Source organism: Kribbella sp. NPDC055110, from assembly GCF_053607525.1.
On record NZ_JBSGTS010000013.1, the window covers coordinates 1 to 57,165 of the forward strand.

52 protein-coding genes are annotated in these 57,165 nt (G+C 69.0%); 26 read left to right on the forward strand and 26 right to left on the reverse strand.

What is annotated here, in order from left to right:
- The coding region (locus tag ACWF0M_RS21050) for a polyprenyl synthetase family protein (RefSeq protein ID WP_452237380.1) at window positions 1-495 on the forward strand (495 nt) is incomplete at its 5' end.
- 22 nt (window positions 496-517) lie between these two features.
- On the opposite strand, the gene ACWF0M_RS21055 is transcribed toward ACWF0M_RS21050, so the two are convergent.
- A complete protein-coding gene (locus ACWF0M_RS21055; protein ID WP_452237381.1) occupies window positions 518-2,032 on the reverse strand; it encodes a phospholipase D family protein in 1,515 nt (504 codons plus the stop codon).
- A 110-nt stretch (window positions 2,033-2,142) separates the two neighbouring features.
- On the opposite strand from ACWF0M_RS21055, the gene ACWF0M_RS21060 reads away from it, so the two are divergent.
- The 4 genes from ACWF0M_RS21060 to ACWF0M_RS21075 all read left to right on the forward strand — a co-directional run bounded on the left by ACWF0M_RS21060 (window position 2,143) and on the right by ACWF0M_RS21075 (window position 7,434).
- Window positions 2,143-3,348 carry a PucR family transcriptional regulator gene (locus ACWF0M_RS21060; RefSeq protein ID WP_452237382.1) on the forward strand — a complete coding sequence of 402 codons (1,206 nt, stop codon included), beginning with the start codon at window positions 2,143-2,145 and terminating at the stop codon, window positions 3,346-3,348.
- Window positions 3,349-3,496: 148 nt separating this feature from the next.
- The gene (locus tag ACWF0M_RS21065; protein WP_452237383.1) at window positions 3,497-5,827 is read left to right on the forward strand and encodes a molybdopterin cofactor-binding domain-containing protein; all 2,331 of its coding nucleotides are present in this window, start codon (window positions 3,497-3,499) and stop codon (window positions 5,825-5,827) included.
- A 7-nt stretch (window positions 5,828-5,834) separates the two neighbouring features.
- Complete coding sequence (locus ACWF0M_RS21070; RefSeq protein ID WP_452237384.1) at window positions 5,835-6,317, forward strand: (2Fe-2S)-binding protein; 483 nt, start codon at window positions 5,835-5,837, stop codon at window positions 6,315-6,317.
- Entirely contained in the window at window positions 6,310-7,434 is a 1,125-nt protein-coding gene (locus tag ACWF0M_RS21075; protein ID WP_452237385.1) for an XdhC family protein, read from the forward strand. Before ACWF0M_RS21070 ends, ACWF0M_RS21075 begins: the two co-directional genes overlap by 8 nt.
- On the opposite strand, the gene qcrB is transcribed toward ACWF0M_RS21075, so the two are convergent.
- The 5 genes from qcrB to rarD all read right to left on the reverse strand — a co-directional run bounded on the left by qcrB (window position 7,421) and on the right by rarD (window position 13,467).
- Complete coding sequence (gene qcrB, locus ACWF0M_RS21080; protein WP_452237386.1) at window positions 7,421-8,722, reverse strand: cytochrome bc1 complex cytochrome b subunit; 1,302 nt, start codon at window positions 8,720-8,722, stop codon at window positions 7,421-7,423. The genes ACWF0M_RS21075 and qcrB overlap by 14 nt on opposite strands.
- 537 nt (window positions 8,723-9,259) lie before the next feature.
- Complete coding sequence (locus tag ACWF0M_RS21085; RefSeq protein WP_452237387.1) at window positions 9,260-9,724, reverse strand: cupin domain-containing protein; 465 nt, start codon at window positions 9,722-9,724, stop codon at window positions 9,260-9,262.
- A gap of 103 nt (window positions 9,725-9,827) precedes the next feature.
- Complete coding sequence (locus ACWF0M_RS21090; protein WP_452237388.1) at window positions 9,828-10,310, reverse strand: RrF2 family transcriptional regulator; 483 nt, start codon at window positions 10,308-10,310, stop codon at window positions 9,828-9,830.
- Between the two features lie 73 nt (window positions 10,311-10,383).
- Window positions 10,384-12,450: a PhoX family protein gene (locus tag ACWF0M_RS21095; RefSeq protein WP_452237389.1), complete on the reverse strand. Its 2,067-nt coding sequence runs from the start codon at window positions 12,448-12,450 to the stop codon at window positions 10,384-10,386.
- Window positions 12,451-12,549: 99 nt separating this feature from the next.
- Entirely contained in the window at window positions 12,550-13,467 is a 918-nt protein-coding gene (gene rarD / locus ACWF0M_RS21100; RefSeq protein WP_452237390.1) for an EamA family transporter RarD, read from the reverse strand.
- Between the two features lie 189 nt (window positions 13,468-13,656).
- On the opposite strand from rarD, the gene ACWF0M_RS21105 reads away from it, so the two are divergent.
- Entirely contained in the window at window positions 13,657-14,409 is a 753-nt protein-coding gene (locus ACWF0M_RS21105) for a sugar phosphate isomerase/epimerase family protein (RefSeq protein WP_452237391.1), read from the forward strand.
- A 7-nt stretch (window positions 14,410-14,416) separates the two neighbouring features.
- Here ACWF0M_RS21105 and ACWF0M_RS21110 read toward each other — a convergent pair whose 3' ends face one another.
- The 5 genes from ACWF0M_RS21110 to ACWF0M_RS21130 are packed head-to-tail and all read right to left on the reverse strand — an operon-like array spanning window position 14,417 to window position 19,879.
- Window positions 14,417-15,844 carry a hypothetical protein gene (locus ACWF0M_RS21110; protein ID WP_452237392.1) on the reverse strand — a complete coding sequence of 476 codons (1,428 nt, stop codon included), beginning with the start codon at window positions 15,842-15,844 and terminating at the stop codon, window positions 14,417-14,419.
- Complete coding sequence (locus ACWF0M_RS21115; RefSeq protein ID WP_452237393.1) at window positions 15,841-16,377, reverse strand: SigE family RNA polymerase sigma factor; 537 nt, start codon at window positions 16,375-16,377, stop codon at window positions 15,841-15,843. Before ACWF0M_RS21115 ends, ACWF0M_RS21110 begins: the two co-directional genes overlap by 4 nt.
- Before the next feature lie 55 nt (window positions 16,378-16,432).
- Window positions 16,433-17,680 (reverse strand): DUF445 domain-containing protein, encoded by a 1,248-nt coding sequence (locus tag ACWF0M_RS21120; protein WP_452237394.1) that lies wholly within the window; start codon window positions 17,678-17,680, stop codon window positions 16,433-16,435.
- Between the two features lie 35 nt (window positions 17,681-17,715).
- Window positions 17,716-18,915 carry an MFS transporter gene (locus tag ACWF0M_RS21125; RefSeq protein WP_452237395.1) on the reverse strand — a complete coding sequence of 400 codons (1,200 nt, stop codon included), beginning with the start codon at window positions 18,913-18,915 and terminating at the stop codon, window positions 17,716-17,718.
- Window positions 18,893-19,879 carry a hypothetical protein gene (locus ACWF0M_RS21130; RefSeq protein WP_452237396.1) on the reverse strand — a complete coding sequence of 329 codons (987 nt, stop codon included), beginning with the start codon at window positions 19,877-19,879 and terminating at the stop codon, window positions 18,893-18,895. The genes ACWF0M_RS21125 and ACWF0M_RS21130 overlap by 23 nt, the downstream gene beginning before the upstream one ends.
- A 94-nt stretch (window positions 19,880-19,973) precedes the next feature.
- Here ACWF0M_RS21130 and ACWF0M_RS21135 point away from each other — a divergent pair, with 94 nt between their 5' ends.
- Together ACWF0M_RS21135 and ACWF0M_RS21140 are read left to right on the forward strand one after the other, a co-directional pair.
- Complete coding sequence (locus ACWF0M_RS21135; protein ID WP_452237397.1) at window positions 19,974-21,125, forward strand: alpha-hydroxy-acid oxidizing protein; 1,152 nt, start codon at window positions 19,974-19,976, stop codon at window positions 21,123-21,125.
- Between the two features lie 159 nt (window positions 21,126-21,284).
- On the forward strand, window positions 21,285-21,974 hold the full coding sequence (locus ACWF0M_RS21140; RefSeq protein ID WP_452237398.1) for an HAD family hydrolase: 690 nt from the start codon (window positions 21,285-21,287) through the stop codon (window positions 21,972-21,974).
- On the opposite strand, the gene ACWF0M_RS21145 is transcribed toward ACWF0M_RS21140, so the two are convergent.
- The 3 genes from ACWF0M_RS21145 to ACWF0M_RS21155 are packed head-to-tail and all read right to left on the reverse strand — an operon-like array spanning window position 21,968 to window position 25,604.
- A complete protein-coding gene (locus ACWF0M_RS21145; RefSeq protein WP_452237399.1) occupies window positions 21,968-22,495 on the reverse strand; it encodes a hypothetical protein in 528 nt (175 codons plus the stop codon). The two genes, ACWF0M_RS21140 and ACWF0M_RS21145, sit on opposite strands and share 7 nt — an antisense overlap.
- 26 nt (window positions 22,496-22,521) lie before the next feature.
- On the reverse strand, window positions 22,522-23,601 hold the full coding sequence (locus ACWF0M_RS21150; RefSeq protein ID WP_452237400.1) for a 2-oxoacid:ferredoxin oxidoreductase subunit beta: 1,080 nt from the start codon (window positions 23,599-23,601) through the stop codon (window positions 22,522-22,524).
- Entirely contained in the window at window positions 23,598-25,604 is a 2,007-nt protein-coding gene (locus tag ACWF0M_RS21155) for a 2-oxoacid:acceptor oxidoreductase subunit alpha (protein WP_452237401.1), read from the reverse strand. The genes ACWF0M_RS21150 and ACWF0M_RS21155 overlap by 4 nt, the downstream gene beginning before the upstream one ends.
- Before the next feature lie 279 nt (window positions 25,605-25,883).
- On the opposite strand from ACWF0M_RS21155, the gene ACWF0M_RS21160 reads away from it, so the two are divergent.
- The 5 genes from ACWF0M_RS21160 (at window position 25,884) to ACWF0M_RS21180 (ending at window position 29,805) form a co-directional block, all read left to right on the forward strand.
- On the forward strand, window positions 25,884-26,639 hold the full coding sequence (locus ACWF0M_RS21160; protein WP_452237402.1) for a hypothetical protein: 756 nt from the start codon (window positions 25,884-25,886) through the stop codon (window positions 26,637-26,639).
- A 10-nt stretch (window positions 26,640-26,649) separates the two neighbouring features.
- Entirely contained in the window at window positions 26,650-27,006 is a 357-nt protein-coding gene (locus ACWF0M_RS21165; RefSeq protein WP_452237403.1) for an NADH-quinone oxidoreductase subunit A, read from the forward strand.
- Between the two features lie 22 nt (window positions 27,007-27,028).
- Complete coding sequence (locus ACWF0M_RS21170; RefSeq protein WP_452237404.1) at window positions 27,029-28,045, forward strand: dipeptidase; 1,017 nt, start codon at window positions 27,029-27,031, stop codon at window positions 28,043-28,045.
- A 4-nt stretch (window positions 28,046-28,049) separates the two neighbouring features.
- Window positions 28,050-29,399 carry a serine hydrolase domain-containing protein gene (locus ACWF0M_RS21175; RefSeq protein WP_452237405.1) on the forward strand — a complete coding sequence of 450 codons (1,350 nt, stop codon included), beginning with the start codon at window positions 28,050-28,052 and terminating at the stop codon, window positions 29,397-29,399.
- A 181-nt stretch (window positions 29,400-29,580) separates the two neighbouring features.
- A complete protein-coding gene (locus ACWF0M_RS21180) occupies window positions 29,581-29,805 on the forward strand; it encodes a hypothetical protein (protein WP_452237406.1) in 225 nt (74 codons plus the stop codon).
- Here the strand turns inward: ACWF0M_RS21180 and ACWF0M_RS21185 are convergent.
- From ACWF0M_RS21185 to ACWF0M_RS21215, 7 genes are all read right to left on the reverse strand, one after another.
- On the reverse strand, window positions 29,802-32,747 hold the full coding sequence (locus ACWF0M_RS21185; RefSeq protein WP_452237407.1) for a helix-turn-helix transcriptional regulator: 2,946 nt from the start codon (window positions 32,745-32,747) through the stop codon (window positions 29,802-29,804). The two genes, ACWF0M_RS21180 and ACWF0M_RS21185, sit on opposite strands and share 4 nt — an antisense overlap.
- 104 nt (window positions 32,748-32,851) lie before the next feature.
- Entirely contained in the window at window positions 32,852-33,013 is a 162-nt protein-coding gene (locus tag ACWF0M_RS21190) for a hypothetical protein (protein WP_452237408.1), read from the reverse strand.
- Between the two features lie 13 nt (window positions 33,014-33,026).
- On the reverse strand, window positions 33,027-33,164 hold the full coding sequence (locus ACWF0M_RS21195) for a hypothetical protein (RefSeq protein WP_165547057.1): 138 nt from the start codon (window positions 33,162-33,164) through the stop codon (window positions 33,027-33,029).
- A gap of 241 nt (window positions 33,165-33,405) precedes the next feature.
- Complete coding sequence (locus ACWF0M_RS21200) at window positions 33,406-33,564, reverse strand: hypothetical protein (protein WP_452237409.1); 159 nt, start codon at window positions 33,562-33,564, stop codon at window positions 33,406-33,408.
- Between the two features lie 180 nt (window positions 33,565-33,744).
- The gene (locus ACWF0M_RS21205; RefSeq protein ID WP_452237410.1) at window positions 33,745-34,455 is read right to left on the reverse strand and encodes a GntR family transcriptional regulator; all 711 of its coding nucleotides are present in this window, start codon (window positions 34,453-34,455) and stop codon (window positions 33,745-33,747) included.
- Window positions 34,452-34,967 carry a cysteine hydrolase family protein gene (locus tag ACWF0M_RS21210; protein WP_452237411.1) on the reverse strand — a complete coding sequence of 172 codons (516 nt, stop codon included), beginning with the start codon at window positions 34,965-34,967 and terminating at the stop codon, window positions 34,452-34,454. Before ACWF0M_RS21210 ends, ACWF0M_RS21205 begins: the two co-directional genes overlap by 4 nt.
- Window positions 34,967-36,418 carry a purine-cytosine permease family protein gene (locus ACWF0M_RS21215; RefSeq protein ID WP_452237412.1) on the reverse strand — a complete coding sequence of 484 codons (1,452 nt, stop codon included), beginning with the start codon at window positions 36,416-36,418 and terminating at the stop codon, window positions 34,967-34,969. The genes ACWF0M_RS21210 and ACWF0M_RS21215 overlap by 1 nt, the downstream gene beginning before the upstream one ends.
- A 79-nt stretch (window positions 36,419-36,497) precedes the next feature.
- Between ACWF0M_RS21215 and ACWF0M_RS21220 the strand changes: the two genes are divergently transcribed.
- From ACWF0M_RS21220 to ACWF0M_RS21235, 4 genes are read left to right on the forward strand one after another with little or no spacing between them, the layout of a single operon-like run.
- Window positions 36,498-37,343: an alpha/beta fold hydrolase gene (locus ACWF0M_RS21220; RefSeq protein WP_452237413.1), complete on the forward strand. Its 846-nt coding sequence runs from the start codon at window positions 36,498-36,500 to the stop codon at window positions 37,341-37,343.
- 4 nt (window positions 37,344-37,347) lie between these two features.
- A complete protein-coding gene (locus tag ACWF0M_RS21225; protein WP_452237414.1) occupies window positions 37,348-37,905 on the forward strand; it encodes an NADH-quinone oxidoreductase subunit B in 558 nt (185 codons plus the stop codon).
- A complete protein-coding gene (locus tag ACWF0M_RS21230) occupies window positions 37,902-38,633 on the forward strand; it encodes an NADH-quinone oxidoreductase subunit C (RefSeq protein ID WP_452237415.1) in 732 nt (243 codons plus the stop codon). The genes ACWF0M_RS21225 and ACWF0M_RS21230 overlap by 4 nt, the downstream gene beginning before the upstream one ends.
- The gene (locus ACWF0M_RS21235) at window positions 38,630-39,556 is read left to right on the forward strand and encodes a GNAT family N-acetyltransferase (protein WP_452237416.1); all 927 of its coding nucleotides are present in this window, start codon (window positions 38,630-38,632) and stop codon (window positions 39,554-39,556) included. The genes ACWF0M_RS21230 and ACWF0M_RS21235 overlap by 4 nt, the downstream gene beginning before the upstream one ends.
- Before the next feature lie 578 nt (window positions 39,557-40,134).
- Here the strand turns inward: ACWF0M_RS21235 and ACWF0M_RS21240 are convergent.
- Window positions 40,135-41,319 (reverse strand): NAD(P)H-binding protein, encoded by a 1,185-nt coding sequence (locus tag ACWF0M_RS21240; protein ID WP_452237417.1) that lies wholly within the window; start codon window positions 41,317-41,319, stop codon window positions 40,135-40,137.
- Window positions 41,320-41,381: 62 nt separating this feature from the next.
- On the opposite strand from ACWF0M_RS21240, the gene ACWF0M_RS21245 reads away from it, so the two are divergent.
- On the forward strand, window positions 41,382-42,329 hold the full coding sequence (locus ACWF0M_RS21245) for a complex I subunit 1/NuoH family protein (RefSeq protein ID WP_452237418.1): 948 nt from the start codon (window positions 41,382-41,384) through the stop codon (window positions 42,327-42,329).
- Between the two features lie 104 nt (window positions 42,330-42,433).
- Here the strand turns inward: ACWF0M_RS21245 and ACWF0M_RS21250 are convergent, their stop codons facing one another.
- From ACWF0M_RS21250 to ACWF0M_RS21265, 4 genes are read right to left on the reverse strand one after another with little or no spacing between them, the layout of a single operon-like run.
- The gene (locus tag ACWF0M_RS21250) at window positions 42,434-43,699 is read right to left on the reverse strand and encodes an ABC transporter permease (protein ID WP_452237419.1); all 1,266 of its coding nucleotides are present in this window, start codon (window positions 43,697-43,699) and stop codon (window positions 42,434-42,436) included.
- Window positions 43,696-44,361: an ABC transporter ATP-binding protein gene (locus ACWF0M_RS21255; protein ID WP_452237420.1), complete on the reverse strand. Its 666-nt coding sequence runs from the start codon at window positions 44,359-44,361 to the stop codon at window positions 43,696-43,698. The genes ACWF0M_RS21250 and ACWF0M_RS21255 overlap by 4 nt, the downstream gene beginning before the upstream one ends.
- Entirely contained in the window at window positions 44,358-45,389 is a 1,032-nt protein-coding gene (locus ACWF0M_RS21260) for a peptidoglycan-binding protein (protein WP_452237421.1), read from the reverse strand. Before ACWF0M_RS21260 ends, ACWF0M_RS21255 begins: the two co-directional genes overlap by 4 nt.
- Before the next feature lie 20 nt (window positions 45,390-45,409).
- Window positions 45,410-45,919 carry a hypothetical protein gene (locus tag ACWF0M_RS21265; RefSeq protein WP_452237422.1) on the reverse strand — a complete coding sequence of 170 codons (510 nt, stop codon included), beginning with the start codon at window positions 45,917-45,919 and terminating at the stop codon, window positions 45,410-45,412.
- Between the two features lie 105 nt (window positions 45,920-46,024).
- Here ACWF0M_RS21265 and ACWF0M_RS21270 point away from each other — a divergent pair, with 105 nt between their 5' ends.
- The 8 genes from ACWF0M_RS21270 (at window position 46,025) to ACWF0M_RS21305 (ending at window position 57,086) form a co-directional block, all read left to right on the forward strand.
- Window positions 46,025-46,681 carry a response regulator transcription factor gene (locus tag ACWF0M_RS21270; protein ID WP_452237423.1) on the forward strand — a complete coding sequence of 219 codons (657 nt, stop codon included), beginning with the start codon at window positions 46,025-46,027 and terminating at the stop codon, window positions 46,679-46,681.
- Window positions 46,678-47,883, forward strand: a complete 1,206-nt coding sequence (locus tag ACWF0M_RS21275; RefSeq protein WP_452237424.1) for a sensor histidine kinase — start codon at window positions 46,678-46,680, stop codon at window positions 47,881-47,883. Before ACWF0M_RS21270 ends, ACWF0M_RS21275 begins: the two co-directional genes overlap by 4 nt.
- 179 nt (window positions 47,884-48,062) lie before the next feature.
- Complete coding sequence (locus ACWF0M_RS21280) at window positions 48,063-49,139, forward strand: phosphotransferase enzyme family protein (RefSeq protein WP_452237425.1); 1,077 nt, start codon at window positions 48,063-48,065, stop codon at window positions 49,137-49,139.
- Window positions 49,136-53,779 carry a hypothetical protein gene (locus tag ACWF0M_RS21285; RefSeq protein ID WP_452237426.1) on the forward strand — a complete coding sequence of 1,548 codons (4,644 nt, stop codon included), beginning with the start codon at window positions 49,136-49,138 and terminating at the stop codon, window positions 53,777-53,779. The genes ACWF0M_RS21280 and ACWF0M_RS21285 overlap by 4 nt, the downstream gene beginning before the upstream one ends.
- A complete protein-coding gene (locus ACWF0M_RS21290; protein WP_452237427.1) occupies window positions 53,776-54,726 on the forward strand; it encodes a hypothetical protein in 951 nt (316 codons plus the stop codon). Before ACWF0M_RS21285 ends, ACWF0M_RS21290 begins: the two co-directional genes overlap by 4 nt.
- Window positions 54,727-54,760: 34 nt before the next feature.
- Window positions 54,761-55,102 carry a YciI family protein gene (locus ACWF0M_RS21295; protein ID WP_452237428.1) on the forward strand — a complete coding sequence of 114 codons (342 nt, stop codon included), beginning with the start codon at window positions 54,761-54,763 and terminating at the stop codon, window positions 55,100-55,102.
- Between the two features lie 17 nt (window positions 55,103-55,119).
- Entirely contained in the window at window positions 55,120-56,295 is a 1,176-nt protein-coding gene (locus ACWF0M_RS21300) for an RNA polymerase sigma factor (protein ID WP_452237429.1), read from the forward strand.
- Between the two features lie 38 nt (window positions 56,296-56,333).
- Window positions 56,334-57,086, forward strand: a complete 753-nt coding sequence (locus ACWF0M_RS21305) for a methylenetetrahydrofolate reductase (protein WP_452237430.1) — start codon at window positions 56,334-56,336, stop codon at window positions 57,084-57,086.
- Window positions 57,087-57,165 lie beyond the last annotated feature (79 nt).

Sequence of the window (57,165 nt, forward strand, 5' to 3'; positions counted from 1 at the left end):
GACCTCTCGGTGGTCGCCGACAAGACCGGTTCGCTGATTGCGACGTCCGCACTCTTCGGCGCCCGGTACGCCGGTGCGTCTCTCGAGGTGCAGGATTCTTTGCGGGCGTTCGGCGAGGAGATCGGTGTGGCTTTCCAGCTCGCCGACGACCTTCTGGACATCGCGTCGGAGTCCGGCCAGTCGGGCAAGACCCCCGGCACCGACCTGCGCGAGGGTGTCCCGACCCTCCCGGTCCTGATCTTCCGCGCCCAGGCGGACCCCACGGACGCCACGGACGCGCGCCTGCTGGACCTCCTGGACTCCGACCTCTCCGACGACGCCCGCCTGGCGGAAACCCTCGACCTGCTCCGCTCGCACGCCGCCTTCCGCCAGGCCGAGGACGACGTACGCCGCCGCGCAGCCGACGCCCGCAAACTCCTGGCCACCCTCCCCGAAGGCCCCGGCCGAGAAGCCCTCGACACCCTCTGCGACCTGGTAGCCACCCGCTCCGTCTGACGCCGCCGTACACCCGGATGCGTTAGAAGGTGTCGTGTTTGCGGGCGGATCGAGAGCGGCCGTCGGGGTCGTAGACATGGTGTGCGAGCCAGCTGGCCCAGACGGACTTAGCGCGGCTGAGCGGCTGTAGCCGGTGCGGGCGGATGCGACCGGGGGGTCGCGCCCCCCGGCGGCCGTCGGCGTACCACCGGTCAAGGGTTGCGGCCGTCGTCCGCCACTGGGCGAAGCCGGTCACCGGGTCCAGATCGGTGTCGGCCGTGCCGAGGTGTTCGGACCAGAGTTGCGAGCGTAGGGACCGGGCAAGCTCGGGTGAGTCGATCGCACAGGTCAGCTCGCTGTCATTGGTCCAGGACCTGCGATTGAAGTTGTCCGATCCGCAGGTCATCCAGGCGTCGTCGACGATGCAGATCTTCGCGTGCACATAGATCGGTACGCCGTTGTCGTTCTGGAGGTCGTAGACGGCCACCCGGTCGGAGTCCAGCCGACGCAACGCCTCCAGCTGCGCGTGGACCGCCGGAGGGCCGCTGAGCCGGCCGTCCTGGTCCGGGTACCGCGGTACGACCGCGATGATCCGCAGGTCCGGAGATCGTTCGAGCGCGTCCCGGAGACATTGCGCCACCGGCTCCGACCAGAGGTACTGGTCCTCCAGATAGATCATGGATTTCGCGCGGCCGAACGCCTTCAGATAGGCCCGGGCGATGCTGTACTCACCGCGCGGCGCGAACGGGAACCCAGGGTGCTTGTGCGCGTAGGTCCGCAGTACCTGGACGGAGTGCGGCCCGGCCGGCGGCGGATCCGGGAACGCCTCCGGCAGGTCGCCCGGGTGCCGTGGCATGCGGGCCAGTCGCTGCATCAGCATCCGGTACGGCGTTCGCCGGTCGAGCGGATGCGGATCGTCCCACCGCTCGACGAAGCAGCGCAACAGGTCACCCACCACCGGGCCACGGAGCTCGAGCATCGCGTCGTGCCACGGTGGCCTCTCCCCGTAGCGTGGATCCATCGGCGCGGTCTGCGGATCGCCCAGGTGAGCTTCGTCGTCGCGCCGCCCGTGGCACAGGTCGATGCCACCGACGAAGGCGAGGTCGGCAGCCGGGTCGCCGCGGTGCCGGATGACGAACAGCTTCTGGTGGTGTGAGGCCAACCGACGGACCCGCTGGTCCAGCAGAACCTCGCCGCCGGCCTCGTTCAGTTCGGTGCCGAGGCGCTGGTTCTCCTGCGAGTTGAAGCTGACACGGTCCGAGTGCGAGCGCCACAACAGCGCGCGCACCTGCACTCCCGAGCGCGCGACGTCGCACAGCACCTCGCCGATCGAGGGGCCGTCGGTGTACAGCACCTCGTTCGGATCGCCGCGCCAGTCGGTGAAGAACACCTGATCGCCCGGCTGCAGGACGCGCAGTTCGTCGTACAACCGCTGGAAGTACGTCGCACCGTGTACCAGTGGCCGGACCAGGTTCCCCTCGGTCCAGGCACCGGTGGAGTCGACACCCGTCGCCGGATTGCCCCGCTCGGCGGCGGTCAGGAACCAGTTGTGAGTCACCGACCCCCGGTTCCCCGACCGCCTCAGCTCATGAGCCGTTCGGGAAGTCGGCGACCGCGGGTCCGCCAGGTCTGGGCGACACATCGACTCTGTGCGATGCTGTGCCGACTATGGGTGAGCGGGATGTTGTGTTGCCGGTGGTAGGGCTGACGGTCGAGGCGTTGGCCGAGAGTGTGCTGCTGCATCTGCCGGCGTTGACCGATGTGTTGGTCGAGACGATCTACGAGCAGAACCCGGCGTATCGCGAGATGGGTGCGGTGCCGCAGCAGGATCTGTGGCGGTCCTGTCATGACAACGTTGCCCGCGTCGTGCAGATGATTGCCGACAACGACGACCACTTCGATGCGGCGCAGTCGACCGGGCGGCGGCGGGCGGAGCAGCGGATGCCGCTGGACGACGTACTGAAGTCGTTCCGGCTCGGCGGGCGGCTGGTGTGGGAGGCCTTGATCGACGAGGCCCGCGCGCAGGGCGTGGTCGAGTCCGCGGCGTTGCTGGATGTCGCGAGCAAGGTCTGGGAGGTCGTCGACCGTACGTCGTCGCAGGTCGCGGCCGCGTATCACGCCGCCGAACGGCAACTCGTCCGCGCCGACGAGCGCCGCAGATCGACCTTGTGGGAAGGCTTGTTGCACGGCCCGGGGAAGGATCGGGCCTTCGTCCAGGAGGCGGCCACCGTCCTCGACGTACCGGTGAACGGCGGCTACGCGGTGGTGGCGATCGACAACCTGGTCGACGACGAGTGGACGACATCCTCGTTCGTACGACGGTTCGCCGGCCTCCGGATCGCTTCCGCGTGGCAGGTCCGCCCGCAGACCGTCGTCGGTTTGCTTGCCGTGGGCACGGAATCCCCGGTCACGGTGCTCCGCACTCTGCGTGACGTCGTACACGCACCGGCAGGTTTGTCCGGCGTTGTCTCCGGCCTGGCCGAGGTGAACATCGCATACCGGCAGGCGATGCTGGCCCGGCGTACGCTCCCGGCCGGTCAGATCGACGTGGCGGCTCTGACGGAACGCCTTCCCGAGGCGCTGTTGCTCAGCGCACCGGAGCTGGCCGAGCAACTTGTGCAGCACTGGCTGCTGCCGCTCATGACAGTACCGGCGGCCGAACGCGAACTGTTGCTGGACACCCTGGACAAGTGGGTGCTGGCAGCAGGTTCCGTACGTCGTACTGCGGACCTTGCGCACTGTCACCGCAACACGGTCATCAACCGGCTGCACCGGGTCCATCAGATCACCGGCCGTAACCTCAGCGACGAAGGCTTCCACTTGGAGCTTGGCCTTGCGTTGCGTGCTTTCAGACTGTTCCCGCCCGCTGCGTGACCGAAGGGCCGAGCTGTGCGTTGTGCACAGTAAGACCCCGCAAAACGTGGGCATCGTGGCCATGCCGCCGCGTCGCTGACGGTGCCAGACTGCGTTCCCAGCATTGCTCAAGCACGGAGGACCCCTCATGGCCGAACACCGTCGTTCGTTGGATCGACCAAGCGATCAACCGACCGACAGACGCGGTCTCCTGGGGCGGCGGAAGGTTCTCGGGTACCTGATCGCGGCGCCCACCCTCGCGGTCGGCGTGAGCTGGATGACGAACGAGTCCGACCCGCGCGCGGCCGATGCTGCGGTTCCTTCGGTGCCGCAGCCGGTGGACATCTTCGACCTCGGTGACCTGCAGAACCTGGCCGCGGCGGCGACCTCGGGCCTGATCACGGTCGAGCTGAAGTCCGACGGCACCGCGCACTTCGCGGTGCCCCGGGCCGAGGTCGGCCAGGGCATCACCACCGCGTTCGCGATGATGGTTGCCGAAGAGCTGGATCTGCCGATGGACAAGGTCGAGATCACGCTCGCCGACGCGCGGCCCGAACTGCTGATGAATCAGCTCACCGGCGGCTCGAACTCGATGCGCAGCATGTACACCCCGGTCCGGACCGCCGCCGCGATCACCCGCCAGCGCCTGGTCGAGGTGGCTGCTCTGCAATGGGGCGTCGCGGTCGACAAGGTGACGGCGGCGGCGGGAGTGCTGAGCGGCCCGAGCGGTCTGACGGCGACGTACGGCTCGCTGGCCAAGGCGGCGGCCGTCTCCGAGACCCTGAAGGTGACCGCCCAGCTGAAGTCTCCGTCGGACTTCACGGTTCTCGGGAAGCCGCACAGCCGCGTCGACGCGCACGACATCGTCACCGGTCGCAAGCAGTTCGCGATGGACCTGCAGGTCCCGGGTGCGAAGCCGACGATGGTGGCCCGCCCGCCGACGATCAACGGGACGCTGCGGTCGATCAACAACCTCGCGGCGCTGCGGGCCCTGCCGGGGATCACCGATGTCGTTGGCATCACCCACGGTGTCGCGATCCGCGGCGAGACGTTCGGCCAGTGCATCGACGCGATCCAGAAGGTCGACGCGACCTGGGGCGCGGGCACGGTGGACGGCGAGTCCGACGCCACCGTGCTGGCGAAGCTGCGCGCGGCCCAGTTGCCGATGGCCGTTCCGACGCTGCCGTTGCTGACGAAGACGATCGACGCCGAGTTTGTGTTCGCCTTCGCGAGCAACAGCCCGCTCGAACCGGACTGCGCGATCGCGGACGTCGGCCCGGACAGCGCCGAGATCTGGTCCTGTCTGAAGGTGCCGATCGTGGCCCAGGAGGACATCGCCAAGCAACTCGGCCTGCCGATCGACGCGGTCAAGGTGCACGTCACCCAGGGCGGCGGTTCGTTCGGCCGGCACCTGTTCCACGACGTCGCGGCCGAGGCGGCGGAGATCTCGCAGAAGCTGGGCAAGCCGGTCAAGCTGTCGTGGTCCCGCACCGACAACTTCCGGCAGGGGCGCACGCACCCGATGAGCACGTCGCGCGTCCGGGTGAACTACCTGGCCGGCAACGTGCTCACCTACGAGCAGCGGCACACCAGTGTGCAGACCGACTTCGGTCACGGTCTCGGCGAGATGATCACCGCGTTCGCGGCGGACCTCCCGGTCGGCGGCAACCTGTCGTTCGCCGAGACGATCTTCGAGCTCACGCAGTCGTCGCCGTACAACTTCGGTGTCACCACGCAGCTGCTCAACGAGGTCCCGCTGAAGTTCAACACCGGCAGCATGCGCAACATCTACTCGCCGAACGTGGTCTGCGCGGAGGAGCTGATGGTCGACCAGCTGGCCGCGAAGCTGGGCCAGGACCCGGTCAAGTTCCGCCGGAGCTTCCTCAAGGACCAGCGGTTGCTCGCGGTGCTGAACAAGGCGGCCGAGGTCGGCAACTGGGGCAAGGCGATGCCGAAGGGTACGGCGCAGGGCGTCGGGGTGCACTCGGAGTACCGGGCAGCCGTCGCGACGCTGGTCGAGATCGACTGCCGGCCGGAGACGGTGAACCGGCCGGTCGAGGGCGAAGGGGTGACCGGTCCGCGGGTGACGAAGGCGGTGATCGTCGTCGATCCCGGCTTCTGCATCAACCCGCGCGGCCTGGAGGCGCAGATGTTCGGCGGTCTGCAGGACGCGATCGCGCTGGCGCTGACGTCGAGCCTGCACATCAAGAACGGCATCCCGCTCGAAGGCAGCTGGGACAACTACTTCTACACCCGGGAGTGGAACTCGCCGCTGGACGTCGAGGTGGTGATCATGCCGAACACGAGCGACAGCCCGGGCGGCGCCGGCGAGCTGTCGGTGGCTCCGGCATTCGCCGCGGTCGCATGTGCCTACGCGCGGGCGACCGGCACGCTGCCGACGTACTTCCCGATCAACCACGGCAAGCTCGGCTTCGAGCCGTTGCCGTTGCAGCCGTCCACCCCGCAGTCGCCGACCGACGGCCTCGACCACACGTTCTGAGGAACCCATGCCTACGCACACTTTCAAGCTCAACGGCAAGCAGATCAGCGTCGATGCCGGGGACAACGTCCGGCTGCTGTGGGTGCTCCGCGACCTGCTCGGCGTCACCGGTCCGAAGTACGGATGTGCGCTCGAGGTCTGTAAGTCGTGCACCTCGCACATCAACGGCAAGGCCTTCAACCCGTGCGCAGTGCAGGTGAAGGACATCGACGCCGGCGACGAGGTCACCACGATCGAAGGGCTGCCGGCGACGGTCGGCAAGGACCTGCACCCGATGCAGGAGGCGTGGCTGAAGTACGACGTCGCGCAGTGCGGGTACTGCCAGCCCGGCCAGATCATGGCGGCCGTCGCGAAGGTCAAGCAGGCTCAGAAGGAGGGCCGCGCGATCACCGACGCGGACCTCGACGAGCTGCGCAACATCTGCCGCTGCGGTACGTACTCGCGGATCCGCGAAGCGGTCAAGGCGGGCGCGGAGGACATGGGTGCGTGACGTCCTCGCGCACGTCCGCCCTTGGTACGGGGAGCGGTTCGCGCTGGCCACAGTGATCGACACGTTCCGCTCGGCGCCACGCCAACCTGGTGCGACGATGGCCGTGTCCGCGTCCGGTGCGGTGGTCGGCAGCGTCTCGGGTGGTTGCGTCGAGGCCGATGTGTACGCGGTGGCCGAAGAGGTGATCCGGACCGGGGTGCCGGTGGTACGGCGGTACGGGATCTCCGACGACGACGTGTTCGCGATCGGGCTGACGTGTGGTGGCCTGCTCGACGTACTGGTGGAGCCGGTCGATCCGGCGTCGTACACGGAGTTCGGCGCGGTCGCGGAGGCGATCGAGTCAGGCCGGCCGGTGGCGGTGGCGACCGTGGTCACGGCGGGCGAGCGCCTCGGCCGACGCCTCGTCATCGGCCCTTCATTTGCTGGCGCCGTCGGTGTCGTCGGCGGTTTGGGCGACGCCGGTCTGGACGCCGCGGTGGTCGAGGATGCGCTGGCGATGCTCGACAGCGGTTCGACCGCGATCCGCGAGTACGGCATGCATGGGGAATGCGGGCGGACCGACGTCGCCGTGTTCGTGCAGGCGTTCACCCCGCCGCCGCGGATGTTCGTGTTCGGGGCGATCAATTTCGCGGCGGCCGTGGCGCGGGTCGGCAAGTTCCTCGGCTATCACGTGACGGTGTGCGACGCCCGCGGCGTGTTCGCCACCCGCGCACGGTTCCCCGAGGCGGATGAGGTCGTCGTCGACTGGCCACACCGCTTCCTGGCCGGAGCGTTGGACCAGGTTGATCGCCGTACGGCGTTGTGCGTGCTGACCCACGACCCGAAGTTCGACGTACCGCTGCTGGAACTGGCCTTGCGGACGGACGCCGGCTACATCGGCGCGATGGGCTCGCGGCGAACCCACGAAGATCGCCTGGCCCGCTTGCGATCCGCAGGCGTCACCGAGGACGAGCTGGCCCGCCTGACGTCGCCGACCGGTCTGGACCTCGGCGCCCGGACACCGGAGGAGACGGCGATCTCGATCGCGGCCGAGATCATCGCCACCCGAAGCGCAGCCAGTGCACGTCCACTCTCCACGACCACGGGTCGCATCCACAGCGCTCTCATCGCGACATGAGCTGACGCACGGAAGGGCGGTGGTCCTCGACGTACCCGCCGTCGGGACGCCGGACGATCCGGCCGGTCTCGATACCGTGCGTCGCGATCTCAGTGTCGCGTTGCTGCAGGCCTAGGCAGACGCGACGGGTGATGAGCAGTGCGGCGGGCGGGCCCAGGATCAGGAGAATCTGGAACACGCGTAGCAGCGTGTTGAACGAGAGGTGGAACTGTACGGCGATCGTGTCGGCGCCGGCGGCCGCCCACAGCACGCCGTAGAAGACGATGCCCGCGACACCGATGCCGGTCCGCGTCGGGTTGGCGCGCGGCCGCTCGAGTTGGTGGTGCTCCTTCCGGTCGCCCGTCATCCGTTCCTCGATGAACGGGTAGACCGCGACGAGCGCGAGGAACAGCGTGCAGACGGCGACCGGCAACAGGACGGCCAAGCTGATCGTCCTGCCCCACCAGACGACTTCCCAGCCCGGCGCGAGCCGGAGCGAACCGTCCAGGAAGGCGAGGTACCAGGCCGGGCCGACACCGGCCGAGGTGTCCGCCGGGTCGGCCGGGCCGTACAGCCAGACCGGGTTGATGGTCGCCGTCGCGGCCATGACCAGTGAGACCCCGACGACGAAACAGAACAGACCGACCCGCTTCATCACAGCCACGGCCGCCGCGCGTCCCACGACAGTTGGTTCAGATTTCCGCCTGAGAACAACGAAAAGGACGACGAGCACGGCCGGTAGGAGGACGATGTGCAGCGGGTAGAACCGTGAGATCACATCGCCCGGGAACTCGCCTCCGAACAGCAGCGACGACAGGGCGGAGCCGACGAACGGCGTTGCCTGCAGGACACCGTCGAGTACGGCGAGACTCGTCCCCGACGCCATGTCGTCCGGGAGCGACGTCCCGGTGAGGCATGCGCCGAGCGTGATGACGAGCAGGCCGAAAACCACCAGCCAGTTCAGTCGTCGCGGCCGACGGAAGCAGGCGGTGAAGAACAGCTGCAGTAGGTGCAGCAGGATCGCCGCCACCATGATCAGCGTGGCCCAGTGATGGAGCTGGCGGATCAGCAATCCGCCACGGGTCTCGAAGGTGATCGCCAGCGTCGAGTCCAGCGCCCGCGACATCTTCGTTCCGCGCAACGGTCCGTACGGTCCGTCGTACACGATCTGTTCTGTCGACGGTTTGTAGTCCAGCATCAGGACCACACCGCTGAACAGGATCACAACGAAGCTGTAGAAGGCGATCTGGCCGAACAACAGCGACCAGTGGTTGGGAAATACTCTCGCTCGCAGGCTAGGACGCTGCATGCCCGACCTCCCTCGGTCACCCATACGACACCGCAGCGACCAAGAGTGTGACGCCCCGTGTCACACATCACCTGGCCGTACCGGAAGCCCCGCGTGCTACGCACTGGCGTCCGTGCCATGGGTTATCCGGCTCTTCTACCCGATGTGTGGATGATGGTCGCCCAGTTGGGGACCTGAGACAGGTTGTGGGGGGCTGGGACATGGCATTTCCTGTCTCCAGTCCCCAGTTCTTGTCCGTGGTCACCACCGTCGCCGCACGGCCGCCCCACCAGGCGGGCTCACCCTCGCGAGACGGAGCTCAGTGGGGAGGATTCCGGCCCGATCCGGGCCCAACCCAAAGAGCTGGGAAACAAATGTGCAGATCGTGACGATTTCTTTCCCCGCTACGGCCGCTCCCGCGGGCCGCCCGTGCAGACTCACGCCGAGTCGTGGCGATTGGTTGCCCCTCGAAACCGCGAGTCGTGGATCGAGGCTGCATTTGACTGCCAAATCCCACGACTCGACGGACATCGGTACCAGCGAGTCCCTCGTCAGGACTCAGGAGCCCACGCGCTGACTCCAGGTGGGGCTCTCGACGTAGTGGTTGTCGTAGAGGTCGCTGGTTTTGGCTACCTCGGCCCAGGCGGTTTCGCCTTTGTATGCGGACTCCACCAGGCGGTAGTACCCGAAGCGGGGCTTGGCCTGTGTGAGGACGAACAGCACCTCGGCGGGGTCGGTGCCGGCGGCCTCGAAGGCGTGGGCGGTGTTGGGCGGGACGTGGAGGCAGTCGCCTTGGTGGAGCTCGACGAGGGTCTCGCCGGTGAGGACGCGGAGTGAGCCGCTCAGGACGAAGAACAGTTCGGCGGCCTCGCGGTGCAGGTGCGGGGGAGCGCCTTCCTTGCCGGGCTGGAAGATCGAGCGGTGGCTGGTCAGGTGCCCGTCGGTGTCGGGTACGTCGGCCAGCAACGTGACACCGCTCGCGGACAGGGTCTCGGCGTCGGTCGCGCGGATCAGGGTGGTCATGAGGTCTCCTTTGGTTGGTGGGGTGCGTCCACGCAGGCAGAAGTGCCGTTTTCGTGCCGCTAACGGCGGATTTCGGGGGTTCTGCCTGCGTGGCGGTCCGCTGTCACGACTTGAGGTTGGCGAAGCGGTTTCGGGTGTTCTCCGGGGCGGTCGGGTTCAGCCGGACGACCTCCGCGGCGATGTCCGCGATCGAGCGGTTCGCCAGCTCGCGGCGGTAGGTCAGCTCGGCGCCGCGCATCGCCTGCGAGATCACGCAGATCTTGGTGTAGTCGGCCCGCGCGTCGGCGCCCGGGCCTTCCTTGAGGATCTCCATGCAGCGGAACGCGTCGTCCGGCCCGTCGATGGCGACGACGATGTCGAGCAGGCTGATGTCGCCCGGGTCGCGAGCCAGCTGGAAGCCGCCCTTCGGACCCGAGACCGAGGTGAGGATGCCGGCCCGGGTGAGCGCCTGGAGCTGCTTGTTCAGGTACGCCGTGGGCAGGTTGTAGAAGGCCGCGAGCCGCTTGGCGGTGACCGCCTCGCCGGGCGCCCAGCTCAGGTTCACGCAGCTGTGCATCGCCCACTCGACGCCCTCGTTCATCTTCATAATCTGGATATTAGATGTCCAGGATACTGATCGTCAAGAGGCCCGGCGCCGGAGTGCCGGGCCTCGGGAGCGGTCAGCTGCCGACGCGGGCGCCGTCGCGGCGCCAGATGCAGGCGATCGCGGGGCGCGGGAAGTTGTCGGTGTGCGGCCAGGTCGAGCTGGGCTTCTCGAAGGTCGCCGTGTCGGTCTCGCCCGGGTGCTGTACGGCGACGAACGCGGTCTTGTCGTCGTCGGAGACCAGCGGCCCGCACGCCTCGGAGGCGAACGGCACGGACAGGAACTGCTTGACCTGGCCGCGGTTCGGGCCCGCGACCGGGACGGTGAAGATGCCGTCGTTCGAGCCGAGCACGTTGCCGTCGGTGGAGATCCACAGGTTGCCGGAGCCGTCGAAGCTGACGTTGTCCGGGCAGGAGATCGGGCTGACCTTCGATTTGTCGAAGCCGCCGAAGTAGGTCTCCTGCGCGGCCGGGTCGCCGCAGACCAGGAACAGGGTCCAGAAGAACCCGGTCTTGGCCGCGTCGTCGGCCTCCTCGGTGATCTCGAGGATGTACCCGTTGCGGTTGCCGGCCTTCTCCACCAGCGGACCGCCGAACGTCTCCCGAACGTGCGAGACGGCGAGCGGGTTCGCCTCGTCGACCGGGAAGCTGCCGCCGCGCTTGTCGTTGTTCGTCAGTGCCGCGTAGATCCGGCCGTTGACCGGGTTCCGCTCGACGTCCTCGGGGCGGTCCATCCGGGTGGCGCCGACCTTGTCACCGGCGACCCGGGTGTTGATCAGCACCTCCTGCACGGACAGGCCGGCGACGAACGACTCCTGGTCCGAGGTCAGCGGGATCCATTGGCCGATACCGTCGTACACGCCGTCCGCGGTGCCGTCGCCGGTGAACTTGGCGACGTACAGCGTGCCCTCGTCGAGCAGGCCGAAGTTGTTCTTGCGGTTCTTCGGGTCGTACTTGCCGGCCGAGACGAACTTGTAGAGGTACTCGCCCTTCTCGTCGTCGCCGGTGTAGACCGCGATCCGCCCGTCGGCGGTGATCGTGACGGTCGCGCCCTCGTGCTTGAGGCGGCCGAGCATGGTCCGCTTCTTCGGCGTCGACCGCGGGTCGTACGGGTCGACCTCGACGACCCAGCCGGACTTGTAGACCTCGGTCGGCGTCTTGGTCAGGTCGAATCGCGGGTCGACGATGCTCCACTGCCGCGCGGACTTGGTGGCAGTCGTCGGTACGCCGTACCGCTTGTAGGAGTCCACGTGCTCGGCGGGGACCGTGCCGCTCACGTCGTAGTACCCGTTGAAGTTCTCCTCGCCGGACAGGATCGTGCCCCACGGCGTCACGCCGCCGGAACAGTTGCCGAAGGTGCCGTAGGCAACCTTTCCGACGCGGGCGTCCGCGGCCGCCGGCCCGGTCACCTCGAACTTGGTGGACGCGGTGATCCGGCGGTTGTAGCGGGACAGCTGCTGGTCGCGGCGCCACTGACCCAAGCGGCCGACTCGCTCGATCTGGACGACGGCCATGCCGTGCGCGGCCATCCCGATCTTCGCGATCTCCGCCGTCGAGTACTTGCCGGTCGGGAACATCAGGTTCTCGTCGGTGTACTCGTGGTTGCAGACCAGCAGCGCCACCCGGTCGTCGCGCAGCGGCACGATCATCGTGTAGTCGTTGTTGTACCCGAACTGCCGCGCCTGCGCCTCGGCGGACTGCTTGTACGGGTCGAACTTCGGCGCGCCCGGCAGCACCGGGTCGCCCCAGCCGATGATGACGGCCTGCTCGTACCCCTGAGGCACGACGATGTCGTCCTGACGGTTCGGCGGTACGACGCTGTGCGTCAGCTCACCGCGGTGGCCGAGGCCGGGGAAGGTGCCGTTGCCGGACGCGCTGCCGGACTCGCGGCTGGTCTGGTCGGCGATCGCGGGCGCGTTCACCGCGAGCGTGGCGACACCGGCGGCGCCGACACCGGCAGCGCCGATCGCCAGCACCTTGCGGCGGCTGAACGCGGAGCGCATCACGCTCTGGATGTGCTCGTTGCCGGACGTGTTCGGCTCGGGGTGGTCGCACTGGTTCGCGCACTTGTACTCGCAGGTGCGGAGGGAGCGGGACCCGTGGCGGGTGCCGATCTGACTGATCAGCGGCAGGAACTTGGTCACGACCAGCGACCCTAGGGAAGCTGAGAGCCTTCTCAGTGAAGGTCAGATGAACGTCGAGCGGCTTAGGTTGACCTAAGAAAGCGAAGCGCGGTCGAACAATCACACTGCGGAAGCAGTGAGCGCGGCGCGTTCGAGGGCGAGGTTGCGGCGGCGGGTGTGCAAGCTGTCGAAGGTGAACAGCGCCAGCGCGAGCCACACCAGGCCGAAGCCGAGCCAGCGCATCGGCGTCATCTGCTCGTGGAAGATCACCAGACCGCAGATGAACTGCATGATCGGCGCGATGTAGTTGAGCAGCCCGAGCGTCGTCATCGAGACCCGGGTCGCCGCGGCGCCGAAGAGCAGCAGCGGTACGGCGGTGATCGGCCCGGTCAGCAGCACGAGCACGACGTACGCCGTCCCGTGGTGGGTGACCGTCGCGTCGCCGTGCAGCCCGAGGGCGATGATGCCCGCGACCGCGAACGGGACGACGGTGCCGGACTCGATCGCCATCCCCTCGATCGCGCCGGCGCCGGCCTGCTTCTTCGCCAGCCCGTAGAGCCCGAACGAGAACGTCAGGATGATCGCCACCCACGGCGGCCGCCCGTTCTCCACGGTCAGCCCGGCGACCGCCACGAAGGCGATCCCGAGCGCGGTCCACTGCACCGGCCGGAGCCGTTCCTTGAGGACGAAGACGCCGAGCAGGACCGTGAACAGCGGCGTGATGAAGTACCCGAGCGAGGTCTCCACGACGTGACCGTTGTTGACGGCCCAGATGTAGGTGCCCCAGTTCGCCGAGATCAGGAACGCCGCCGCGATCAACGGCCACCGCCGCCGCGGCTCCGCGAGCAGGGCCTGCACCGCGCCGAACTTCCGCAGTACGGCGACCAGGATCACGATCGTCACCAGCGACCAGAGCACCCGGTGGGCCAGCAGTTCGAGAGCCCCGGACTGGTCGAGAAGCTTCCAGTACAGCGGGAACAGTCCCCAGATCAGGTACGCGGCGAACCCATAGGTGAATCCCTGTCGCTGTTCTGGCACGCCCGTCAGACTATGCCCGATCGACAGCCGCATCCAATCGCTTTGCTCATGACGTGAGACGGCCGGAGGCCGAGGCCAGGACGGTGCCGGGCGGACCGTCCCAGGCGTCGACGGTCCATCGGGTGACGCGTGCGGTGAGGCCGCTGGTGTGATGCGGTTGGATGGAGGGGTGGACACCAGGAGGCGCGCGTGGGTGTGAGGACCGGTCTGGTCTCGGTGACGTTTCGGCAGTTGCCGGTTGACCAGGTGGTGGAGGTGGCGGCGAAGTCCGGGCTCGCGGCGATCGAATGGGGCGGTGACGTGCACGTCCCGCTCGGCAATCTGGTCAACGCCAAGCGGGTGCGGAACCTGACCGAGGTGCATGGCCTACAGGTCGCGGCGTACGGCTCGTACCTGCGGGCCGGCAGCGTGGACCGCGAGGAGATGCGCTCCGCGATCGCGACCGCCGAGGCGCTCGGCGCGCGCCGGATCCGGGTCTGGGCGGGCAACGTCGGTACGGCGGACGCGGGTGTCGGCGACCGGATGGCGGTGACCCGTGGACTGAGTGAGCTCGCCGACATGGCCGCCGGTGCGGGGATCGAGATCGCGCTGGAGTTCCATCGCAACACGCTCACCGACGAGGTCGACTCGACGATCACGCTCCTGTTGGACGTCGGCGCGCCGAACCTCACGACGTACTGGCAGCCGCCGGTCGATCTGAACGACGCGGAGTGCCTGAAGCAGCTCGAGGCGCTGATGCCGTGGCTGAGCACGGTGCATGTGTTCTCGTGGTGGCCGTCGAACAACCGGCTGCCGCTGGCGGGCCGGGAGTCGCTGTGGCGGCCGGTCCTCGACCGCCTCGCCGCCGAGCCGCGCGAGATCAACGCACTGCTCGAGTTCGTCGCCGACGACTCACCCGAGCAGTTCACCAAGGACGCCGCCGACCTGCACAGCTGGGTCTGATTCGGTCCTAGTCCGGTAGGTAGATCGCCAGGATCAGGGTTCCCTTGGTGGGTTTGCCCTCGGCGATCGTCAGGGTGGCGCGCTCGGACGGGGCGGCGCCGTGGGCGTCCCAGCCGATGCCCATGCCGCCGACGTCCGGCGCGACGCCGACGCCGGTCTCGGTCTTTCCGACCGTGAGGCTGGCGCGGAATCCGCCGGTGCCGAGTGGCGAGCCCCCGTACGCGACGAGGTACGGCTGGTCCGCTGGGGTCTCGGTCGCGAGGTGCCGGTCCGGGCCGGGCGCGGTCTTCACCTCGGCGAGCCGGTACCGGTACCCGGCCACCTCGGTCTGCTCCGGGAGCTCCACCCCGTCGATGACGCGCTGCGGCCCCTGGAAGTAGATGCCCAGACCCAGCCGGACGTCCGGCGGCATCCCGACGAGGTGCGGGTCTGTCGACAGGACCTTCGCGACCACATCGACGCGTTGCCCAGCCGGTACTGGTGAGGCGATCGTGAGACCGCCGCCTTTCGCGGCGTCGATCGAGTACGCCGCGCAGGTGGCCTTGAACGGCTGCCCGGGGCCGATCCGCATCTCCACGGTGTACGGCGGGTTCTCGCCGTCGGAGCCCGCGTTCGCCGTACAGAACGGGCGCAGGGCCAGCTTGGCGCCGGTCGCGGTGAAGCTGAATCGCACCTCGAGGCGTCCCGGGTCGGCGACCTTCGCGGCGGCCAGGGTGTCGCCGCCGACCGTCTTCCGGTAGACCACGCCGTCCTTCTGGTACGCGCCCGCGTCGACCGGGGGGATCCGTGCCGGTGCGCCGTTGCCGGTCGGCGGGTTGGGCGACGTGGAGTAGATGCCGAGCGAGATCCGGGCGTTCTCCGCGCCGGGTCGCTTGGTGTCCATGTCGAACACTTCCGCGGTCACCTGAACCGCCTTGCCGACGGGTGCGGACAGCCAGAGGGCATCGTCCGGGCGCGCCGTGGCCGGGCTCTCGATCGTCCAGGCGTCCGGGCCGGTGTCGCAGCCGCCGACGCCGACGATCCATCCGTTGATCCGGTACCGGACCGCGTACATGCCGCTGCCGGTGGTCTCGCAGTTGGAGTGGAACGCGATCGAGTCCGTCGTCGGAGTCCACGAGAACGACAGACTGCTCTGGCCGCGGTCGCCGATCCATGCCTTGAGCAACTTGTCGCTGCCGACCGTGCCGGGGACCGTGAGGCCGTCCCGGGTGTAGTCCTCGGGTGGGTTGTCGGCCGGTGGCGTCGGGCGCAGCGTGGGGACGAGACTGGCTGCGACGGCCGCGATTACGGCGACCACGCCGAGCGCGGCGAAGGCACGGCGCTGCTTGGTGCGGTGGATCTTGTGCTGCACGCCGGGCAGCAGGTCGCCCGAGTGCTGGTCGGCGGAGGCGGCGCGAGCGGTGAGCTCGTCGCGCAGGTCCTGGAGGTTCATCACGGGGTCTCCAGATCTGCTGGGGTGGCAAGGGAGGGGTCGAGGCGGAGTTTGGCGAGAGCCTTGGCGGTCTGGCTCTTCACGGTGCCGACGGAGCTGCCCATCAGCCGGGCGGTCTCGGCCTCGCTGAGGTCTTCGTAGAAGCGCAGTACGACGACCGCGCGTTGCCGGCGGGGGAGACGGCCGATGGCGTCCCAGAGGTCGAGTCCGTCCTCGCCGTTCGGGGACGGGGCGTCGGGCAGTTCGTCGGTCGGGATCTCTCCGTTCCAGCGGCGGCGCCACCAGGAGGAGTACGTCGTGACGAGGATCCGCCGGACGTACGGCTCCGGGTTGTCCTCGCGGATCCGGGACCAGTGGAACCACGCCTTCGCCAGCGCGGTCTGGACCAGGTCCTCGGCCAGCGCGTGGTCGCGGGTCAGCAGGTAGGCGGTCCGCAGCAGGGCCCGCGAGCGCGCGGCGACGAACGTGTCGAAGGTGTCCGTGCTGTCGTGCACCGCGCTCACCCCCGTCGCCAAGACGCCGTCGTCGATGCTCACATCCTGCTGGACCGGCTGACCGTTCCAGAAGGTTGCCCCGCCGTCGGAACAAGGTTCACAGGAGCTGGCTCAGGGTGTGGATGGTGAGGCCGACGAGGGCTCCGACGACGGTGCCGTTGATGCGGATGAACTGGAGGTCGCGGCCGACGTGGAGTTCGATGCGGGCGGCGGCTTCGCGGCCGTCCCAGCGTTCGATGGTGTCGGAGATGACCGAGACGATCTCGCGGCCGTACGTGCGGACGACGTACCCGACGGCCTCGGCCGCGCGGCTGTCGACCTTCGCGCGCAGCGCCTCGTCGTCCTGGAGTCGCCGGCCGAGATCCTGCAAGGCCCGGACGCCCCGCGCGCGGAGCGTGCTGTGCGGGTCGTTGATCGAGTCGATCAGCGCGGTCCGCATCGCGTCCCAGACCGCGGTCAGGCTCGAACCCATGTCCGGATGCGTGAGCATCCGCGCCTTCCACGCCTCGAACCGCGCCATCGTGTCCGGGTCGTGCTGCAGGTCGTACGCCAGCTGCCCGAGCAGCCGGTCGATCGCCCGCCGTGCCGGATGCGACTGGTTGTCCCGTACGTCGGCCAGCCACGCCAGCGCCTCGCGGTGGATCCGGTCGATCACCATCCGATCGACCCACTGAGGTGACCACCGCGGCGCCCGCGGCCCGACGACGTCCGCCAGCAGGTCCCGGTTGTCGGCGAGCCAGTCGTGCGCCTCCACCAGCAACAGGTCGAACAGTGCGTGGTGCGCGCCGTCGTCCACCACGGACTCCACGAAGTGCCCCGCGATCGGGCTCAACGGCTCCTTCACGAACCGCGGCAGCAACGACCCGCTCACGAACGCCGTCACGTCGTCGTCGCCGAGTTTCGGCAGCGCCGCCCCGACCGTGCGCGCGCCTTCGGCCACGATCCGTTCGGCGTGGTTGCCGGCGGCAAGCCACTCACCGGCCCGCCGGCTGACCTCCGCCGTCCGCATCTTTTCCGAAACGACGTCTTCGGACAGGAAATTTTCCGTCACGAACTGCTCGAGACTTTCCGCCAGGCTGTCCTTCCGGGTCGGCACGATCGCGGTGTGCGGGATCGGCAGCCCGAGCGGACGCCGGAACAGCGCGGTCACCGCGAACCAGTCCGCCAACGCACCCACCATCGCCGCTTCGGCCGCCGCGTTCACGTACGCCCAGCCGCCGGGGCGGTGCAGTGTCACCACGTAGATCACCGCGGCCAGCACCAGCAGCGCCAGCGCCACCGATCGCATCTGCCGCAGCCCACGCCGCCGTACCAGATCGGCCGCGCCCAACGTCAAGGTCGCCATACCCCGATCTAACCAAGTCCCCGGTGAGGAAACCCTCAGGCAAGTACCTGAGTCGACCCTCGACGTTCCATCAGACCGGAGATCACGGCCAGGATCAGGCCGGCGACGGCGAGTGCGGCGCCGAGGCGGCTGGGCCATTCGTAGCCGTAGCCGGCCGCCAGTACGACGCCTCCGAGCCAGGCCCCGAGCGCGTTGGCGATGTTGAGCGTGGAGTGGTTCAGCGACGCGGCCAGCGACTGCCCTTCGTGCGCGACGTCCATCAGGCGGGTCTGCAGCGCCGGCACCAGGATGCTCGCGGAGCAACCCATCGCGAACACCGCGACCAGCGCACCCGGCCGGGTCTGCGCGAGCCAGCCGAACGTTCCCAGTACGACGGTCACCGCGACCAGCCCGCCGTACACGCTGCCCATCAGCCACCGGTCGGCGAGGCGTCCACCGAGGACGGTGCCGACGGTCATGCCCACGCCGTACACGCCGAGGACGATCGTCACGGCGGACTCGGAGAAACCGGCCAGTTGCGTCATCGTCGGCGTGATGTACGAGTACGTCGCGAACATCCCGCCGAACCCGACCATCCCGACCAGCAGCGCCATCCACACCTGCGGCCGGGCCAGCGCACTGAGTTCGCTGCGGACGTTGACGTCGCTCCCGACCGGCTGCGGCGGCACCCAGAACCAGACCGCGACGAGCGTCAGCAACCCCAGTACGCCGACCGCGAGGAACGGCACCTGCCATCCGAGCCGCTGCCCGAGCAGGGTCGTCAAAGGTACGCCGATGATGTTCGCGACCGGGAGCCCGACCATCGTCATCGACACCGCGCGCGCCCGCCGCTCCGGCGCCACCATCGACGCGCCGACCACGGCGCCGATCCCGAAGAACGCGCCGTGCGGCAGCCCGGACAGGAACCGCGCGGCCAGCAGGAACTCGTAGCTCGAGGCAACCGCTGACAGCACGTTGCCGACCACGAACACCGCCATCAGCCCGAGCAGCAACCGTTTTCGCCCGGTCCGCGCGCCGAGCGCCGCGATCACGGGCGCGCCGACCACGACGCCCAGCGCGTACGCCGAGATCACGTGACCGGCCGTCGGGATCGAGATGTGCACGCCGTCCGCGATCTGCGGCAGCAGCCCCATCGTGACGAACTCGGTGGTCCCGATCGCGAAGCCTCCGGTCGCCAGCGCGAACAACGCAAGGTTGACGTGGCGTGCGGTGTCAGGACCGACTGAAGTTGTCACACCTGATTGTCGCAAAGGCCAGCAGGACCAGCGCGAGCAGGGCGAACAGCGCGTTCCCGATCAGATCCACCGTCCGCGACGCGTCGAAGACCGGCGTCTCCGGGAACGCATGCCACGCGTAGGTCAGCAGTGCGCCGCCGGCCGCCGCCATCGAGTGCCGCTGCGTCCAGCCGCTCCGCCGGGACCAGACCGTCAGCAGGACAGCCGTGAGCACTTCGAGGAGGAGCAGTGCGGCAGCGGTGATCCAGCCGTTGTGGCTCAGATCGTCGGCCAGCATCCAGGCGGAGCCGAGGACCAGGACGACCCCGCCCGTGACCAACACCGACGGGACACGGCCCGCCGTACGGCGAGGCGTCCGGCGACCGACCCACACCGCGAGCGCCACCAGCGCGACGATCGCCACCGCCACGCCCGCGAACTGGGCCGGCGACGCCACGAACGAGTCGGTGTTGAGCTGGATGACTGTCGTCGCCACCACACCGAAGCCGAAAAGTACGCCGTACACGCTCAGGCCGACCTTGCCGAGCCACGGCTCGCGGGTCCGCCGCGACATCGACTCCGTGAGGACGATCGGCACCGTGATGCTCCAGACCGTGTGCAGCCCGAGCACGAGCAGCGTCCACGGCGCACCCATCCCGAGGAACCCGATGTGTCCGGGGTCGAGGAGGCGCTGGTCGACGTAGTCCGGGTTGAACAGCGACTGCGTGGTGACGCCCTCCTCCAGTACGCCGTACGCGAGGGCGAGGAGCAGCACGCTCGGATAGCCCCAGCCGCGGCGGCGTACGAGCTCGCGGATCAGCACCGCGCCACCGCCGTACAACGGAGCCAGGCCGAAGAGCGCGAAGAAGCCGGTGAGCGGGATGTTCCCGAGCAGGAACTCCGCGACCAGGGGAGCGAGGAAGAACAGGCCGAGAGCCGGCAGGCTGCGCTGTACGCGGCCCTGCCTTGGGGCGGTTGTCGTCATACCCATCACTGTCGTGGCCGGGGACCGGCGGCGAGGATGCGATCCGTCCGGATCCTCTGCTGACGGATGTCATGGCGTTGTGGGAGCATCCGGCATGGCCAACTTCGGTGATTTCCAGTTGCAGATCTACCTGCAGGGGATGCTGCAGGGGGTGACGCCGGAGATCACCACCGACCTGGCGCGGCTGGAGTCGCAGGCGGCCGCAAAGCTGCCGGCCGAGGCGATGGGGTACATCGTGCCGAGCGCCGGCGAAGGCTCGACCGCCTGGGCCAATCGGGCCGCGTTCGACCGCTGGCGCCTGGTGCCGCGGATGCTCCGCGGCAGTACTGAACGCGATTTCTCCTGCACGATTCTCGGTACGGCGATGCCGGCGCCGGTCCTGGTCGCGCCGATCGGCGTACAGACCCTCGCGCACCCGGACGGCGAACTGGCGACCGCACGCGCCGCGGACACTCTCGGCCTGACGTACACGCACTCGACCCAGGCCAGCCACGCGATCGAGCAGATCGAGGCGACGAGCAAGTGGTTCCAGCTGTACTACCCGACCGACCGCGACGTCTGCCTGAGTTTCCTGCAGCGCGCGAAGGCCGCGGAGTACGCCGTACTCGTCGTCACGCTGGACACCGGGACGATCGGCTGGCGCCCGGCCGACCTGGACCGCGGGTTCCTGCCGTTCCTGAAGGGTGAGGGGCTGGCGAACTACTTCAGCGACCCGGCGTTCCGCGCGAAGCTGGCCAAGCCGATCGACGAGGACCCCGGCGCCGCGGTGATGCACTGGGCGCAGATGTTCCCGAACGTCGGTCTGTCGTGGGACGACCTGTCGTTCCTGCGCGACAACTGGGACGGCCCGATCGTTCTCAAAGGCATCACCCACGTCGAGGACGCCAAGCTAGCGGCCGAGCACGGCGTCGACGGCCTGGTCGTCTCGAACCACGGCGGCCGCCAGGTCGACGGCGCGATCGCCTCGCTGGATGCACTCCCGGCGATCGCGGACGCGGTCGGCGAACAGCTCACGATCCTGTTCGACTCCGGCGTACGCACCGGCGCCGACGCCGCCAAAGCACTCGCCCTCGGCGCGAAGGCGGTACTCCTCGGCCGCCCCCTCCTGTACGGCCTCGCCCTGGCCGGCCAAGCCGGCGTAGAACACGTCCTCCGCTGCTTCCTCGCCGAACTGGACCTAACCCTCGCCCTCACCGGCCACGCCAACCACCGAGAACTGAACCGCGACTCGGTAGTCCGCGCATGACGCAACTGGAGCTGGCCGGGTCAGCTGGGAAGCTGCAGCCCGACAGTACGTATATGCCTACTACCCGCCACCGCGCACCGGCTGGCAGACCGAATCGCCCGACAACGGACGTATACGTACTGTCGACCTGCAGAAACTCGGGCGGACGGAGGAGGACGGGTGGTTGAGCCAAGGAATGCAGGTGCTGGGCTGGTGAAGGCGGTTGTGTTCGATCTGGACAACACGTTGTTCGATCACACGGGGTGTGCGGTGGCTGGGCTTCGTGGGTGGGTGGCGGGGCTGGGGATTGTGCCGTCGGAGGAGTTGGTTGCTGAGTGGTTTGTGATCGAGGAGGATCAGTTCGGCCGGTTTCTGGCCGGGAAGCTCACGCATCAGGGGCAGCGGCGGGGGCGGTTGCGGGCGTTCTTGCCGGTGCTTGGTCTTCCGGTGCCGGCGACCGATGCCGGGTTGGACGAGGTGTTCGAGGGGTACATCACGCAGTACACGAACAACTGGATCGCCTACCCGGACGCGCGGCCCGCACTGGAAGTTGCCCGCAGCAACGGCTGGCGGATCGGCGTACTCACGAACGGAAGCACCAGGCAGCAGAACGCGAAACTCCAGGCGATCGGGCTGGCAGACCTGATCGACGTGGTCTGTACGTCGGAAGCACTCGGTGTCAGCAAGCCCGACCCGTTGGCGTACCAGCGTGTTTGTGAAGCGCTGGGCGCCGAGCCGAGCGAGACGCTGATGATCGGCGACAACCTGGAGCTGGATGTGCTGGCCGCGCGCCGAGCCGGGTTGACCGCCGAGCACTTGGACCGTGCGGCGGGCGACACCCTCGCCCAACTGCTCGAGGGCCGTCAGTAGCCGCGAGACTCGGTGCCTGGTGAATCCTTGCGCCACGCGGATCCCGCCGTTTGCCCGTCCGGCCGGTTGGTGACGGCGCCGGTCGGCGATGGATAGGCAGGGTCGTACGCCGGTCCTGCGTCCGCCGGTCGTTCGGCCGGAAGGTGTCGTGACAGCCGCTCCGCGAAGTCGGCCACCGCGGCGATCTCCTTCTCCGGGGTGACGTGGACCGCCCACCGAGTGCCCGGGAAGTCGTGCCGAACGACCACGGCCGAATCGTAGGACGACTCCGGCTGGAACTCGTCCAGCCCCTCGGCGGGCTTCACCATCACGTTCCGCGCCGGATCCGTCGACGTCTGACCGATCCGGCCGGGATCACCCAGGCGTACTGGCCGGTCGGAGAAGAAGTCCTGGCCGCCGGGGACGTGCTGGCCTTGCTCCCGGGCGTTGCAGGCATCCCGCACCGCCCGGACGACTTCGCTACCGCTGATCGACCGGCCGAAGTGCACCGTCTGCTGGATCGGTTCGCCGCTCTCCGCCATGGCGGCCAACCTGCCACGCGAACGGGTCAGTTCACCGTCCAGGTGTCCGAGCCGGTGACCAGGCTTTGCAGGTCGCCGGGGCCCTGGGTTTCCTGGGCGGTGGTGATCTGCTGACGGACGAGGTCGTCGTACGCCGGACGCTCGACGGACCGGAAGACGCCGATCGGGGCCTGGTGCAGGACGCCCGCGTCGGTCAGCCGGGACAGGGCGAACGCGTACGCCGGGTCGTCGGTGTGGGCGTCGTGGACGACGAGGTCCGACTCGCCGCCGGGCAGGTCGGCGACCTCGCGGACGGCCAGCGAGGCGAAGCCGTCGCGTACCACGCCGAGATGCCCGTCGGTGCCGAACCGGATCGGCTCGCCGTGCACGAGCGGGATGATCGCGTCGTCCCGGGTCTCCGGGTTCTTGAACGCGTCGAAGGCGTTGTCGTTGAAGATCGGGCAGTTCTGGTAGATCTCCACGAACGCCGTACCGCGGTGCTCGGCCGCGGCCCGCAGTACCGAGGTGAGGTGCTTGCGGTCGGAGTCGACGGTCCGCGCCACGAAGGTCGCCTCCGCGCCGAGCGCCAGCGAGACCGGGTTGAACGGGTTGTCCACCGAGCCCATCGGCGTCGACTTCGTCACCTTGCCCGGCTCCGACGTCGGCGAGTACTGGCCCTTGGTGAGGCCGTAGATCCGGTTGTTGAACAGCAGGATCTTCAGGTTCACGTTCCGCCGCAGCGTGTGGATCAGGTGGTTACCGCCGATCGACAGGGCGTCGCCGTCACCGGTCACCACCCACACGCTCAGGTCCGGCCGGGCGGTCGCGAGCCCGGTCGCGATCGCCGGCGCGCGGCCGTGGATCGAGTGCATGCCGTACGTCGACAGGTAGTACGGGAACCGGGACGAGCAGCCGATCCCGGAGACCATCGCGACATTCTCGCGCTTGATCCCGAGCTCGGGCAGGAACCCCTGGAAGGCCGCGAGTACGGCGTAGTCACCGCACCCGGGGCACCAGCGGACCTCCTGGTCCGACACGTACTCCTTGCGGTTCTGCGGCTCGGTCGCGGCCGGAACGCCGCGCAGGCCGCCGGGCAGGCTCGGCAGGCCGAGGTCGACCGTGCTCATCGTGCTCCCTCCGGGTGGTGGAGTTGGCCGTTGGACCGGCCGTTGGACCGACCGTTCGGCTGGGCGCGCAGGGCTTCGCCGTGCGTCAGGCCGGCCGCGGCCTCGCCCATGTGCCGGGCGTCGTCGTCGATGCCCTCGGTCTCCTCGACCAGGTTGCCGATCACCTCGGCCAGCTCCGCGGCACCCAGCGGCATACCCCGGACCTGCGCGTAGGAGACGACGTCGACCAGGTACTTGGCGCGCAGCAGCATCGCCAGCTGGCCGAGGTTCATCTCCGGCACGAGAACCTTGTCGTAGGACTTCAGCACGTCGCCCAGGTTCGACGGGAACGGGTTCAGATGCCGCAGGTGCGCCTGCGCGATCTTGCCGCCGACCGTGCGGACCCGGCGGACGGCGGCGCCGATCGGGCCGTACGTCGAACCCCACCCGAGCACCAGCACCTTCGCCGTACCGTCCGGGTCGTCGACCTCGATCGGCGGGACGGCGATCCCGTCCACCTTGGCCTGCCGGGTGCGGATCATCAGGTCGTGGTTGGCCGGGTCGTAGGAGATGTTCCCGGTCTTGTCCTCCTTCTCCAGACCGCCGATCCGGTGGTCGAGGCCCGCCGTACCGGGCACTGCCCAGGCACGGGCGAGGGTCTCCGGGTCGCGCAGGTAGGGGAGGTACTTCGGGGCGCCCTTGTCGTCGGTCGCGTTCGGCTCGACGGTGAAGTCCGGGTCGACCGCCGGCAGCTCGTCGATGACCGGGATCCGCCACGGCTCGGAACCGTTCGCCAGGTAGCCGTCGGACAGCACGATCACCGGCGTGCGGTAGGTGATCGCGATCCGGGCCGCCTCGACCGCGATCGCGAAGCAGTCCGCGGGGGACTGGGCGGCGAGCACCGGCAGCGGCGCCTCACCGTTGCGGCCGAACATCACCTGCAGCAGGTCGGCCTGCTCGGTCTTGGTCGGCATACCGGTCGAGGGGCCGGCGCGCTGGATGTCGCAGACGACCAGCGGCAGCTCGAGCATCACGCCGAGACCGATCGTCTCGGACTTCAGGCTGATCCCGGGACCGGACGACGTGGTGACGCCGAGCGCGCCGCCGAACGACGCGCCCAGGGCGGCGCCGACACCGGCGATCTCGTCCTCGGCCTGGATCGTGGTGACGTTGAACCGCTTGAGCTTGGACAGCTCGTGCAGTACGTCGGACGCCGGGGTGATCGGGTACGCACCGAGGACCAGCGGCAACCCGGCCCGCTGGGCGCCCGTCACCAGGCCGTACGCCAGCGCGAGGTTGCCGGAGATGTTCCGGTAGGTGCCGGCGGCCATGCTGGCCGGCTTCACCTCGTACCGGACCGAGAACTCCTCGGCGGTCTCGCCGAAGTTGTAGCCCGCGCGGAAGGCCGCGATGTTCGCGTCCCGGATGTCCGGTTTCGACGCGAACTTGGTCTGCAGGAACGTGATCGTCGACTCGACCGGCCGCTGGAACAGCCAGGACACCAGGCCGAGCGCGTACATGTTCTTCGCCCGGGACGCGTCCTTGCGGGTCAGGCCGAACTCCTTGACCGACTCCACCGTCATGCCGGTCAGGTTCAGCGGTACGACGTGGTAGCCGTCGAGCTCCCCGGTCTCCAGCGGGTTCTCGTCGTACCCGATCCGCTTGAGGTTGCGCGCGGTGAAGTCCGCGGTGTCGACGATCAGCGTCGCGCCCCGCGGCACGTCCTTGAGGTTCGCCTTCAACGCCGCCGGGTTCATCGCGATCAGCACATCGGGCGCATCACCCGGTGTGAGGATGTCGTGATCGGCGAAGTGGAGCTGGAACGACGACACTCCCGGCAGGGTCCCGGCTGGTGCCCGGATCTCGGCGGGGAAGTTGGGCAAGGTCGACAGATCATTGCCGAACGATGCCGTTTCCGCTGTGAACCTGTCCCCCGTGAGTTGCATCCCGTCGCCGGAGTCGCCGGCGAAGCGGATCACCACGCGGTCGAGCTGCTTGACCTCGATGGTCACTGTTCTGTTCATCTCCAAGTCGAAGCTTGGGTCGGCCGGCCACCTCGTGGGTGACACGTCGATCCCCCCGTCAGGGCGATAACCCCAATATTAGTTCGCCCTTAGTACGGAATCATGCGGAAGCCCCGGTGGTCCACTGCCTGGGACGCGGTGTTACAAGGTGATCGGGTGGGGTAGGCGGAAAACGGCTCGGTGTCCGGCTGGTATCACCGTGCGCGAGCGCTCGCTTGCGATCCGGAGTGAGAACCGGCAGGGTGGCGTCGTCTAGCTGTGAACTCAGGGAGTTGCTTCATGCGCCGTGTGCTGATCGGACTGCTGACCTTGCTGATCCTGGGCTGTGCTGCCCCGATCGCGTCCGCGGTCCCGTCACCGGCGCGGACGGCGAAGATCTCCAGCATCCGTACGACGGACGCGACCAAGGGCGTGATCACGGTCGTCGGGACGTTGTCGCCGGCGCCCGCCACGGGCACCCGGATCCCGTTGCACCAGTGGATCCCGTCGCTGAAGCGCTGGCAGGAGGTCGCGCACGGGTACTCGTCGGGCAGCAGCGTGACGATCACCACCGTGCAGCCCGGGTCGATCCGGACGTACCGGATCGCGATCGGCCCGCAGGCGCCGTACGACGCGGCGATCTCGCCGATGATCAGCTTCAAGCACTACGTGTGGCGGGGGATGTTCAAGAAGGGGCTCGTGGCAGCGGGCGGGGCGAGCCAGCCGCAGTTCACCGTCGTACCGCCGAAGGACGGGCCGCGGCGGTCCGAGGCAGACCTGCTGGCGAACCAGGGCGGTTACGTCTGGGGTGACGTCGACTCGACCGGGTGCCGGTACTCGCGGAACTGGCTCGGCAACCTCACCGACGGGCTGGTCCGGGTGTCGCTGCACAACGGGACGAACGCGCTGACGTCGGTCCGGATGCAGCAGGAGACCGAGACCTGGCTGAACTACGACATCACCGGTGTCACCCGCCTGCGCCTCCAGGTCGCCGACGTCCGCTCCGGCTACGGCCCGTACGTCTCCATCGACTCGCTCCTCCTCTGCACGAACTAGACTGCTGCCCGTGTCGGACAGCTATGGCGTCGTCGCCGCGGTGGTCGCGCTCGGCCTGGTCGGGTTGCTCGGCGCGTTCGCGCTGAACAAGGCGCTGACGGTCACCTATCCGACCGAGGGCAAGCTGAAGACGTACGAGTCGGGTGTCGACCCGGTCGGCGAGGGCTGGGCCCAGGTCCACATCAGGTACTACCTGTTCGCGTACCTCTATGTGATCTTCGCCGTGGACGCGATCTACCTGTTCCCGTGGGCAACGATCTTCGTGACCCTCGGCGTCGCGACCCTGATCGAGATGTTCGTGTTCCTGGCCTTCGTCGCAGTCGGCCTGGTGTACGCGTACCGCAAGGGCGTCCTGCGCTGGACGTGACCGCTGACTTCGAGGGGGAACGATGGATCTGCATCGCGACGCGGTGGTAGCGGATGCGCACAACGATCTGCTGATGCTGGTCGCGCGGCGGCCCAAGGAGGTCTGGTCCGCGTACTTCCGGGAGCGATGGATCCCGCAGTTGCGCGACGGCGGCATCGACGTACAGGTCCTGCCGGTGTTCGTCGACTCGGAGTTCCTGCCCGAAGGGGCGCTGCGCGAGACGCTCCGGATGATCGAGGCCGCGCACCGGATCGCCGAGGCGAACGCCGACGAGGTCGTCCTCTGTACGGCGCCCGGCGACATCGAGGCCGCGACCGCGGCGGGCAAGATCGCGCTGGTTCTGGCGCTCGAAGGCTGCCCGCAGATCGACACGGACCTCGAGCTCCTGCAGACCCTCCAGCGACTGGGCGTCCGGATGGTCTCGTTCACGCACTTCGGGCGCAGTGCGCTCGGCGACGGATCCGGTGAGGACGCGACCGGCAGCCGGCTGACGCATGCCGGTGTCGAGGCGGTGCAGCTTCTCGAGGAGCTCGGCGTACTCATCGACGTCTCGCACGTCGGCCGCGCCGGCACCGAGCACATCCTGGAACTCGCCACCAGGCCGGTCGTCGCCTCGCATTCCAGCGCATTCGCGTTGCGCGAGCATCATCGCAACCTGACCGACCAGCAGTTGCGCGCGATCGCCGCGACCGGCGGGGTGATCTGCGTGAACTTCTTCGCCGGCTTCCTGACCACCGCCGAGAAGCCGACCGTCGACCACCTGGCCGACCACGTCCTGCACATCCTCGACGTCACCGGCGAGGGTCACGTCGGCCTCGGCAGTGACTTCGTCGCGGAGGTCTTCGGTGAGAAGATCCCGGCCTGCGACCGGCCGTTGGTCATCCCGGGCCTGGACGCCGAGCTGTACGTCCCCGGCCTCGAAGGCCCGGCCGGGCTGCCCCTCGTCACCGAAGCCCTGCTGTCCCGGGGCTTGCCCGAAGCAACCATCCGGAAAGTCCTCGGCCAGAACCTGGTCCGGGTTCTGTCATCCAAGGAGTGACGACGTGCAGAGCTGGCTGGACGGCAACCTCGCGGACCTGATCACGAAGCACGGCGTACCGGCAGCTTCGGTCGCCGTACTGGCCGACGGCGAGGTGAGTACGGCGGCCGCGGGCATCCTCAACCTGGACACGGGCGTCGAGGCCACCGTCGACTCGGTGTTCCAGATCGGGTCGATCGCCAAGCTGTGGACGACCACACTGATCACGCAGCTGGTTGCCGAGGGCAAGGTCGACCTCGACCGGCCGGTGCGGGACTACCTGCCCGAGTTCAAGCTCGCCGACGAGGCTGCCGCGGCGGTGATCACGCCGCGCCAGCTGCTCACCCACTCCAGCGGGTTCTCCGGCGACGCGTTCACGCCGACTTCGCGCGGTGACGATGCGGTCGAGCTGTTCGTGCGGGACGTGCTGCCCGGGCTCGCGCAGGAGGTGCCGCCGGGCGCCGGGTTCTCGTACAACAACGCCGGCTTCGTGGTGCTCGGGCGGATTGCCGAGGTCCTGTTCGGGAAACCGTTCCACGAGCTCGTCCGGGAGCGTATCGCCGTACCGCTCGGGCTGGAGCACGTCGCGACGATCGCGGACGAGGCTCTGTTGTACCGCGCGGCGCTCGGGCATGTGGCGCCGAAGCCGGGTGCTCCGTTGCAGACTGCGCCGGTGTGGAGCCTGGTGCACGCGATGGCCCCGGCCGGGTCGTTGCTGGCGATGAGTGCTGCCGATCTGGTGGCTTTCGGCAGGGCCTATCTGGACACGACGGTGTTCGACCGGGCGACGATCGAAGGGTTGTGGGAGCCGCAGGTCGACGTACCGGCGATCGGCGGGTTCGCGCAGCACTGGGGACTCGGCTGGATGATCTTCGACGTCGAAGGCGGGCGGCTCTACGGCCACGACGGCGGGACCGTCGGCCAGTCGGCGTTCTTCCGGCTGGTGCCGGAGAAGGGCGTCGCGGTCGCGCTCCTCACCAACGGCGGCAGCACCGGACCCTTGTACGACGAACTGGTCGGCCGCATCCTCCGCGAGAAGGCCGGGGTCGAGCTGCCGGCCCGGCTGGTGCCGCCTGAGCGGCCGGTGGAGATTTCGGCGGAGCTGGTGATCGGTCGGTACACCGGCGTACTGGCGCAGGCCACGGTCAGCGTGGACGACGGGGAGTTCTGGGTGCTCGACGAGGCGGTCAGTGACGAGGCGCGGCTGATGTTCCCGGAGCCGCGCCGGACCAGGTTCGTCGCACTCGACGACACCCGGTTGATCGCGGCCGAGGCGGAGCGCGGGACGCACGAGGTGCTCGCCTTCCGCGAGGCGGTCGACGGTCGCGCGGCGTACCTGTTCCGCGGTGGTCGGCTCACGCCTCGCAGTCACTGACAGTAGTCACACTCCACCGCTCCAGACTTGTTGCTCGATCACCGTATGTGATTGCAGTGGGCAACAAAACGTAAGCTTCAAGCGCTGAGATCACGGTATGCGTACACCCTGTCGCCAAGTGCCGACATCGGGGTTATGGTGATTACTCGGGGGAACGGGGCGAATACGTGGTGGTGAGGCTATGTCGTGGCAACTGTGGGTGTTGATCACCCTCACTGCGGCCGGGCTGGTGCTGTTGGCCGTAGCGCGGATGCGGCACGCCCGCGAGGTCTTCGACGACATCACCGAGCTCGACCGCCCCACGGCCGAGCGCCCCGCCGAACCGGCGTCTGCCGATGACGACCTGGCCCGCGCCCGGGCGCGGCACCTGAACCCCGAGCCCGGCGACCGGCGCCGCCACGGCTAGGGGGTATTTGCGTCGAGGAGCCCGTCGCGGCGCGCAACCGCAGCTGCTTCCGTGCGGGAGCGGACGCCGAGCTTCGCGAGGATGTTCGACACGTGCACGCTGACGGTCTTCTCGCTGATGTACAGCTCCCGCGCGAGCTGCCGGTTGGTCCGTCCCTCTGCGAGCAACCGCAGTACTTCGGTCTCTCGCGACGTCAGCGCACTGGCGCCGCCGGTGTCGACGCCGCCCGCCTCCTCCAGAAGGGGGCGCGCGCTCAGCTCCCGGCCGACCTCAGCCGCCAGCGCCGTCTGCTCGTGCGCCTCGGCGACCCGGCCCGCTGCGCGTAGTGCTGCCGACAGGCGGATCCGCGACCAGGCCTGCTCGAACACGTACCCGTAACCGAAAGCGTCCGTCGTCCGCTGCCAGGCGGCGACATGTTCCTCCGGCGTCGGCGCGTCGATCCCGGTCAGCCAGCGCAGCCGATCCCACTCCGACTCCAGCCGCGCGAGCCAGGCGAGACCTTCGACGCCCATCAACCGCCCCGGCGGCATTCCCTTCTCCGCGGTCGTCTGCCCGAGGGCGACCAGCTCCGCACCGCGCGCGACCAGCTCGGCCGCGGCCGACGGCTCGCCGACGGCGCGGTGGCACAGCAGTTGCAGCCCGAGCGTGGAGAACCGGATCCGTCCGAGGAACCATTCGGTCTGGAACACGTCGGCGCACAGCGCGGACACGTCCGTGATCAGCTTCTCCGCCTCGGCCGGCTTGTCGAGCATGCGGTACGCGTCGACGGCCGGCTGCAGCCCGATGATCGGCAGCATCACGTCGAGGTCCCACCACTTCCGGGACATCTCGAACTCCTCAGCGACCGCGGTGTCACCCCGCCCGCTGCGGACCGAGAAGTCCACCGCCCGCAACGCCGCCCCAGCTGCCGCCGGCGTCATCGCGTCCGTCCGGGCGGTCGCCGCCGCCTCGTCCCACTCGCCGAGCATGAACTGGGTCAACGCCAGCATCCGCCGTGCGTCGAACCCGTACACCGCCCACTGCCGCCCGAGCTCACCCGCTCGCTTCGCCGCGAACGACAACGCCGCCTTCGCGTTCAGCAGGTCGCCCTGCTCGTAATGCGTCGACCCGAGCAGGAACCGGCTCCGCACCTCGGCGGCGGGGTCGCCCGTGAGCTGCGCCCGTACGGCGGCCTCCTCCAACTGCTTGGCGGCCGTCTCCGGATCGCCGGCTCGGCGGCGGAGCTGAGCGAGCGTGATCCCAGCGTCGCTGGCCGCGGACTCCTGACCGGCCTCGCGGGCGATCTCCAGTGCTCGGTGCGCCCAGCGCTCCGCCTCCATCGGCCGGCCGAGCGCGTCGGACACCCGGGCGTACAGCGACGCGACCTGCGCCTTGAACGCGCTGGACGGATCGTCGTGGACCAGCTTGAGCGCCTGCGAGATCGCCTCGCTCGCTTCCTTGTCCTGGTCGATGATCAGCGCGATATCGGCCAGCGGCAGGAGCAGCTCGGCCCGTTGCAGCTTCGGTGCGTCCGGCGGCAGATCGGCCAGCGCCTTCCGGAGCAGCTTGAGCGCGCGCAGGTGCTGCGAGGACAGGGTGGCCGCCGTCGCCGTGTCGACGATCAGCCAGGTCTTGTCGACCGTGCTCGTCGGCGCTGCGTTCGGGAACAGCTCGAGGGCCATCTCGTAGTGCTTCAATGCCTCCTGCGGCGCGGCGACCGACAGCGCTTCCTGCCCGGCACGGACGCGGGCCTCGAACGCAGTTGCCAGGTCGTGCGACCGGGTGGCGTGCCCGGCCAGCTCGGCCGCGGTGCCCGCGACGGTCTGGTTCTCCAGCTCCTGCACGTACGCCGCGTGCTGGCGCACCCGTTCGCCCGGCAGCAGGTCGTCGTACACGGCCTCGGCCAGCAGGGCGTGGCGGAAGTAGTACCGATCGCTGGTCGGTACGTCGATGATGTGAGCGTCGATCAGCTCGCGCAGAGCGTCGTCGAGCTCACGATCCGGCATCTTGGCGACCGCGGTGAGCAGGTCGTGCGGGACGCGGCGCCCGGCCACCGCGATCACCCGGGCGATCTGGCGGGCGTTATCGGACAGCGGGTCGAGGCGGACCAGCAGCAGGTCGGCGAGATCGGGCGGCACGACGTCGCCGTCACCCATCGAGGCCGCGGCGGCGAGTTCCTCGGTGAAGAACGCGTTGCCGCCGGCGCGCTCGAGGATGCGGCGCTCCTCGGCCGGTGGGAGCGGCTCGGTGAGCAGCAGGTGCAGCAGCGTGCGGGCCTCGTCGGCGTCGTGGGGGAGCAGGTTCACGCGACGTACCCGGGGGTTGCGGGACCACTCGGCGATCGGACGGCGCAGCGGGTGCCGGCGGTGCAGGTCGTCGCTGCGGTACGACACGATGAGCGCCAGGCGCTGCGAGGTCAGCCGGGTGATCAGGAAACCGATCAGGTCCCGGGTCGAGTCGTCGGCCCAGTGGGCGTCCTCGATGATCACCAGCTGCGGCTCGCTCGTGGCGAGCGCGGTGAACGCGCCGAGGACGGCGTCGAACAGCGCGGCCCGGTCGAGCTGGCCCTCCTCCGGCGCGCGCTGCGCGCTCAGCAGGCGGTGTGCCGGGAGCAGCCGGCCGATCGCCGGGAAGTTGGTCAGCACGCCCTCGACGAGGTCGGGGCGGTCGCCGGCCAGCCGGCCGAAGATCTCCGAGAACGGCTGGTACGGCAGGCCGGCGTCGCCGAAGTCGGTGCAGTGCCCGACCAGGACGCCGAACCCGCGCTCGTGCGCGCCGGTCGCCACCTCGTCCAGTAAGCGGGTTTTGCCGACCCCGGCGTCACCGGACAGCAGCACGGCGCCGGCCCGACGCGTCTTGGCGTCGTCCACGGCGCTGAGCAGAGTGGCCATCTCGGATGAGCGGCCGACGAGAGGTGTCGAGTTCCAGGGCACATCGTCCATCTTCTCCCCTGGCGCCGACACAAATCGACGGTATCCCGTCCGCCGGCTGCTCCCGGCCGTTCTCCCAGGCGCAGAAACGCCGTCCCTGATCGCGAGTTCTCGATCAGGGACGGCGATTTCGGCGGTCATGCGGCCGGGCGGGGTCGGAGGGCGTGGCGCGGCTCGGACTGTGCGGTCCGGTCCGTGCGCTGCCGGCGGTTCGCGACCCGGAAGTCACGCTTGGCGCGCTCCAGCCGGTAGGCGGATTCCGCCTTCCAGGCGTCCGGGGTCAGTGGCATGTTGATCATGGTTTCCCTCCCTTCAGGCTTTCCGGCCGAACAGGTGGCTGATGGTCCGGCGGCTCCGGGTGCGCTGTGCACCCTGCGTCTGCCGGAAGTCGCGGCTGAGGCGCTCCCTGCGGTAGTCGACCTCTGCCTTGACCGATGCGTTGCTGAACATGTGTTCCTCCGTCTGTCTGCGCCGGCTGCTTGCCGACAGGTGTAAATCTGCTCGTCTGAGGAGGACCCGCACATCGGAAGTCCTCCCTATCCCCGGACGCGGGCGGTACCTAGGTGTTCCGAGGGGGTCCTAGGGGGTGCCTAGCGGGTGTCTTGGGGACCCCTGAAACGACGGTGGCGCGACCGGCTCCGAAGAGCCGGCCGCGCCGTGGGGGAGAGGGTCTGGGGCGGTGATCGTGCCGTCACATCGCGGGACGGGCCCGCAGTTCCGGCGCACAGGGCTGGGGCGGCCGCGGCGCACGCTTGGGCAGGAACCACAACGGACGCTGGAAGTCCCGGCGAATCCGCTCCTGCCGGTACTTGATCTCCGCCCGCACCGCGTCAGTCGAGTAAACGAACATGATGTCCTCCGAGCTGCTGTCGATGAGTAAACAGTGCTCGCCTGAGGACACCTCCCACATCAGCACAACTCCCTATGCCCGAGGCAACGGACTCCTTAGGGGACCGCCACGCAGGCACAACCCCGCAAAACGGCAGCGAAACGTCGTGCGGGGGCTAGTTCTGCCTGCGTGGGTGTCCGTTCAGCTGCGGTAGGTGAGGCTTAGTTCGTAGTGGGTGGGGTCCAGGAGTTCGTCGGCGTGTTCGGCGAAGGTGTCGGTGGCGGTCCAGCTGGTTCGGGTGGTGTGCAGGAACCAGGTGCCGTGCGGGCGGGCCAGGTGGCCGGCTTCGACGGGGGTGAGGGGGCGGCCGCGGAGGCGCTGCTCGCAGTGGTCGAGGTACAGGCCGGCGCGGTTCAGCGTGCCGCTGATCGACCCGTTGTCCAGCCCCCGTTCGGGCAGGTCCCGGAGCGACTCGATCGCCGGGATCCGGCTCCGCTCGAGCGAGATCGCCGTACCGTCCGTGAGCTGCCGGACGCGTTCGATCACCACCACCTCGGGCGACGGCAGACCGAGCCGCGCGGCCAGTGCGGGATCGTCCTCGAGCTCGATCCGGACCGTCCGCATCCGGGTCTCCACGCCCTGCTCGGACAGCGCGTGCGTCCACCCGAGCCGCCCGTCCAGCGGCCGCCCGTCGAACAGCACGTACGAACCCTTGCCGGTGTGCGTGGCGATCAGCTCGTCCTCGGCGAGTACGGCGAGCGCGGCGCGGACCGTGTTGCGACTGACCGAGAACCGTTTCGCCAGCTCGACCTCACCGGGCAGCTGGGTGCCCCGCCGTACGACGCCGGACTTGATCTCCCGCGCCAGCACCCGCGCGATCCGCTCGTGTTTCAGCGAGATCCGGCGCATCATCGCAACTGCTCCACGCTCACGATCTCCAGCATCGGCGCGTACAGCCGCATCACGTCGATCGCCTTGCCGTGGTTCTCCGCGGTCGATCCGGCGCAGGCCTCCTCGACGACCTGGACCTGTACGCCGGCGTCCACCGCGGAAAGCGCTGTACTTATTACGCAGCAATCGGTCGACACGCCCGCCAGTACCAGTCGCCCGTCGGTCCGGGCCGCCAGCTCGGGGCCCCAGGCACCGAACGTGGTCTTGTCGAGAGTTGGAGCGCCCTTGAACTCGTCGACCAGTTGATAATCCTCCGCGTCCGCCGGCTGCAACGCGAACGGGAACTGCTCGTAGTACCCGACCCACGCTCCGTCAGGCCGCTCCGGCGCGACGAACCGCGTGAAGACCACGTCCGGCGCGAACAGCTTGATCAGCTCCCGCGTGGGCTCGACGACCCGCTGGAAATCCGGTGCCGCCCATCCGGACGCCGGATCCGCGAAGATCCGCTGCAGGTCGATCAGGGCCAGCACCATCAGACCTCCTGACGCCGTACGGCGGACCGTCCGCCGAACCACTGCACGACGAAACCGAGCACCAGCGCCACCAGTACGCCGAGGTTCGCGTACGCCCACGCGCCGTCCTTGCCGCCGAGCCCGAACGCTCCGAGCAGGTACCCCTGCCATGTCAGCCACGACGCCAGCGTGTTCGTGACGAGTCCCCACCCGATGCCGGTGGCAACCACCATCGTCGCCACGGGCAGCCACCGGACGTCGCCGTACCGCCCGGAAGGCCGGTACAGGTCGTCCTCGGCGTAGTCGCGCCGCCGGGACGCGATGTCGGCGAGCATGATCCCGCACCACGCCGCGATCGGTACGCCGAGCGTGATCAGGAACCCTTGGAACTGCCCGAGGAACTCGCCGCCGTAGAACACGACGTACACGGTCCCCGCGATCATCACCACACCGTCGATGAAGGCCGCGACGTACCGCTTCACCGGCAGCCCGAGCGAGAGCAGCGCGAGGCCGGACGAGTAGATGTCCAGTACGGCGCCGCCCACCAGTCCGAGCACCGCGACGATCACGAACGGCACCAGGAACCAGGTCGGCAACGCCTCGGCGAGCGCCCCGATCGGGTCCGCGCCGATCGCCTTCGACAGGTCCTCCGACGACCCGGCCAGCAGCAGACCGAACACCAGCAGTACGACGGGAGCCAGCGAACCGCCGAACGTGGTCCAGCCGACCACGCCGCGGCTCGACGCCCGGCGCGGCAGGTACCGCGAGTAGTCCGCGGCCGCGTTCACCCAGCCGAGCCCGAAGCCCGTCATCAGGAAGACCAGCGCGCCGATCACCGCCTGCGCGGACCCGCTCGGCAGCGCGGAGACGGTGCTCCAGTGGATCTGGTCGGCCACGAGAATGATGTAGACGACCGTGAGTACGCCGGTGACGATCGTGATGACTGTCTGCGCCCGCATGATCAAGTCGAACCCGAGTACGCCGCAGGCGACCGTCAGCAGACCGACCACGAGCAGCGCGATCACCTTGGTCAGCGTGCCGCCGCCCCAGCCGAGCCGTTCGAAAACGGTTGCCGTGGCCAGTGTCGCGAGGATCGTCAGGACGGTCTCCCAGCCGACGGTCAGCACCCAGGAAACAAGTGCCGGCAACTTGTTTCCGCGGATTCCGAACGCGGCCCGGCTGAGCACCATCGTCGGCGCCGAACCACGTTTTCCGGCGAGCGCGATCAGCCCGCAGAGCAGGAACGAGAACACCACCCCGATCACCCCGGCGATCACCGCCTGCCAGAAGGAGATCCCGAACCCGAGCGCGAACGCGCCGTAGCTCAGTCCGAGCACGGACACGTTGGCGCCGAACCACGGCCAGAACAGCTGGTTCGGCCGGCCTTTCCGGTCCGCGTCCGCGATCACGTTCAGCCCGTTGCTCTCCACCGCGAGCGCGCGGGTCTGCTGCACCTCGACCTGGTCGGTCATAACGGCTCCTTCGATGGACCTGTTCAGTCCTGTTCAATCACGGTAGGTCCGGCTGGTCGCATGGTCAACAATGGGCGGCATGCTGAGCGAAGCGGTGGACGGGTTCCGGCTGGCGTACGACCGGGAGGGTGAGGGGCCCGCGGTCCTGCTCCTGCACGGTTGGCCCGGTGACCGCACCGACTACCGGCGGCTGGTGCCGTTGCTGGTCGAGCGCGGGTTCGAGGTGGTCGTGCCGGACCTGCGCGGGTTCGGGGCGTCGGACGGGCTCGATCCGGAGCCTGCGCAGTACGGCGTGGACGGGCAGGGGCGGAGCGTGGCCGGTCTGATCGAGGAGCTCGGACTGGAGCGTCCCGTGCTCGCCGGGTACGACATCGGCAGCCGGATCGCGCAGGGGATCGCGCGTTCGCGGCCCGAGCTGATCGAGGGGTTGGTGATCGCGCCGCCGCTGCCGGGGATCGGCAAGCGGGTGTTCTCCGAGCAGGCGCAGGCCGAGTTCTGGTACCAGGCGTTCCACCGGCTGCCGGTGATCGAGGAGTTGATCGACGGCAACCCGGACGCGGTCCGGTCCTATCTACGGCACTTCTGGACGCACTGGTCCGGGCCGGAGTTCGAGCCGGAGCTGGATCGTTTGGTCGAGGTCTACTCGGCGCCGGGCGCGTTCACGGCGTCGATCCAGTGGTACCGGGCGGGAGCGGGTGCGGTCGCGGTGTCGGCGGCGGAGACGGCGCCACCGTCGTACGACCGGATCGCCGTACCGACCGTGGTGCTGTGGCCGGAGTTCGATCCGCTGTTCCCGCGGGCCTGGTCCGACCGGCTGGACGGCTTCTTCAGCGACGTCCGCTTGCGGCTCGTCGACGACGTCGGCCACTACGCGCCGCTGGAGTACCCGGAGATCCTCGCGGAAGAGATTGTCGGACTAGGCTGACCACATGGCCGAGATCGAGCTGGGGATGCCGACCGTCCGGCCGGAGGTGGGTGCGTTGGCGAGGCTTGCGCCGCAGCCGGTCCGGTACCTGCTGAACTGGGGCCGGAAGTACTCGCTCTGGGTGTTCAACTTCGGCCTGGCGTGCTGCGCGATCGAGTTCATCGCGGCGTCGATGGGCCGCCACGACTTCATCCGGCTCGGGGTGATCCCGTTCGCGCCCGGACCGCGGCAGGCCGACCTGATGGTCGTGTCCGGCACCGTGACCGACAAGATGGCGCCGGCGATCAAGCGGCTGTACGACCAGATGCCGGAACCGAAGTACGTGATCTCGTTCGGCTCCTGCTCGAACTCCGGCGGCCCGTACTGGGACTCGTACTGCGTGACCAAGGGCGTCGACCAGATCATCCCCGTCGACGTGTACGTGCCCGGCTGCCCGCCGCGGCCCGAGGCGTTGCTGCAGGGCATCCTCAAGCTGCAGGAGAAGATCGCCGGCGAGACACTGGCGAGCCGGTACGACGAACCGTCCGCGGCCGCGCTCACCCGGGGGCTGGTGCAGCCTTGAGCACCGACGCACTCGAGGCGCTGACGAGCGCCGGGATCGCCGCGACGTCGACGGACAGCTTCGGGCCGGCCGCGCTCGACGTACCGCCGGAGTCGTGGGTCGCGGCCCATGAGGTACTGCGGGACGCGGTCGGCCTCACGTTCTTCGACTTCCTGAGCGCCTCGGACGAACTCAAGGACGGGTTCCGAGTGGTGTCGCATCTCGCGGACTTCTGGGGCGGATCGCATGTCGACCACGTGCTCGTGCGGACGTTGGTCCCGCGGGAAAACGCTGTACTTGCGACGCTTTCCGAGCTGTACGCCGGGGCGAACTGGCATGAGCGGGAGACCTACGAGATGTTCGGGATCGCCTTCGAGGGGCATCCGAACCTGACGACGCTGCTGCTGCCGGACGAGTTCGAGGGGCATCCGCTGCGGAAGGAGTTCGTGCTCGCGTCGCGGGTCGCGAAGCCGTGGCCGGGCGCGAAGGAGCCGGGCGAGTCGGACCACGCCCCGTCGGGCGCCCCGAGCCGCCGCCGCACGCTGCCCCCCGGCGTACCCGACCCAGAAACCTGGGGCCCCCGCCCACCCGGTTCCCCCGACCCAGACCCCTTGGCCCCCGCCGAAGCCGCCGCCACCCCGGCCCGCCCGCGCCGAGCCGGCGCCGCCGGAGAACGCCGAACCCGCCGCCAACCAACCCCAACAGACCCACCACCTGCTGATCCGTCGTCGGGTGATGGATCGTCGTGATCCCGGCTGCGGAAGAACTGGCGCGGTACACCCTGGAGCGCCAGCATCCGATCACTCGTGCGTGGGTGGACGACGCGCAGCGGCTCGCGATCTTGGCCGAGGAACATGCGGCGCTGGACATCCTGCTCGCCGAGGACCTGGGAATCGCCACCCAACGCACCGAACGACTGGCGCCCGGAAAACCACCCGAAGCGATGCTCAACCGCTGGATTGCCATCGGCAACGACCTGCACGCGATGTTCAGCATGCGCTTCGAAAACCTCAACCCCACAAAGCCGTTCGTCGACGCGACCCCGATGAGCCGCTCACCGAAACCCTCCGACCTGCTTGCGCTGGCCGAATCCGCGCAAGAGCACTACGGCATCCACAACCCGCTATACGTCCGCCTGTGGACCGCCGACTCAGGCGTCCCCGGCACGACCCCCGACCGCCGCTTCCTCGCCGCGCCGATCCGTGAGTTGCGCGCGCACGACGTACCGCCCGGCCTGGCCCTCCGCCCGGCGAAGACCGTCGACCACTACGACGAGGCCCGCCGCGCGTACGCCGCAGTCGACGCCGACCACCCGCACCACCCCGAGGAAGCAACCATCCAGGACCGCGAAGACCTCCAGGAGGCCGCGGACGAAGGCCTGCTCTTCGACATCACGGTGCACGACGAATGGGCCGGGTACGCCGCCGCGATCATCAAGCCCGCCGACGCCCTGGGCCTCCCCGCGTACGTCGTCCGCGAGCTGATCCTGGCCCCCGAACACCGCGGCCACGGCTACGGCCCGCACCTCAGCGCCCTCCTGGCCCAGTCCCTCCCCGACCCCACCCGCATCCTCATCGGCACCATCCACGAAGCCAACCACGGCGCCCGAACCGCCGCCCTCAAATCCGACCGCCAAGACATCGGCGGCTGGCTCCAACTCCCGTTGCGTTGAGTCGGCCCTGACCGAGCCGTCGACCAGCCGGCGTCCCGCGGTCTGAGGTGCGCGGCAGTCCAGGCTCGCGTCGATGCGCGCTGACAGCCCCCTGAAATCGGCCGCCCGAACCAGCCCCCTCGGCACGCCCCCGCCCCTCCCAAACCGGTTTGGGGAGTCCTACCCTCCCGAAACGGGCAGTTTCGCTCCCCAGTTCACACGCAGACCCTCCCCAAACCGGTTTGGGGAGGGCCGTCCACCAGGATCGGGGAGCGCGACTGCCCCAAACCGGTTTGGGGAGGGCCCTTCGCCAGGATCGGGGAGCGCGACTGCCCCAAACCGGTTTGGGGAGGGCCCTTCGCCAGGATCGGGGAGCGCGACTGCCCCAAACCGGTTTGGGGAGGTTCTCCACCAGGACTGGGGAGGGCTACTGCCCGATTCGGGTGGGCAATCGTCCCCACAACGCCCCCACCCCGGGTGCACATCGCCGGGGCGGGCACCCACTCCTGACCCTAGCCGCCGGTTCTCAGCCGGCGTCCTGGACGTCGCGAATGAGAACGTCGGCCATGCCGTCATCTCCTGGTCGATGCCTGACGATCTCAGGTCCGCGGCGGGGTGTAGTAGAAGACCTCTTCGCGGGTTATTTGGCCGGACTTGACTGTGCAGAGGGAGAGTTTGGTGGTTTGGGAGCGGGTGCCGGTGCGGACGTCCAACTGGTCGAAGGTGAAGCGGATGGCGAAGTGGTCGTCGAGGAGTAGTGGGCCGACGATGTCTACGCCGAGGTACTCGATGTCGGCGTTCAGGCGGCGGGCGTTCTCGAGGATCGCGTCGGCGCCTTTGACCTCGATCTCCTCGCCGCCGGTTTCGAGGGGCGCGACGCGGACGACCTCGGGGGCCGAGAGGGCGAGCGCCTGGTCGAGGCGGCCGGTGGACAGCGCGTCAACGTAACGGTGGGCGACCTCGGCCGCGGACAGGACGCGGAACTCGTCGGCGTGTTCGTCCGCCCACTCGGCGAAGGTGAGCGCGGGGCGGCCGGTGAGTTCGGCGACGGTGGTCGTGACGGGCTCGGGGTTATCGACGAGCGACGCCCAGTACGCGACCGAGCTCTCGGCGAGGATCGGGTCGGCGCCGAGGTCGAGCATCGCCTGCCGCGCCTCCGCGTCGGACAGCGCCTCGACGCGCATCTCCTTGCCGACCGCCCGCGCGATGGTCCGCATCTGCTCGGCCTGCGTCAGGACCGCGGGCCCGGTGAGGTCGTAGGTCTGGCCGATGTGCCGGTCGTTCAGGAGCGCGAGTACGGCGACCGCGGCGATGTCCCGTTCGTGAATCAGCGACCGGCCGGCCTCGGGTGACGCGACCCGGACGACGTCGCCGGTGAGGAACTCGGACGCCCAGCTCTGCGCGTTGACCGCGAACCCGCCCGGCCGAACGAAGGTCCAGTCCTTGTCCCGCAGTAGCTGTTCCACATCTGCCCAGACCCCGCCGGACGACGCGCTCAACGCGGACAGGTAGACGACCCGCTGCGGCAGTTCGGCCACCACGTCGGCGGCTCCTTCGGCGCTGAACGACGGCCACAGCAGGAACGCGGCATCGACGTCGGCAGCGGCCCGGCGTACGGCGGTGGGGTCGTAGAGATCGCCCTTGATCAGTTCGACGTCCGGCGGGAAGCCGGCGAGATCCGGCGTACGGACGAGGGCTCGGACGGTCACGCCCGCGGCGCGCAGCCCGTCGACGACGTGGCGGCCGACGCGGCCGGTGGCTCCGGTGACAAGAATCGTGGTCATGGGGGCAACCCTGTGACCTGAACGTTGGTTGAGGTCAAGCCGGACGCACTAGGCTGCCATCCATGCTGGAGTTCGTGGTGCGGGTGGTGGGCGTTCTGGTCGCCTTCCTGGTGGCGCCCCTGCTGGTCGGTCAGGCCGAGCACAAGGTGATGGCGCACATGCAGTCACGGCTCGGTCCGATGTACGCCGGCGGGTTCCACGGCTGGGCGCAGCTGGTCGCGGACGGGGTGAAGTTCGTCCAGAAGGAGAGCGTGGTCCCGGCTGCCGCCGACAGGCGGGTGTTCGAGTGGGCCCCGATCGTCGCGATCCTGCCGTACATGGCCGCGCTCGCCGCGATCCCGCTGGCGCCGGGCATCGTCGGCGCCGACCTGGACTCGGGCCTGTTCTTCGTGCTCGCGGTGATGAGCATCGGCGTACTCGGGTCGCTGATGGCCGGTTGGGGCAGCGGGAACAAGTACAGCCTGCTCGGCGGGCTCCGGGTCGCGGCGCAGCTGATGAGCTACGAGCTGCCGTTCGTGCTGTCCGCCGCGAGTGTCGCGGTCGCGGCCGGGTCGTTGAGTCTGACCGGCATCGCGCACGCGTGGAACCCGTGGTGGTTGCTCTGGCAGCTCCCCGGAATGATCGTGTTCTTCATCGCCGGTCTCGCCGAGTTGCAGCGCCCCCCGTTCGACATGCCGGTCGCGGACTCCGAGGTGATCTTCGGCCCGTACACGGAGTACACCGGGCTCCGCTTCGCGATGTTCCTGCTCGCCGAGTACGCCGGGATCGTCGTACTCGCGGGCCTCACCACGGTCCTGTTCCTCGGCGGCTGGAGCGGCCCGGGGCCGGAATCGATCGGGTGGATCTGGAGCCTCGTGAAGATCGCGTTCGTCTCGGTCGTGGTGATCTGGGTCCGCGTCTCGTTCCCGCGCATGCGCGCGGACCAGTTGCAGAAACTGGCGTGGCAGGGCCTGGTGCCGGTCGCGTTGCTGCAGTTGGCGCTGACCGGCGTTGGCGTCGTGGTGTTCTAGGGCGGACCTGCAGCACTCACCAACCGCGTTCTGGACCCGCCTTCGGTGGTCGGCTGAGCGTGGCGGTCGCTGAGCCGCGGCGGTTGGTGAGTGCCTGGGGTCCGCTAGGGCGTCGCGAGTGCCTCGGTCGGAGACAAGCGCGACGCGCGGACGGCCGGGTACAGGCCCGCGAGCCCGCCGATCACCAGCGTCGCCAGCACACCACCGGCCAGTGCCCAGACCGGGATCACCGTCAGCCAGTTCTGGTACGACGCATAGCCGGCGGTGACTGCTGATCCGAGGATCGCGCCGCCGGCCCCACCGAGTGCGGACAGGAGCAGCGACTCGGTCAGGAACTGGGTGCGGATCTGGCCGCGGGTCGCCCCGAGCGATCGGCGCAGACCGATCTCGGCGCGGCGTTCGAGCACCGAGATCACCATGATGTTCGCGACCCCGACTCCGCCGACCAATAGGGCGACCGCTCCCAGGCCGAGCAGCAGTCCGGTGAACGCCTGGCCGGCGGCCTGCTTCGCGGCGAGGGCGTCGGATGGTCGTGATACCTCGACCTCGTTCGGCGCCTCGGGGTTGGCGGTTGCCCCGAGCACCGATCGGACCGCCGGTACCTGGGTGTCGTCCGAGCGGGTGTAGATCGTGGTCGGGTGGCCGTCGAAGGCGAGGTCGCTCGCTGCTGGCCAGCCCATCAGTGCGGCGCTGTCCAGTTCGGGTGCGAGTGCGGCTGGTTCGAGGATGCCGAGGACGGTGAACCACTGGTTGCCGATCAGCACCTGGGTGTCGGGGCCGGCCTTGGTGATCCCGAGTCGCTCGGCGGCTGCTGAACCGAGGACGGTTGCTGGGTATGAGCCGGTCGCGGCGTCGATCCACTTGCCGCTGCGGATCGTGGCGCCGATGGTGTCGAGGAGGTTGGTGCGGGCGGCGTACGCGATGATGCCGTTGGTCTGGACGTCCGGGATCTTGTTGGTTCGGTAGACCGATGCGTCGTCGACCTTCCCGATCGCGGACTCGGCGCGCACGGGTGCGATCCGGCGGACCATGGATTCCGCGGCGAGCGGGAGTTGGGCCTGCTCGCCGGTCAGGCGGGTGCCGGGGGTGACGGTCAGCAGATTGGTGCCCAGGGCATCGAGCTGCCCGTCGAGCTCGGCGCGCGAGGACGACGAGATCCCCACCACCGCGACCATCGCGGCGATCCCGATCGCGATCCCCAACGCAGACAGGAACGCCCGCATCGGCCGAGTCCGCAGCCCCACCGCCCCCACCCGCACGACGTCGCGCACACCCAGCGCCGCGGGTCTGAGTTCCCGGGCACTTTGTGCACGACGTCCGTGCTTTTCGCCCGCGCTCGTACGGACATGGTGCACAAAGTCGTCGTTCATGCGTGCACCTCCTCGACGATGACGCCGTCGCGCATTCGGATCTGGCGGGGGAGGGAGGAGGCGATGTCGCGGTCGTGGGTGATGACCACGACCGTGGTGCCGGCGGCGTGCAGGTCGCGGAGGAGTTGCATCACGCCTGCGCCCGACGCGGAATCCAGTGCTCCGGTCGGCTCGTCGGCCAGCAGTACGGCGGGTTCGCCGGCGACTGCCCGCGCGACAGCTACGCGTTGCCGCTCGCCGCCGGACAACTCGTGCGGCTCGTGATCGAGGCGGTGCGCGAGACCGACCCGTTCCAGGGCAGCCGCCGCCCGCTTCCGACGTACCGACAAGCGAAGGCCGGAGTAGAGCAGCCCGTCGGCGACGTTGTCGACTGCGCGTACGCCGGACGCGAGGTGGAACTGCTGGAACACGAACCCGATCCGCGTCGCGCGCAACGCCGACAGTCCCGCGTCGGACAGCCGCGCTACGTCGTACCGGTCGATCCGGACCGTGCCCGAGGTCGGGCGGTCGAGGGTGCCGAGGACGTTCAGCATCGTGGACTTGCCGGAGCCCGACGGGCCGACGATCGCGACCAGCTCGCCGGCGTCGATCCGCAGACTGACACCGCCGAGTGCGTTCACTCCGCCCGGGTACACCTTGGTCACCTCCGTCAGCTCGATCACTTGGGGATCCCGACCGTGGTGCCGGCGGTGACGCCGGTGCCGCTGATCTCGACCTGGCCGCTCGCGAACAGCCCGGTCTTCACCGGCACGTAGCGCGACGTCGTACCGTCCGTGACTTCGACGCCGAAGCCGCCCTCCCGGAGCGCGACCAGGGCCGCGACCGGAACGGTCAGCACGTTCTTGCGTTCCGAGGCGGTGAAGGTGACGTCCACGGCCGCGGACGACCACGCCGCCACCGCCTGCTGGTTGGCGATGGCAACGATCACCTCGACCTTCGTTTCCGGATCCTTGTCCGGGCTTTCCGCCGGAATGATCACCGTGGAGACTTTCTGGATCTTTCCGGGCACGGACTTTCCGTCCGGCAGCGCGATCGTGACCGGCGCGTTGAGCGTGGCCAGCCGCTGGTCCGCGGCGTCGAGCTGGACGGTGACGGCCCGGGTGGTGCCGGTGTAGCTGAGCACGGGCTGGTTCGGGCCGAGCGGTGAACTCTCCTCGGCCTGCACGCTGTCCACCCGCAGATGACCGGGCGCGAACAGGACGCTGCCGAGCTCGACCACTCCTGTCTCGTCCAGACCGAGATCCTCCTGCCACTCCTCGACCGCAGCGGCGGTGGCGTCGGTGTATTCGTCGTCCACGGTGAACCCGCTGTAGCCCATCGCCTTCAGGTTCTGCTCGAGCTGCAGGACGTCGGTACCCTCGGTCCCGATCGCGAGCCTGCGGTACGCCGGGAGCGCGCCGTACAGCAATGTGGTCGGCTTGTTGTCGATGCTGTACACGGTGTTTCCGCGGCGCAGTTCCTGCCCGCTGTCGGGTACGGCGGTGACCGTGCCGGCGACCCGGTTGACGGCGGAGGACGACGGACCGAAGCCGAGGCTGCCGTCCTGGGTCTCGGTGTCCTTCAAGGTCTGCTGTGTGACCTTGGTCGTGTTGATCGGCACGGCCTGTGCGGCCGGGTTCGTTGCCTGGCTGGTGTCGCCCCGGCTGACCAGGAACGCGCTTGCGGCGCCCCCAGCAGCCAGGACGGCCACAGCCGTTAGTCCCTTACGCATCAGCGTGCCGCCAGGATGCTCTGGCAGGCGTCCTGCGCTTTCTGGAAGTCGGGATCGTCGGCGACGCCCGGCCCGATCATGATGCCCTGCTGGTCCGGCTTCGGGTCCGGAAACTTCTCGACGCCGTTTTTCCGCATGCACTCGGCGTACCTTCTGCCGTTTTCCGCCTGCTGCGGGTTGGCGCTGCCCTGCGCCTGCGGGTTGTACTGCTGGCACGCCTCCATGGCCTTCTGGACCTGTGCCTGCGTGACACCGGAGTTCTTGTCGAACTTCAGCATCGGGCCCTTGCCCGGCTCCGGGTCCGGGACGTTCAGGCCGTTCTCCCGCAGGCACTGGGTGAACTTGACCGCCAGGTCGTCCTGGCTGAGGCTGGCCGGCGCACTGCTCGGCGCCGTCGACTGCTGTCCTCCGCTCCCGGAGGCGACCTGGGCATCGGGCTCGTCGGCTCCGCAGCCGGTCAGGATCAGGCCGGCGACCAGAACGGAAACGGCCAGGATGGTGTTGCGCATCGGTGCTCCTCTCGTTTCCGGAAACCTTTCTCGATCGGCCGTTTCCGGACCGTTTCCGAGTCCGGAAACGCGGCGGAAACACCGATGTCGGGGATCATGGGGTGCGTGCGGGTACTGGTGGTCGAGGACGAGCCGTTGCTGGCGGCAGCGATCGCGGAATGGCTGCGCGACGACTCCCATGCCGTCGACGTGGCCGGCGACGGCCGCGCGGCGCTGGAACGGTTGTCGGTCAACGCGTACGACGTACTCGTGCTGGATCGCGACATTCCGGTCGTCCACGGTGACGAGGTGTGCCGGCAACTGGTGGCTTCCGGCTCAGCCACGCGGGTGCTGATGCTGACCGCGGCGGCCGCCGTGACCGACCGGGTCGAGGGGCTCGGGCTGGGCGCGGACGACTACCTGACCAAGCCTTTCGCCTTCGCCGAGCTGGCCGCGCGCGTACTCGCGCTGGGAAGGCGGAGTCGCCCGGCCGATCCGCCCGTACTGCGACGCGCCGGCATCACGCTGGATCCCGCGCGGCACGAGGTTTTCCGGGACGGTCGCTACGTCCCGTTGTCGAAGAAGGAATTCGCCGTACTCGTGGAGCTGCTGCGAGCCGACGGCGCGACCGTGTCGGCCGAACAACTGCTGGAGAAGGCATGGGACGAGCACGTGGACCCGTTCACCGGAGCGGTCCGGCTGACGATCCTGAAACTGCGCCGGAAACTGGGCGAACCGGGACTGGTCGAGACCGTCACCGGCGTCGGCTACCGCATCCCGTGAGGCGGCTGACGCTACGGGGGCGGCTGACACTGCTGTACGGCGGTCTGTTCATGGTCGCCGGCGTAGTGCTGCTCGGGGTCACGTATGCGCTGTTCTCCGCGAACCTGGGGCAGAAGTACCAGGTGATCGTGAAGGGGACGTACCTGCCGTCAGGCACCAGCAGTACGCCGCCACCACCTGACCAGGCGTACGTGCTGAACAAGGACGGTGCTCTGCTCACGGGTTCAGACGCGGAACGTGTGATGAACGAGCAGCGCGAGCAGGTGCGGCAAGCGGCGATCAAGTCGCTCCTGGCGCAAGGAAGCGTCGCGCTGGTCCTGGTAGGTGGGTTGGCGGCGGGGTTCGGGTGGCTGGTCGCCGGGCGGGTGCTGGCGCCGCTGCATCAGGTCACCGACACGGCGCGCCGGATCGCCGCATCGCCGTCCGCGTTGCACGAGCGGATCGCGTTGAAGGGTCCCGACGACGAGGTGAAGAACCTGGCGGACGCGTTCGACACGATGGTCGAGCGCCTGGACCATTCCTTCGACGGCCAACGGAGATTCGTCGCCAACGCCTCCCACGAGCTGCGTACGCCGTTGACGCTCGGCCGGGCGCTGGTCGAAGTCGCGATGCATCGACGTACGGCGTCCGCGGACGTGAAGGAACTGGGCGAGAGCCTGCTGACGATCAACACCCGCCACGAGCAGCTGATCGAGGGCCTGTTGATCCTGGCCGACTCGGAGAAGCAGCTGACCACGGTCTACCCGGTGAACCTCGCCGACGTGGTCGACCACGTGACCGCCCAACTCACCGCAGAGGCCGCTGCGGTCGGCGTCGAGCTGATCCGCGGCCCCGGCGACGCACCCACCCGCGGCGACGCGTTGTTGCTGGAACGCCTGGTCCACAACCTGGTCGAGAACGGCATCCGCCACAACGTGCCTTCAGGTGAGCGGTGGGTCCAGGTACTCAGCAGAACAGCCGACGATTGCGTGCAGATCGTGGTCACGAACACCGGCCCCGAGATCCCGCCGTACGAAGTCGAATCCCTCTTCAAACCCTTCTACCGCCTGGGCGCCGAACGCCTGGTCAGCACCAAAGGCGCCGGGCTGGGCCTCTCCATCGTCCGCTCGGTAGCCGAAGCCCACGCCGGCACCGTAACCGCCGTCCCTCGAGAAGGCGGCGGCCTCCAGGTGACCGTCACCCTCCCCCTCGACCCTGCTTGACAACGGCGACGTCGGTCGGGGAGATTGGCGGGACGGCGTCGACCGGTCGCCGAGCTGTGGAACGTCCGCCCAGCCGGGGTTCCAGTGGCGAAGGGGATTTGCCCTCTCGGTCGTCGATGTCTGCAGGCCATCTCTCAACACCGCGTCGCTGGGGACGAGGGTGTCGGAGGAGGCTTGTCATGACCAAGGACAGCAACTTCAAGAAGGTCGTACGGCGTCACGCCGCGGCGACGGGGCAGCGCTATACCGAGGCGCTGACCGATCTCGAGGGACTCGGGTCCCGGATGGACCACGAGCCCGTGGCCGGCCGGCTCCTCGCCCATCTTCGGAACCGCTACGGCATCGATGCGGTCGCGGCGACGAAGGTCAGTGTGCACAAGACGTACGTGTTCCGCATCGACCGGAACGACGGCGACCCGTGGATCGCGCGAGCGTTCCCTCCTGCCCGTCCGAGGACCAGCGTCGAAGGCGATGCCGCGGTCCTGCGCTTCCTGGCGCGGCACGACTACCCGGCGGAGCGTCTCGCGGTCGACGACGCGGTGTCCGACTTCGACGGAAGCACGGTCCTCGTGACCCGGTACGTCGAAGGCGACGACCTTCCCGGCGGTCCCGAGATGTTCGCCGTCATGGGTGACCTGCTCGGACGGCTGCACGCCCTGCCGCTCGACGAGTCCGTCAGCCGCGCCGGTGGAGCGAGCGGTGAGGACCCCAGCCGTGAAGGTGCGCCGCGGCAGGACCTGCTGGCGGGCCTGGCCTTTCTCGACGCGGTCGACACGAAGGTCGCCCCGGCGGATCGGGATCGATTCGAGCGCCTCCGGGATCAGGTACGGTCGGCCGACGACGGTCACGGCCTTCCCGAGAGCCTGCTCCACGGCAACCTCGACCCCGATCATGCGGTGATCAGCAATCGGGGGCCGGTGGCAATCAACTGGAAGGCGTCCGGACGCGGGCCGCGCCTCGCCGACTTCGCCTACCTGATCTGGGGCACCGGGGACTGGTCTCCGGCGCGACACACCAACGAAGAGCGTATCGACGCCGCCGTCAACGGGTATCGCCGCCACGTCGAGCTGACCGACGAGGAGCTCGATCGACTCGAGGCGGTCATGTACGTCCGGACGCTGTACCTCGTCTGCTTCAGCTACCGGCGCGCGGTCACCAACGGCGTGCCGTTCGACGAATGGGTCTTCATCGAGCCATCGGAGTACTACCGCTCCACCGCAGCCGCGACCCGAGCCGCGTTCCGGAATAGGCGATGAGAGTTCGCGGTGCGGCGGAGCACAACCTGCGGGACGTCGATGTCGCGTTCGGACCCGGCCTGACCGCAGTTGTCGGTGTGTCCGGCTCGGGGAAGTCGTCGCTCGCGTTCGACGTGGTCTACACCGAGGCGCGGCGCCGGTTCGTCGAGTCACTGGGACTGGGACGTCCAGGAACACGTGTTCCGGCCGCGCAGGTGCGGAGCATCGACGGCTTGGGTCCGGCGGTGGCGATCGCTCAGAACGTACTGAACGTCAACCCCGCCTCGACAGTCGCGACGTCCGTCGGCCTGCACCCGTTCCTCCGCATTCTGTACGCGCGATTCGCAGACGTGACCTGCCCGAGCTGCCAGGTGCCGGTACGCGCGGTGTCGCGCGAAGAGCGACTCGCGATGGCTCTGGATCTGCTCGCCGCCGAGGGCCGTCTCCCGGTGGAAGTGGCTGTCGTGCGCGCCCTCAACGGGAGCCACGCGCGACTCCTCGCCGGACTGCGGGGCCAGTTCGCTGCGGTCACGATCGACGGGCGTCCGTGGACCGCGAAGAGCAGCGTGCCTCGGCTCGACCCGATGATCCCGCACGATGTCGTCGTACGCGTCGCCACTCTGCGGGCGGGCGCGTCCGCGGCGGAGGTTCGAGGCGTCCTCGAGCGCGCCGACGCGTTGGGTTCACACGAGGTTCGTCTCGGTGGTACGCCCGTACTGCGGGCGCCGATCTGTCCGAGCTGCTCGGACTGGGTCCGGCCACTGGAGCCCTCGACGTTCCGCGACGCTGCGATCGACACGTCGTCGCATCGCATCGCCGGAGTCGCCCTGATCGAGTTGCTCGCCCGCTCGGTGCGCGAGGTCCTCGAGTTCGTCGACCAGCTGGCGATCGGCCCGCGCGCCGTACGCGTTCAGGACGAGTTGCTGCGGCGACTGCGGCCGCTGGTCACGTTAGGGCTCGGTCATCTCAGCCTCGACCGGCCGATGCCGACGCTGTCGCGGGGTGAGGCGCAACGGACCCGACTCGCGGTCGTACTCGGCGGCCGGCTCGAGGATCTGCTGCACGTCCTCGACGAGCCGACCATCGGGCTGCATCATACCGATCTCAAACCGTTGCTCGAGGCAATGGCGTCGTTGCCGGGCCCGGTGCTGATGGTGGAGCACGACCGTACGGCGATCGCGCTGGCGGACGATGTCGTCGAGATCGGACCGGCCGGCGGCCGCGGCGGTGGCGAACTCGTCTTCCAAGGGACGCCCGCCGACCTGTGGCGTGCCGATACCGCCTCGGGTCGCGGCTTCTCGGCGCCGGCCCGGGTCCGGCGCGCGGCCCGTGAGATCGGTGAGCGGCGGATCGGCCTCACCGGCGCCGGCCTGCGCAACCTGCGCGACGTCGACTGCGAGATCCCGCTCGGGGCGCTGACCGTCATCACAGGCCCGTCGGGAGCAGGCAAGACGACGCTCGCTCGCGACGTGTTGCTGGCGTCGATCCGGACCGGCGCGCCGGTCGGTTGTTCGACCGTCGACGCGCCTGCGCTGCGGGCCATCGCCGTCGATCAGAAGCCGCTGGGCAACAACCCGCGGTCGAATCCGGCGACGTACACGAAGGTGTTCGATCGGATCCGCGACGTGTTCGCGCAGCAGACCGGGCGGTCCGCGTCGGAGTTCACGTTCAACCGTGGCGAAGGGGCGTGCCCGGAGTGCGAGGGGATGGGCGCGGTCGCGATCAGCCTCCGGGAGCTGGCGCCGATCTGGGTGCCGTGCGAGATCTGCGAAGGCCGCCGGTACCGGCCCGAAGTACTCGAAGCAACGTGGGAGGGCCGCTCGATCGCTGATGTGCTGGCGTTGAGCGTCGACGAGGCCGAGACGTTGTTCGCCGAGCACCCAGCGGTGACGCGCATCCTTCAGACCCTGCAGGAGGTTGGGCTCGGCTACGTCACGCTGGGGCAGCCGTCGCCCAGTCTCTCCGGTGGTGAAGCGCAACGAGTTCGTCTCGCCCGTGAGGTGACGAAGGCGAAGGCCGGCAACCTCGTGCTGCTCGACGAGCCCACCACCGGGCTTCACCCTGGCGACCTGGACCGGCTCCTCACTGTGCTCGACAAACTGACGGTCGACGGTTGCACGGTGGTCGTCGTCGAACACCAGGCAGACGTGATCGCCGCCGCGGATTGGCGCATCGAACTCGGCCCGGGCGGTGGCCCAGACGGCGGACGCCTGCAGCACTGCGGTCCCGCCGTTGCCGAGCAGCGGCCGAGGGTGACGCCCCGCGCCAAGCCGCGCGCCGACCGGCGCTCGAGTGAAGTCATCCGGGTTCGGGGCGCCCGGGCCCACAACCTGCAAGGCATTGACGTCGAGTTCGCCAAGGACCGGTTCACGGTCGTGACCGGCGTATCGGGCTCGGGCAAGTCGTCGTTGGTCGGCGATGTGCTTGCGGCGGAGGCCGACCGGCGGCTGCTCGAGTGCCTGTCGGTCTACGAGCGACAGTCGGTGCGCGAAGGGCCCGAAGCCCCGGTCGACTCTCTCACCGGGTTGGGTCCGACGATCAGCATCGACGCCTCCGGTACGACGTTCCCACCGGGCGGGCCCGGGCGCTGGGATGCCGCCCGTACGACGGTTGGCCGCTCCAGCGACCTCGACCGCCTCATCTCCCTCGTCCTGGCGCGCGCCGGTGTGCGGTCGTGCCTCGAGTGCGGTGGCGACAACGTTCGACGGTCCGCACCGACGCCGGAAGCAGCGTGGGTCTGCGCCGACTGCGCGACGAGCGCGGTGCCGATCGAGCCGCGTCATCTGATGGGGTCGCCCGCGTCGGTCTGTCCGCAGTGCCTGGGAGTCGGCGTTGAGCGGGCGTTCGATTTCGCCGCGATCGTACGGCCTGACGCGCCACTCGCCCGCTGCTTCGGCGGAGGCCTGGCGTGGTTCCGTCCTGAAGTGGTCGGCAGCAACGACGTGATACAGACCTTCGCGGAGCGGTACAAGTTCGACCCGAACACCACGCCGTGGTCGGAGCTGAGCGACGAGGTCCGGCACGGGGTCCTGTACGGCGATTCGTCCTGGGTGGGGCTGAACCACTGGGCTCGGTTCGACCTGGGCGGCCTGGAGTCCAGGGCGTTCCCGTGCCGGGAGTGCGGCGGCAAGCGGCTGCGCGCCCCGTACTTGGCGATTCGTGTCGAGGGCCGCGACCGCAGCGATCTGTTCTCGGCCACGTTTGCCGAGCTCGCCGGCGTACTGGCGTCGATGGACGAGCCGGACGATCAGCACGCGGCCCACGCCCGTACCGTTGCGTCGTACCGGCTCGGATTCCTGGGCCGCGTCGGGCTCGGCTATCTCACGATGAACCGGACGACCTGGACGCTCTCCGCGGGTGAGGCACAACGGATCAAGCTGGCGTCGGTCCTCGGCGGCGGCCTTGTTGGTATGACGGTCCTGCTCGACGAACCGTCCCGAGGGCTGCATCCGTCCGAGGTGGACGCGCTCGCGGATACCCTGGGCGAGCTGCGCGACGCCGGCAACACCGTCATCGCCGTCGAACATGACGCCACCCTGATTCGTGCCGCCGACGACGTCATCGAGATCGGCCCCGGTCCCGGACGAGCGGGCGGGCGGATCGTCGACCTCGACAGCGCCGAGTCGGTCACCAGAGCAGTGCGCGACGGGAGTATCGCGATCCCTCATCGCGACCGCCGCGTGCCAACCGAGTGGATGCAGGTCACGGGAGCGCGGGAGAACAACCTGTGCGGCCTCGACGTACGCATCCCGCTCGGCGTGCGTGTCGGTGTGTGCGGTGTGTCCGGGTCGGGGAAGTCCTCGCTCGTCGTCGACACGATCGCGCCCGGGCTGGCGCGACCGGCGACCAATGTTTCCGGCGGCGGCATCGTCCGCGTCGAACCTGGGGTTCACCAGGCCATTTCGGGTGCTCCCGCTCGTACGATCGTCGCCGACCAAGGCCGCGCGGAGATCACGTCACCCGGCAGCTTCCTCGGGCTCATCACCGCTGTCCGCAAGTCGTTCGCCGCGAGCGAGGTGGCCCGCGAGCAGGGCCTCACGATGAAGGACCTCACCTATGGCTGCGACGCCTGCGGCGGGAAAGGAACGTGGCAGCAGGGCATGTCGTTCCTGCCGTCGGTGACCCAGACCTGCGAAGCCTGCGGCGGTTCCGGCTACCGTCGCGAGGTCGCGGCCCTCCGCGAGCGGGACCGAACGCTCGCCGACATCGAAGCCCTGACCATCGGCGAGCTCGTCGACGAGTGGGGCGACATCGCCGCCGTACGTCGTGCCGGCGACGCAGCCCTCGCACTCGGCCTGGGTTACCTCATCGTCCGCCAACCTGGTTGGAGTCTGTCCGGAGGTGAAGCGCAGCGACTCAAACTCGCCAAGGAGCTCGCCCGTCCGACCAAGGCAGGCAGCCTCTACGTACTCGACGAGCCCACCGTCGGCCTGCAGGCCACCGACGTCACCGTGCTCCTGCGCGCGCTCGATGCGATCGTCGATGCGGGCAACACCGTCTTGGTGGTCGAGCACGACCCGATGGTGCTCGCCACCTGCGACTGGCTAGTCGAACTCGGCCCGGGCGGCGGACCTCACGGTGGAAGGATCGTCTTCGAGGGGCCACCCGAAGAACTGGCCGATACGGCCACGGCGCCTTTCGTACGGGCGGTATTGCCATGAACACGCTCCTGCTCGGAGACCCGTCGGCGTCGCTGCGATGGCGCGCGGCCGTAGAGCTCGAGGGCGCCGCGGATCACGATGACGATGTGAAGGCCTGGCGGGACGAGATCGCAGCGAGCCCCGCCGTACAGTCCCTTCTCGGGCGGCTCGCCGCGGCTGAGCGGCCTCAGGATGCCGGGTACCTGCTCTGCCAGCTCGCGTACCTCGGCTACCGCGGCCCCGAGCTTGCCACTGCTGTCGACGCGATCTTCTCCCATCAGCAGCCGGACGGGTCGTGGCCGCTGCGGGTCGACGACAGGTCCGCAGGTAAGCCATCGGACGGACCGCGGTTCGTCACCATGCAGACCGTCGTACCGCTGCGGGGCATCGCCGCGGCCGGGTTCGCCACCGATCCTCGCGCTGAACGTGCGTACGAATGGCTTCTGCGCGAACGACTCCACGACGGCTCCTGGCCCTCGGGACCCAAAGCCGACCTCGGGGGCCCGAGTCGGCCTGCGCCGCCGGAAAAGGACCGGCGACTCACCCGGGGCGATGGTTGCCGGTCGGCGACAACTGGCGCCGTGGCCTGTCTCGCACTGCACCCGCGGCACAACCGGTCCGACGCCGCCCGCATCGGCGTCGACCACCTCCTCGCCCGCGAGACCCGCGAAGAGTCGACCCTCGGCTGGGAAGTCTCCCGCCTCGTCGGCCTCGAACGCGCGCTGGGACAGATCACCTTCTACGTGACCGCCGATACCGCTTTCCTCCTCGATCTCGCCTCCCGCTGCGGCGTCTCCAGCGAGGACCGCCGAGTACACGCCCTGGTCACCTGGCTCGAATCCCGCCGAGGCCCCTACGGACTCTGGGAACACCCCACCCACCCGCAACTCTCCCGCTGGCTGACCTTCGACCTCGAATCCAGCCTCCGTCGACTGAGCGGGGTGTCGTTGGCTGTCGATCTGAGCTGAGACGGTTCGTATAGAGGGCGAGAGAGAGGTAACGATGAACCAGTACTTGCTCAGCATCTATCAACCCGACGGACCGGCGCCCGGGCCTGAAGTCCTGGACCCGATCATGCGGGAACTGCAGGCGTTGAACGAGGAGATGCAGGCGGCCGGCGTGTGGGTCTTCGCGGCCGGCTTGCACCCGCCGGAGACGGCGACCGTGCTGAAAACCAGCGGTGACGATGTGCTGATCACCGACGGGCCGTTCACCGAGGGCAAGGAACATCTCGGTGGATTCACGGTCATCCAGGTGGAGGACCTGGACGCGGCGCTGCACTGGGCGCGCCGGTTGGCCAAGATCCTCGGGCTGCCCGTCGAGGTCAGGCCCTCGCAGTCGTGACTGTTGATGTCGCCGGGGTGTTCCGGGCCGAGCACGGGCGGGCGGTCGCGGTGCTGACGCGGGTGTTCGGCGACCTCGAGATCGCCGAGGACGCCGTCCAGGACGCGTTCGCCGCAGCGCTGGAGAAATGGCCGGAAAACGGTGTACCTCCGAGCCCGGCCGGATGGATCATCACGACCGCACGGAACCGCGCGATCGACCGCCTGCGCCGGGAGGCTGCGCGGGCGGACAAGTATGCCCAGGCGGCGTTGCTGCAGGCCGAGGCCGAGCCAGTGGAGGAGGGTGCCGTGCACGACGACCGTTTGCGGCTGATCTTCACCTGCTGCCACCCCGCGCTCGCGCTGAACGTCCGCGTCGCCCTCACGCTCCGCATGCTCGGCGGCCTCACCACGGCCGAGATCGCACACACTTTCCTGGTGCCCGAGCCGACCATGGCGCAACGCCTGGTCCGCGCCAAGGCCAAGATCCGCGCCGCCGGCATCCCTTATCGCGTGCCCTATGAAGCCGATCTGCCCGAGCGCGTGCGCGGGGTACTCGCCGTCGTCTACCTGATTTTCAACGAGGGGTACGCCGCCTCGTCCGGCGAAACCCTGGTCCGCGACGAACTCGCCGCCGAGGCCCTCAGGCTGGGGCGGCTGTTGGTCGAGTTGATGCCGGATGAACCTGAAGCGGTCGGCCTGCTCGCGCTGATGCTCCTTCAGCACTCTCGCCGCCCGGCCCGGGTCGCGCCCGACGGCACGCTCGTTCGCCTCCGCGACCAGAACCGCGACCTCTGGGACCACGCGCTCATCGACGAGGGTCACGCGCTCGTCCGCCGATGCCTGCGCCGCAACCAACCGGGCCCGTACCAGCTCCAGGCCGCCATCAACGCCGTCCACGCCGACGCCGCGACCCCTGACGCCACCGACTGGCGCCAGATCCTCCAGCTCTACGACCACCTCCTCACGCTCGATCCCACGCCCGTTGTAGCCCTCAACCGAGCCGTCGCCGTCGCGGAAGTCGAAGGCCCCGCCGCCGCGCTCACCCTCGTCGAGGCCCTGCCGCTCGACACCTATTACCTCTTCCACGCGATCCGAGCCGATCTGTTGGCTCGCCTCAACCGCATCCCCGAGGCCCAGGCCGCCTATCAGTCCGCTCTGGACCGAACGCCGAACCAGGCCGAGCAGGACTTCCTGCGAACGCGGATGAGATAGCCCGGCCTGGCCAGCCGACCTTCTGTAGGGTCCGGAGGGTGTTCGAGCTGATCTGTGAGGTGGAGCCGCCGACCCGGCCGGATCTGAAGAAGGTGCGGCATCAGATCGGGGTGATGAGTCCGATCGCGGACGGTTTCCTGATCCCGGACAACCACATCGGGCGGGCGACCGTTTCGAGTGTTGCGGTGGCCAACGAAGTGCAGTTGATGGGTGCGCGCGGAATCGCGTGCCTCAATTCGCGGGACCGGAATCTGCTCGGTTTCCGCCGGGACCTCCTGACCGCGGCGGCGTACGGCGTAGAACGTTTTCTGTTCGTGCACGGGGACGACCCGGCGGAGGGTGCCCGCACGAGTCAGCTGACAGTACGGCGGATGATCGAGCAGGCCCGCGAGACGACGTACCCGGGGTGTGAACCGTTCAAGGTCGGGGCAGCCACCCGTCTGCGGCCCGTGCCGAAGTGGAAGGCCGAGGCCGACTTCCTGTACGTCCAGGTCAGCTACGACCTCGACGAGCTGCTCCGCTGGCGCGAGTCCGTCGAGCTCGACATCCCGGTGTACGCCGGGGTGATGGTGCTCGCCTCCGCGCAGATGGCCCACAACCTCGCCAAGCTGCCCCAGCTCAAGATCCCGGCCGATCTGATCGAGGCGGTGGAGCGGGACCGGGACGCCGGCGTCGACCACGCCTGCGAGCAGATCCTGAAGATCCGTGACTCCGGGGCCTTCGAGGGCGTTCACCTGATACCGGTCAGCCGCTACCGCCAGGTCGCAGCCCGCCTCGAACGCGCCTTGTGAGGCGGCAGATCGGCTAATGTCCTGCTAAGAGACGGGAGGTGGAGCGTGGGACTGCCTGGTAAGGGGCTGGTCGAGGGGT

What these genes read in the sequence shown, in the direction of transcription:
- qcrB (WP_452237386.1), bottom strand. Translation starts at nt 8,722, where the DNA reads ATGCAGCGTCCTAGCCTGCGAGCGAGAGTATTTCCCAACCACTGGTCG.
- ACWF0M_RS21265 (WP_452237422.1), bottom strand. Translation starts at nt 45,919, where the DNA reads ATGCGCAACACCATCCTGGCCGTTTCCGTTCTGGTCGCCGGCCTGATC.
- ACWF0M_RS21200 (WP_452237409.1), bottom strand. Translation starts at nt 33,564, where the DNA reads ATGTTCGTTTACTCGACTGACGCGGTGCGGGCGGAGATCAAGTACCGG.
- ACWF0M_RS21210 (WP_452237411.1), bottom strand. Translation starts at nt 34,967, where the DNA reads ATGGTGCTGGCCCTGATCGACCTGCAGCGGATCTTCGCGGATCCGGCG.
- ACWF0M_RS21225 (WP_452237414.1), top strand. Translation starts at nt 37,348, where the DNA reads ATGGCCGAGATCGAGCTGGGGATGCCGACCGTCCGGCCGGAGGTGGGT.
- ACWF0M_RS21160 (WP_452237402.1), top strand. Translation starts at nt 25,884, where the DNA reads ATGCGCCGTGTGCTGATCGGACTGCTGACCTTGCTGATCCTGGGCTGT.
- ACWF0M_RS21060 (WP_452237382.1), top strand. Translation starts at nt 2,143, where the DNA reads ATGGGTGAGCGGGATGTTGTGTTGCCGGTGGTAGGGCTGACGGTCGAG.
- ACWF0M_RS21250 (WP_452237419.1), bottom strand. Translation starts at nt 43,699, where the DNA reads ATGAACGACGACTTTGTGCACCATGTCCGTACGAGCGCGGGCGAAAAG.
- ACWF0M_RS21145 (WP_452237399.1), bottom strand. Translation starts at nt 22,495, where the DNA reads ATGGCGGAGAGCGGCGAACCGATCCAGCAGACGGTGCACTTCGGCCGG.
- ACWF0M_RS21155 (WP_452237401.1), bottom strand. Translation starts at nt 25,604, where the DNA reads ATGAACAGAACAGTGACCATCGAGGTCAAGCAGCTCGACCGCGTGGTG.
- ACWF0M_RS21240 (WP_452237417.1), bottom strand. Translation starts at nt 41,319, where the DNA reads ATGACCACGATTCTTGTCACCGGAGCCACCGGCCGCGTCGGCCGCCAC.
- ACWF0M_RS21130 (WP_452237396.1), bottom strand. Translation starts at nt 19,879, where the DNA reads ATGACGACAACCGCCCCAAGGCAGGGCCGCGTACAGCGCAGCCTGCCG.
- ACWF0M_RS21215 (WP_452237412.1), bottom strand. Translation starts at nt 36,418, where the DNA reads ATGACCGACCAGGTCGAGGTGCAGCAGACCCGCGCGCTCGCGGTGGAG.
- ACWF0M_RS21120 (WP_452237394.1), bottom strand. Translation starts at nt 17,680, where the DNA reads ATGGCGACCTTGACGTTGGGCGCGGCCGATCTGGTACGGCGGCGTGGG.
- ACWF0M_RS21170 (WP_452237404.1), top strand. Translation starts at nt 27,029, where the DNA reads ATGGATCTGCATCGCGACGCGGTGGTAGCGGATGCGCACAACGATCTG.
- ACWF0M_RS21245 (WP_452237418.1), top strand. Translation starts at nt 41,382, where the DNA reads ATGCTGGAGTTCGTGGTGCGGGTGGTGGGCGTTCTGGTCGCCTTCCTG.
- ACWF0M_RS21285 (WP_452237426.1), top strand. Translation starts at nt 49,136, where the DNA reads ATGAGAGTTCGCGGTGCGGCGGAGCACAACCTGCGGGACGTCGATGTC.
- ACWF0M_RS21220 (WP_452237413.1), top strand. Translation starts at nt 36,498, where the DNA reads ATGCTGAGCGAAGCGGTGGACGGGTTCCGGCTGGCGTACGACCGGGAG.
- ACWF0M_RS21280 (WP_452237425.1), top strand. Translation starts at nt 48,063, where the DNA reads ATGACCAAGGACAGCAACTTCAAGAAGGTCGTACGGCGTCACGCCGCG.
- ACWF0M_RS21150 (WP_452237400.1), bottom strand. Translation starts at nt 23,601, where the DNA reads ATGAGCACGGTCGACCTCGGCCTGCCGAGCCTGCCCGGCGGCCTGCGC.
- ACWF0M_RS21135 (WP_452237397.1), top strand. Translation starts at nt 19,974, where the DNA reads ATGGCCAACTTCGGTGATTTCCAGTTGCAGATCTACCTGCAGGGGATG.
- ACWF0M_RS21190 (WP_452237408.1), bottom strand. Translation starts at nt 33,013, where the DNA reads ATGATCAACATGCCACTGACCCCGGACGCCTGGAAGGCGGAATCCGCC.
- ACWF0M_RS21195 (WP_165547057.1), bottom strand. Translation starts at nt 33,164, where the DNA reads ATGTTCAGCAACGCATCGGTCAAGGCAGAGGTCGACTACCGCAGGGAG.
- ACWF0M_RS21090 (WP_452237388.1), bottom strand. Translation starts at nt 10,310, where the DNA reads ATGAAGATGAACGAGGGCGTCGAGTGGGCGATGCACAGCTGCGTGAAC.
- ACWF0M_RS21180 (WP_452237406.1), top strand. Translation starts at nt 29,581, where the DNA reads ATGTCGTGGCAACTGTGGGTGTTGATCACCCTCACTGCGGCCGGGCTG.
- ACWF0M_RS21070 (WP_452237384.1), top strand. Translation starts at nt 5,835, where the DNA reads ATGCCTACGCACACTTTCAAGCTCAACGGCAAGCAGATCAGCGTCGAT.
- ACWF0M_RS21205 (WP_452237410.1), bottom strand. Translation starts at nt 34,455, where the DNA reads ATGATGCGCCGGATCTCGCTGAAACACGAGCGGATCGCGCGGGTGCTG.
- ACWF0M_RS21295 (WP_452237428.1), top strand. Translation starts at nt 54,761, where the DNA reads ATGAACCAGTACTTGCTCAGCATCTATCAACCCGACGGACCGGCGCCC.
- ACWF0M_RS21085 (WP_452237387.1), bottom strand. Translation starts at nt 9,724, where the DNA reads ATGACCACCCTGATCCGCGCGACCGACGCCGAGACCCTGTCCGCGAGC.
- ACWF0M_RS21290 (WP_452237427.1), top strand. Translation starts at nt 53,776, where the DNA reads ATGAACACGCTCCTGCTCGGAGACCCGTCGGCGTCGCTGCGATGGCGC.